Consider the following 43,112-nt stretch of genomic DNA (forward strand, 5'->3'; position numbering starts at 1 on the left):
GATTATGGTTTACGTCAATCAATGTCTCGCCGGGGTAACTGTTGGGATAACGCACCACAGGAAAGTTTTTTTGGACATATGAAACAGGAGCTTGGCATAAAATCACGTAAATGGAATTCTGTAAATGACATAAGAAACGCCATAGATGATTGGATTGACTACTACAACAATGACCGATATAAACTTAGTCTTAATAAACTATCACCAAATGAATACTACAGATACATAAAAACCGGAGAATATCCAAAGAAGATGCTGGTCTAAAAAATGGGTGTAAATTTCAAATACTGTCCTTGACATGGGTAGTAGTTTAACCTGTTAAAGGTGGCTGCGGACGGATAATTACCGTATATGCCCAATTGCCTACGATAAAAGCCATAATGAGGGGTGGCTGAAAGCCTGAAATCAGGCTATGAGCCCAAAACCAGTTTAATTGCAGGTGGCTGAGCTATTGAAAACGAGCTATATGCCCAAAACAGCAGCTCGCTCTCATAACATTGGGAGCCGAGGAAATAAAGCCTTATACGTTCTAGAAGTATCAACATATACTGTTCCTAGCACTACACATTCTTGAATGTCGCCACTTCTGCTGTTTTTGATTTCGGTGCGCGAGGCACCTTAAATTATCTCCCTGCAGATCCAGAATTCGTAGGCTGAAGCACCTTAAAGTAGCCACCCCTACTGTTCTCGGAATTGGAGCCTGAGGCACCTTAACCAAGCCACACCGAAGGTGCTTGCCATTGACGGGTTCTGAGGAAAACGCTACAATGCTGGTTCCGACGGTGCATGAATCTAACTACTGTTCCCATCATCCTCACCGTCGGCGAGGTATAGACGGCGTTTTCCTCAGGCTCAGTCAATGGTGGCGTATGGAGCCAGCTACTTACACATATAAAAAATGAGAGCATTCTGTCATAAGATCAAAGCTTATGCCAGAATACTCTCACTAGTTCGTTGTATGGTTATGTGAATGTTTGATTAACTTATCTTAATTGTGTACTCAGTCTTTCTTGACTGCTTTGGATCCAAGTGCTGTTCACAGTATTTTTCAGGAAGTTCTCCGTCAAAGCCCTTGTTGTCGCAGCGGCCAATCCATGGCTCAAGGCATACATATCTTGCCTCTATCTTTTCTTTTGACCAAAGACCAAAGCTTGGGAAACCTTTGCAGTTCATTGTAATATATGGCTTTCCATCAGGAGTACATAGGCTGATCTCATCTACCTGGTAGTCGTCAAAAATGAGTGCGTCCTTATCAAAAAGATGTTCATCGATATCAAGGTAACCATCCTTCAATTCAAGAGTGTTTGGATTTTCAAAGTCAACTTCTCTTGTTTCCTGAATTATAAGAGAATACTTTAAGCTGTTTTTAGAAAACTTTACTTTATAGTCAGTTCTCTTTTCATTATCATAAATAGGACAGTTAAATGCAGGATGACCACCGATTGAGTAATATAGAGGTTCATCTTCGGAAGGGTTTTTTACTTCCCACTGAACTTTGATCGTATCACCATCAAGAACATGGGTAATGACAAGTTCAAAATCAAAGGGATATTTCTTTTTTGTTTCCTCATCTGATCTGAGGACGAAACTAATAGAGTTTTCAGTTTTTGCCAGAAACTCAAAGTCCATATCTCTAGCGAAACCGTGGGAAGACATTGGATATTCTTTTCCCTTATACTTAAATACTCCTTTATTTACATTACCAACAATTGGAAAAAGAACCGGCGCATGTCTGTTCCAAAATGCGGGATCTGCCTGCCATAGCATTTCTTTGTTTCTTCTTTTGTCAAAAATGCTACTGAGTTCTGCTCCGTGAGTAGCTACGCCAATCTTTAATAAATCATTCTCAATGTATTCCATTTTCTTCACCTTTCTTAGGTTTATAGTTTTGTATTTTGTTTTCTGAAATGTAGAGGTGTCATGCCAAATTCTTTTTTGAAACTGCTGGTCATGTTACCCGGATAGGAAAAACCACATTCTAAGGAAATTTCCATTACTGACTTATTGGTAGTAAGCAGCATGTTCTGCACGTGTTTTAGCCTTGTGATGCACAAGTATTCTGTGAAATCGGATCCAAGCTGCCTGGCAAAAATACGTGAAAAGTAGGAGACAGAGTAGCCGGAAATGCGGGCAACTTCTTCTATCTTCAAGGGCTGCATATAGTTTTTTTCTATATAGTAAACGGCTTCCATGATGGGCTCGGTAAGCTCACTCTCATGGATTGTTGCCTTGCTGCTGTCAAAATGGCCTTTGTCATATATTTCGAGAAGAATATAGGTCAACAGATTCTGGAGGCGGTATCTGGAAATTGAGCCCTCAGACATATCAAGCCCCTGTTCTTCAATCTCATTGTACAACTCATATATTTCTCTGGCTAACGAGAATATCTTTTCTCTGTCACCATCGGAAAAAGTAATTGGTGGATATCTGAATATTTTTTCCATAATTTGTGGACCGAGAGTATCTGTCATGTTTGCCACAAAATCAGGAGAAAACTTTATGAGAATGCTGATGTATTCGGAATCAGAAGCAGGTATTGTTCTGTGATAGATATAGGGGCGCATGGCTCCTATGTAACCTGCATGAAGGGTGAAATTCATTTTAGGAGTAATTATCCGCCTGTCTCCCTTGATCATAAAGCCAAGAGAATAGTGATCTGAAGCGACCTCCATTGAAGGCATTTCGTAATCAGATGAGATTTCTCTGTATGATACTGTTATCTGTTTCCCTTTTGGAAGTGGAAGAGCCATAGCCATTCTCCTAAGTTTAATCTGTAATCAAATATGACATAAAAAGATTATTTTTACAATGAATTTGGAAATCTCAGATAAGAAAATTATTATTTTAAGTACGATGATATTATATCTTTTCACCTTCATGGAAAGAAGTCATGTCAAGGGCTGACAGATTCTGATATTCCTTTGGTGACATTCCGTACTCTTTTTTAAAAGCCTTAAAAAAGCTTGAGTAGTCCCTAAAACCAAATTTTTCATAGGTGCCGGTGATGCTCTCACCACTTATTATAGCGTTTCGGCATTCTGCCAGACGCTTTTTTATTATGTACTGGTGAAGTGAGATTCCAAGGGTGTCCTTGAACAAATGGGCAACATAGTACTTGCTGACAAAAAACTGTCCTGCGATATCATCAAGAGAAAGGGTGTCCTCAAGATTACTCTCAACATATGAAAGTATATTCTGAAAAAGAGCCAGCTCATCATTGCCGCTTTGGATATGGTCATCGTCGTATACGATTCTGTTGATGGTAAGGATCAGGTCACAGAGGCACAGATGGCTCATGGCGCCGCTTCCGTATCTGTCGCTGGACTTCTCCTCAAGAAGCCTTAGGAACTTTGATTCCACAAGGTGAAAAGAGGCTGGGGCCAGGTGATATATATACTTATGAAAAGCTTCAGCCTTTTGGATGAGGTACATATAATCAACTGATTCCTGCATCAGGGAATTGCAACAATCCTTGCTGATCCAGAAGACAAAACGCTTGTAGTCCTTATCAGAAGTGTGCATAATGGCGTGATGTGATATTCCCGGTGGCACGACCATTAAATCCCCTGGGTACATATCGATGTGCTCTTTCTCTCCATCAGTTCTAAATATTTCCATGGTGACATCACCGTCCAGGAAAAGATAAAACTCATAGTAATCATGGGCATGGGGATTCAGGGTTTTGAAGTCTCTGTCCAAATAATAGAACACCTCAAAATCAGAGGAAATCATATACTGTCTTGAATTAAATGATGATCTAAGTTTATTTTTCATAAGTACATAATAACATCAATAACAACTTTTGCAATACAGGAAACAAGTTATTCCATTCAATTTCTCCCCAAATGAAAGTATTGTGTATATATCAAGAAAGTCAATTCAGGTGATAATAAATCAGACATCGCCTGTGAACAAATTGGATATTAGTTATACACCATAGGAGGAAAAGAATATGGAAATGACACTTCGCTGGTATGGCACAGATTATGATACTGTTAAGCTCTGGCAGATCAGACAGATCCCTGGAGTACATGGAGTTATCACAACTCTTTATAATAAGCAGGCAGGAGAGCTCTGGGAGCAGGATGAGATCAAGGCTCTTAAGAATGAAGTTGAGGCCGGTGGACTTAAGATTGCCGGAATCGAGTCAGTAAACGTATCTGATGCTATCAAAGCTGCAACAGCTGACAGAGACAAGCATATCGATAACTACATCAAGACACTTGAGAATCTTGGTAAAGAAGATATCCACATGGTATGTTACAACTTCATGCCTGTATTTGACTGGACAAGAACAGAACTTGCAAGAAAGAGAGCAGATGGCTCAACAGTTCTTGCTTATACACAGGAAGCAGTTGATGCAATTGATCCTGAGAAGATGTTTGAATCAATTTCAGGTGAGATGAACGGAACAGTTATGCCTGGCTGGGAACCTGAAAGAATGGCTAAGGTAAAAGAGCTCTTTGAACTTTACAAAGGAATCGATGAGGATAAGCTCTTTGAGAACATCGTTTATTTCCTTAAGGCTATTATGCCTGTATGTAATAAATACGACATTAAGATGGCTATTCATCCAGATGATCCAGCTTGGTCAGTATTTGGACTTCCAAGAATCATCAACAATGAAAAGAATATCTTAAAGCTCATGAAGGCTGTAGATGATGTACACAATGGTGTTACATTCTGCTCAGGTTCTTACGGCACAAGCCTTGAGAACGATCTTCCACACATGATCAGAGCTTTAGAGGGAAGAATCCATTTTGCACATGTTCGTAACCTTAAGTTTATTTCTCCTACAAACTTCGAGGAAGCAGCTCATCTTTCATCAGATGGAACATTTGATATGTATGAGATAGTTAAGGCACTTTATGAGACTGGCTTTGACGGACCTATCCGTCCTGACCACGGAAGAATGATCTGGGGTGAGGTTGCAATGCCTGGTTACGGCTTATACGACAGAGCACTTGGTGCAACATACATAAACGGCCTTTGGGAAGCAATTGAGAAGAGCCATCAACGAGGACTGTAAGCACTTGACGAGGCTTTTACGAGTCTAGTGCGCACGTGTTCTGGCGAGGCGAATGCCGAGAGCAGAACTTCCTTATAAATTGAACATGAAGGAGATAAGATCATGAAACTTTGTGATAGTAGTATTAAAACGGATGCATCCTGGAAGGAAAAAGGATACGAACTTCCAAAATTTGATAGAGATGAGATGATAAAGAAGACAGTAGCTGAGCCTGAGTGGGTACACTTCGGGGCAGGCAACATCTTCAGAGCTTTTCAGGCAAATCTTGCTCAGAGAATGCTTGATGATGGAATGAATGACAAGGGACTTACTGTTGTTGAAGGATTTGATTATGAGATCGTAGAGAAAATGTACAGACCTCACGACAATCTTTCTATCCTTGTTACACTTAAAGCTGACGGATCAGTTGATAAGAAGGTTATCGGAAGCATTGCAGAGTCCTGCATCCTTGATTCTAACGATGATAAAGAGTTCAGCAGATTAAAAGAGATATTCAGAGCTGACAGCCTTAAGATGTGTACTTTTACAATCACAGAAAAGGGTTACAGCCTTGTAAATCCAGCAGGTGAGACTCTTCCTGCAGTAAAAGAAGATTTCGAAAACGGCCCTGAAAAGCCTCAGAGCTATATCGGAAAGGTAGCAGCTCTTTTGTATGAAAGATATACAGCGGGCAAAAAGAAGATTGCCATGGTAAGTACAGATAACTGCTCACATAATGGTGACAAGCTCTATGCAGCAATGGATGCCTTTGCTAAGAATTGGACAGAAAACGGAAAAGCAGATGCTGGATTCCTTGACTATGTGCATGATGAGGCTCTTGTTTCATTCCCATGGTCAATGATCGATAAGATCACTCCAAGACCTGATGACTCTGTAAATGAGATACTTAAGAACGACGGTGTTGAGGAACTTGAAGCAGTTGTTACATCTAAGAAAACATGGGTAGCTCCTTTCGTTAACGCTGAGGAGAGCGAATACCTTGTGATCGAGGATAAGTTCCCTAACGGAAGACCTGCTCTTGAGAAGGTTGGAGTTATCTTTACAGATAAGGAGACTGTAGACAAGGTTGAGAGAATGAAGGTTTGCACTTGCCTTAATCCTCTTCACACAGCACTTGCTGTTTACGGATGCCTTCTTGGATATACAAAGATCTCAGATGAGATGAAGGATGAAGACCTCGTTAAGCTTGTAAAAGAAATCGGTTATGTAGAGGGACTTCCTGTTGTTACAGATCCTGGCGTTATTAAGCCAAAGGAATTTATTGATACAGTTGTAAATGTGCGTATCCCTAACAAGTTTATGCCTGACACACCACAGAGAATCGCATGCGATACTTCACAGAAGCTTGGCATCAGATTCGGTGAAACAATCAAGGCATATCTTGCTTCTGATAAACTTAACGTTGCTGACCTTAAACTTATACCACTTGTTCATGCAGGTTGGCTTCGTTACCTTATGGGAGTGGACGATAAGGGCCAGAGCTTCGAGCCTAGTCCTGATCCACTTCTTGAGGAGGCTCAGAGCTTCGTAAAAGATATTAAGCTTGGAGAGACAGATGAGAATAAGGTAAAGGCAGCTGTTTTACCTCTTCTTAAAAATGCTGCTATATTCGGAACAGACCTTGAGTCAGCAGGTCTTTCAGACAGAATAGTAGGATACTTCCTTGAGCTTTTGGTTGGAACAGGAGCAGTTAGAGATACTTTAAAGAAGTACTGCCATTAAAAAGGCAAATTGTTCAGTCTTTTTGCTACAGTTCTGAACTTGAAAATATACATATAAAAATGTAAAATCATTAGGTGAGTGCTTAAATAGTGCTCACCTGATTTATATTAATGTCAGAGCCAAAAATCTTCATTGTGACAATTCGATTCTGACAACAAAAGATGATTGGAGGAGAATAATATGAAAACATGTCCTAATTGCGGTAATCAGATTGCTGACGACGCAGCGTTTTGCAACAATTGTGGTGTCTCAGTTACGGTAAATACCCAGGCTGCTTCAGATAATGCTCAGAGCGTGGATATGAATGCACAGGCATCAAACACACAGCAGGGGCCACAGCCTACACCTCAGCCACAGCCAACACCTAATTTTGGGCAGGCACCATATCAGCAGCCACTTGTTTACTCAGATCCTAAGGATCATACAAAAGAGTTTGATGCTCAGGATATAGCAGATAACAAGATAATTGGTGTAGCAGCTTATCTTTTTGGAATTATCGGTGTTCTTATAGCATTCATTGCCGGAACTCCATTTACAAGATTCCACGCAAGAAATTCTCTTAGAATTTCTATATCAGCAATTATCATTCTTATCCCAAGTATCATTCCATTTCTTGGATGGCTTGTTACAGGTATATGCGCAGCAATCCTTGGTGTGATCAAGATTGTTGCTATTGTTTGGGCTTGCATGGGTAAGGCAAAAGAGCTTCCGATTATTTCAGATATAGGATTTCTTAGCTGAAAATAGAAAATAAGAATTAATAATAGTAAAGACCAGGCGTGTGCCTGGTCTTTTTTGAATGTAAATTTCTTGCACCATTATACTGTTAGATGATAATAATAATACGAATTTATACATTTTTTATAATAATATGGCTTGAATTAATAGTGAAATATCGTAAAATAAATGACATGGCGGTGTATATGATTGGTGGATCGAGCCGTAAATATTTTTTTATTTTGAAGGGAGAAAAGAATATGAGCATGAAATTTCTTAAGAAAATCCTTGCAGTAACTTTGGCAGCTTCTCTTATGGTTGCTCCTGCAGTTACAGCAGGTGCTGCTTCTACTGATTCTTCAAGCAGCGGGTCTGAATCAACAGCGCAGTCATCACAGTCATCACAGAATTCTTCTTCATCTACAGCAACAACTTCTACAAGTACTGTTGCCGGAGTTGGAACATCTACCGTTGGTGGTGCATACTCAGTTAAGAATCTTGGTGGAGTTGCCGTAAGAGAGCCTGCGACAGCTATTGCTTCAAAGGCTGGAATGACAGCAAACGAGAAACCATATGTTAGAGCATATGATATCACAGCTAAGCAGAGCCCTGCAGCTTTTGTAAGTATTAATTCTGCGGCTTCATCAGTTGGCGGAACAGTTGTTGGCGCGGTTAATATTGACCTTGGTAAACTTACAGGTGGTAAGTTTACACAGCTTCCAGATGGTGTTTCAGTTCAGACAACAATTGGTATTCCTGGCGGCAAGGTAGATTCTTCTAAGACATATGCAATCGTAAAGGTTCTTCCAGGTGGAGCAACCGAGATTATTGCAGATCAGGATACAAATCCTAATACTGTAACATTTAATATTACTGGTGGACTTGCAGCTTATGCAATTATCGCATACTAATTCAGGCAATGAATTGAATAATAACAATATAGAGAAGCAGCTACGTTTTGGCTGCTTCTCTGTTTTAAAATCTAATCCATATATTTTGCTTATGATGCTCATTATTGTCTCTATCTGCATGTATGGGATCAATGGAATATACGGTTTTTCTGTTTTCCCGGATGAATTCGGATATTGGGCTCCAGCAGCAACAATTGTGGGGTTAGACTGGTCTTCCGTAACATCGCTGGGGTCATATTATTCATATGGTTACAGCATTATTTTGCTGCCTATCTTAGCTCTTTTTAAAGATTCAATAATAGCATATAGAGTTGCCATAATATTTAATTTATTATTGCAATGTCTATCCTTATTTCTTGTTCATAAGATTCTAATAAAATTATTTCCACATCAGAGTTCGAAAATTCTATCTATAGCCGGAGGAGCAGCTGTCCTCTACCCGGCATGGACTTTTTATACACAGACTACAATGACAGAGGGGTTATTAAATTTCCTGTTTATTTTGTCAGTTTATCTTATAGTGTGTTTCTTTGAAAAGCCGTGGGCTTTAAAAGGAATATTTTTCGTAATTGTTTTAATATATATGTATTTTGTTCATATGCGCTGCTTGGGCATGATAGGGGCAGGAGCACTGACTCTTATTATATGGGCAGTTAGCCGGAGTGAAAAGAAAGTTTTTTCAAGGGTGCTTCTTCTTATAGGCTTGATAGTTATTCTTTTTGCAATCAGCTTCATTATCAAAGAAGTGGTAACAGCAAGAATATACAGCGAAACGTCGGAAGAAACTCTTTCCTGGAATGATTATTCCGGTATTGCATATCGACTGAGCAAATTATTTAATGCACAGGGTATTACAGTATTTATCAAGGATTTTGCCGGTAAAGCACTGTATCTTTGGGCTGCTACTTATGGTCTTGCATCTTGGGGAATTGCCTGTCTGATAAAAAAAGCTGTATCAGCATTTAGAAGCATAAATGATAAAAATGCAAGTTTTATTGAGTATAGCTATATTTTTCTATTTCTGTCTGTGTTCGCTCAGTTTATGGTAGCTATGATATATCTTATAGGGGCTTCTGATCCATACAATGACAGGCTGGATATTTTTTTACATGGGAGATATATAGATTTCTTTCTCCCAATACTAATAGCAATAGGCATTGTTGAGATGGTGGATAGTAAGCATCTATGGCTTATGCAGATTTTTTTTGTATTGGCAGGCATAATATTGATGCTTATTGCCAGAAAGGTTATTTTAGACAATATTAGTGGTTTTGTTAATGCTCACAGTTTTACAATGATAGGCATGAGCTATTTTTTAAAGAAACCATTAATTAGCAGTATTTCGTTTTTTTTTAAAGAACTTGCCTTGTCGTTTTCATTAATGGCTGTTACAGTTATTATAGTGGTAATTTATCGAAAATTTAAAATAGAAACAGTTCTTTTATTGATAATAGTTATTCAGGTTGCATTAGGGGTATATACTGTCGGATACTATGTTTTCCCTAATCAAACTTATATTTACGGTGATATTCTCCTGGGGCAGAAATTGAAGGAGATAAGGCTTGAAAATCCTGAAAAAGAGATAGTTACGATATATGAAGGCGGAGCCCAGTACATAGAACTTGTCCAGTTTGCAGACAGAGAGGCAGACATAACGGTTATAAATGCTGAGAATGAGCCTGTTAATGTATATGACTACATGAGTGCTGAGAGAATACTGATAATTGATCTTAACGGCGATTATGTTGATGCTGCAGACAATTTTTATGAGCAGAAGTGGGAAATAGGGCATCTTAACGTGTACTATACACCATAAAGTATTGATTAGAGGGAATATAAATGAATAATAAATTTTCAGAGATAAGTATTATATTTCTTATTGTCACTATATTGTGCGCATCTTTTTTTTCTTTCCATGTAAGTTTGGCTAAAGACGTCAATTCATCCCAGGAGAGTATATCAGGATCTGTAATGACTATTATTCAGGATACGGTTGCGAGGAGTGCTCCGGATGAGGGAGCCTCTGTTGTTGTGAAATTATCTAAGGGCGATAGCATCTTTGTTGTAGGTGAAAATGATGGCTGGTATGAGATTTTTTATAAGGGAAAATCAGCATATGTAAAAGTCACAGGTACGTCTACAGGTAACGCAAATGATGAAGAGATTTCAATTGCAGCAGCTGCTGACAGCAATGTAAATTCAGCACTTGAAGAAGAATTCAAAAAGAAACAGCAATTCGATGTCACATATGTGGATTCTTTTGAGAGGCAGCAGAGAAGAAACAGAAGTGCCCTTGTGTGGAAGATAGTAATAGCAGTTTTGGTTGTTTCAATTATTGTTATTTCAGTAGTAATCGGTATTAGGAACAGAAATAGTATTGTCAATGAAGATGAAGATAATAATAGTGAAAGCGATAAAAGATGAAGGTTATTATTCAGATTCCATGTTTTAATGAAGAAAATACTTTAAATCAGACGCTCAACGACCTGCCCAGATCCATAGATGGAGTAGATGAGATAGAGTATCTCGTTATTAATGACGGGAGCTTTGACAGAACTACTGAAGTTGCCAAAGAGTGGGGAGTTGATTATATTGTAAATTTTACGCAGAATAAGGGGCTTGCAAAGGGATTTATGGCGGGAATAGATGTTGCACTTGAAAATGGTGCTGACATCATTGTAAATACCGATGCGGATAATCAGTATAAAGGAAGTGACATAGAGAGATTGATACGCCCGATTCTTGACCAAAGGGCAGATATTGTAATCGGAGAAAGGCCCATAGATGATACGGAGGATTTTTCAAAGCTCAAGAAAAAATTACAGCATATCGGAAGCTGGGCTGTAAGACAGGCATCACATACTGATATTCCCGATGCTCCCAGCGGCTTCAGGGCTTTTTCAAGGGAAGCGGCACTAAGAATAAATGTTGTTAATGACTATACTTACACCTTGGAAACTATTGTGCAGGCGGGGAGAGAAAAGATACCAATTATCAGCGTGCCTGTTTCAACAAATAGGGCAATAAGGCCATCAAGATTGGCAAAAACCATGATTTCCTATGTCAGGACTTCTATGCTCACGATTTTAAGAGCATATCTCGTGTACAAGCCACTTAAAGCATTTCTGTTTTTGTCGATTTTCCCTGCAATTCCGGGATTAATGATTGGAATAAGGTTTTTATATTATCTATATACGCAGGGTGGCGCCGGACATATCCAGTCTCTTATACTTGGATGCACGCTTATCATCATATCTTTTGTCTGCATTATGATAGGTATACTTGGAGATACGATATGCGCAAATCGCAAGATTTTACAGGATGTGCAATATCACACAAGGAAACAGTATTATGACGGGGTCAAGATTGCAAACGCTGATAAAGGGCAGGGATGTCGTATTTATTACCGTTAAAAATAAAGAATATATACGGGTAGTTCAAATAGAAAAAATGCTAAAAGACTATGCCGGAAAGTATAGAGTCATTACATCGGAAAAAGGGAATCCGATCAGTAGAACATTGGACATAAAACGCAGGATAAAGGCATTAGATTTTTCAAAGACTGATGTAGTGATTGCAGGATTTTTGCCACAACTTATATGGAGCGAATTATACAAAAAAGGCAAAAATGAGAATGGTAATATTTCCTTTATAGGAGAGGTTTTCTTATCTTTATATGACACAGTGGCCCTCGACAGGAAATATGTCAGTGAAGGCAGTATTGTTGCAGCTTTGATGAAAAAACTTGATAAAAGAGTACTTGATGAGGCAGAGCTTATTGTTACAGACACTAAGGCAGACGCGGAGTTTTTTTCAACTATATATGGTATAAACTCTGATAAGTTTGAAACTCTGTACTTGGATGCAGGTGAATTGTGCAGAGTTGATGGTGGAAAAGAATACAATCGAACTGAGATTACGAGAGTATTGTACTTTGGAACAGGCCTGCCACTACAAGGGACTGATATAGTCCTAAAGGCTTTTAACGAAGTTGCGCAAAAAGAAGTCTTCGAGTGCATATATATTGGTAGCACAAAAAAAGTTCCAGCAAAGCTTTTAAAAAGTGTAAAAGAAAATAAAAACATAACACTTATTGATTGGCTTGATCAGAAGGAGCTTTTTGAGGTTATAAAGAATGCTGATATATGTCTTGCCGGTCACTTTAACTCTGAAATTGACAAGGCAGACAGAACAATTCCCGGCAAGGCATACATATATGAGACCATGGGAAAAATAATGATCCTCGGCGATACAAGAGCTAATCATGAAATATTTATAGAAGACGACGATCATCTTTTTGTTAAGAGAGGAGACGCAAAAGCTCTTGAGGAGTGCATTTTCAAAGCAGCACATATGTGAAATGGCAGAGAGAAGTATCTGATATGGAAAAAAAGATAAAAGTATCAATTATCGTCCCTGTATATAACGTAGAAAAAAATATTGAAAAATGCCTGGATAGCATTGTTTCACAGACTTTAGGCGCAGATGGGGAAATTGAGGCAATACTCGTTGACGATGGTTCAACGGATTCATCAGGTCAGATATGTGATTCATACGCGGAGCGTTATTCGATATTCAAAGCTGTTCATAGGGCAAATTACGGCGTTGCAGCTGCAAGAAACACCGGAATGGATGCTGCTAAGGGTGAATGGCTAGCCTTTGTTGATGCAGATGATTATCTTGAAGCAGATTACTGTGAAAAACCATATCGCATGGGAATGAAGGAAAATGCAGATATTGTCATGTTCAATGCTTTCAGAGAAGAGCAGACCGGTGAAAAAAGAGTAACTGTCTGGGGCCAGGCTGACTGTAGTTTTAACACTTCTAATAGAGATGATATTTTTGCACTGAGGTGCAAAATTCTATATCCTCACTTTAAGACGAAAATAGGGATGGTTACCTATCTGAAAAACGAGGTCCCGTTGGCTGCTCCATGGGACAAACTATACAGAAGAGATTTTTTAGTAAGTAATGGTCTGCGATTTTCTGATGAACTAAAAGTCCTTGATGATATGTTTTTTAATTATCAGGTTTTCTCAGCAGCCCACAGAGTGATGTACTTTCCTGATCCTCTATATCACTACTGTATTTGGGAAGATTCGATAACAAATAGTTATAAAGCGAACAGACCTGAGCTTGACCAGAAGGCTTTCGATTATATAAAAGAAGAGATTATCTGCGGAGATCTTGATAATATGCGGGAATTCCTCGTAATGCAGGCTTTTTACGCAAGAATAATCAAGAGTTTTGCCATATGCTGCAGACTCAGTTTTTTTAATAAAAAAAATACGAAGTCTGGAAGAGAAAAGCTAAGGACAGTGAGAAATTACATGAAAGCCGGTGTTTACAGCGCCGCTTTTAAAAAAGTTAAGTTCAGTAAAATTGAATGGAAGCTGTGGCTGGTTACAATTGCCGGAAGACTTAAGAGCCCGGTGCTTTTATATCTTCTTCATAGGTTACAGAATAGGTAGAAAAAATGATACTTGCACTTAGTATACTTATGCTTTTTTTGCCGGGAGGCATTTCGCTTTTGATTCATAGCTGTTTAAGGCATGGAGAATTATCAGGAAAAAGAAAAGCTGTTTTTTTTGTAGTCTATCTGTTAGTGACAAATCTTATAACTTTCCTGGTTTCTTATCTTAGAGGAGTTAAAGCTCTGCATTTTGAAAACATGACCGTGTCCTATAGGTTAAAGTATATGGGACTTGGTTGTGTTCTGGGTTTTATTTTACCTTTCTTTGTGTGTCTTATGACAGAAGATATTATTACAATAGGCGGATTTAGGCGATATGCCAGACGATTTATTTCAGATATAAAAAAGTACCTGCCATATGCTGTATGGTCTGCCAAAGCTGACCTTCAGGCTGAAGTTGCTTCAAGCTATCTTAACTGGATGTGGTGGTTGATAGAGCCGGTGTGCATGATGTTCATTTATACTCTGATCTTTGGTGTGGTATTCAGAGCTTCGGAGGATTTTTTTCCTATATTTGTATTTATAGGGCTTACGATGTGGGGGTTCTTTTCAAGATGTCTTAGCGCCAGCGTCGATATCGTAAGGTGGAATAAAGATATTATCACCAAGATATATATGCCTAAATACATTCTTCTTCTTGCTAAAATGTTTGCTTATTTTTTTAAGATGATGGTCTCATTTGGTGTCATATTTATAATGATGATATTCTTCAGAGTTCCCATTGACTTTAATATACTGTGGATAATTCCGGTGTTTGTGGTGCTGTTTCTTTTTACCTTTGGAGTTAGTTCCATAATGATGCATTACGGTGTTTATGTCAGCGACCTTGGATATATTACAGGAATTGTATTGCAGATGATGATGTATTTGACCGGCGTTTTTTATTCCCTTGCTAATCAGGTACCTGAACCTTTTGGAGCTATATTGGAAGCATTTAATCCGGTAGCATTTATTATCTCTGCTATGAGACAGGCCCTGATATATAGAACAACACCAATGCTGTGGATGCTTGGGGTATGGGGACTGGTATCCGTAGTGTTAATTGCTCTTGGGGTATTTACTGTGTATAGCAATGAAAATGCATATGTGAAGGTAATCTAAATGCGAAATAATGCAATTGAAGTCAATAATGTAAGTATCAGTTACAGAATATTGAACAGCGTATCTATCAGAAAAACACTTTTTCACAAGAAACAGCGAAATGAAGTTTTTGAGGCGGTAAAAAATGTTTCTTTTTCGGTAGAAGAAGGTGGAATTCTCGGAATTATTGGAAAGAACGGAAGTGGCAAATCAACACTTTTAAGATCCATGGCTGGAGTTTTTTCACCAAATGAAGGCACAATCGATCTTCATGGACATTCGGTTTCACTAATGGCTTTAGGAGTGGGGTTTAAGCCTGAACTTACAGGAAGAGCAAATGTTATGCTGTCTGGACTTTTGCTTGGATTTTCCGAAAAAGAAGTAGAGGATAGGATGGATGAAATAATTGAATTTGCAGAGCTTGGAGAGTTTATTAACAGGCCTGTAAGAACCTATTCAAGCGGAATGCATTCAAAGCTTGCTTTTGCCATCACAGCAATGCTTGAGACAGATATCATGCTAGTTGATGAGGTTTTAAGTGTGGGAGATGAGCGCTTTAGGCAAAAAAGCATGGAAAAAATGCGACAGCTCATTATGGATAAGGATAGAACTGTTGTAATAGTCTCTCATGACATACCAATACTAAAGGAACTATGCAATCAGGTGTTATGGCTCCATGACGGAGAAATGAAAGAAATAGGAAGTCCTCAGATTGTGCTTGGACATTATGAGGAATTTATGAGCGAGTAAAGCACATCTTATATATTTGATGATTAGCTTATGAAATGTGAGGGAGAATATAATTATGGTAAATAAATATGTAATACAGAAAATAGTGTTTCCTAAAGAATCAAAGCATATGATGTGCCGGGATCTTTTCTATCATGGTGAGAATGGCTATTTGGATAGAGCAAACGGCACACTGACGCTTGGGGCAGGGCAAAAATGTGATCTTAATACATATATTAATTCATGTTCCTGGGGGAAATGGCTAAAGTATACAAATGCAAGGGATGTGGCGCTGATTCTTGACATAGAAGGTGCGTTCGAACTATTGTATACCGGATATTCCATGAAATACAGAGAATTAATTCGGACTGAGTATGGAACTGTAAAGGAGCAATTCAAGGAAAGAAAACTTGTAAGATTTGATTATCCAACCAATAAAGAGACGATAGTTGGTGTGGAAATTTCAGCTATTGACAGATGCGTAATACATGGAGGATATTATGAAGCTTCTTACGATGGTCAGTTGAATGATGTTCATCTAAGTATCGCAACAACTACGTGTAAAAAAGAAGAATATATAAAAAAGAATGTTTCACTGATTAAAAGCGAGATACTTAATAATAATGATGATGATGATATAAAGAATCATTTGACTTTTCATGTTGTTGATAATGGTAGAACTCTTAAAGAAGATGAAATAGCAGGTGAACATGTTTATCTGCATCCAAATAAAAACGCCGGAGGCTCAGGTGGGTTTGCAAAGGGAATGATTGAGTCATTGCATCAGCATGAAAAGACTTGTAATGAAGGTCAAAGTACGCATGTGCTGCTAATGGATGATGATGTGCTGGTGCTTCCGGAAAGCATTAGGCGAACTTATCATTTACTTAGAATGCTCAAGGATGAGTATAAGGAGCATTTTATAAGTGGTGCTATGTTAAGGTATGAAAAACCAATGATGCAGCATGAAGACATAGGGACTGTTGAAGGAGGCGGGATTTTTGTGCCATATAAGCCGGGAGGCGATTTAAATGATCTTCATAATGTAATAAAAAATGACGGAGCATATTATAGTGGTAAAAATCAGTATGCAGCATGGTGGTATTGTTGCATACCGGTTACACAAATTAAAAAGAATGGCTTACCATTGCCGGTTTTTATTAGGTGTGATGACAGTGAGTATTCACTTAGATGTAAAGCAAAAATTATTACTATGAATGCTATATGTATTTGGCATATGGGATTTGAAATAAAATATAATCCGGCAATGGATGTTTACATGTATTGCCGTAATATGCATATAGCAAAAGCAGTATCAGGTATTTTATCAGAACTGGATATTCATGGTGATTTTATTAAAGAATTCTACAGAAAGCTATATAAGTATGAATATGGAGCGTGTGAACTAATGATTCAGGCATTTGAAGATTATTTAAAAGGACCTGAATTTATAAAAAAAATTGATGGAGAGGTTTTACTAAAGGACAAGAGAAAATATAATGAAAAATTGATTCCATTGTCAAAATATGAAGGCGTGAGAATAAGATTAATTGAAGATGTTTATTGGGATGAACCGAGGAAATTTATTGATAAAGTAATTTTTCATATTACCTTAAATGGGCACCGTTTTATGCCGAATTTCTTATATAGAAAAAGTAAGGATATTACTGTTACAGCATATGGTGCCAGCATTCAGACACAAAAGATAACAAGAAAGAAAAAATACATAGCGGTTGATCCTTTTACCGAAACATGCGTAGAAAGAACTATCGACAAAGAGCGAGGTAAGGCGATTTTAAAGCGCTTTAAAAAGATTGAAAGCATATATAAAAGACAAAATGAAAATGTCGAAAAAATCTATAGAAGTGAAAAAGAATATCTTACCTCAGAAGCTTTTTGGCTTGAATATCTGGAAATAAAACAGTTGTGAAGCAAAGATTTCGTTAGCGAAATCCTTGCGCTTTGATTTAATACTTAGATTTTTTCAACCAAAGCTGTGATTTCGCAGTTCAAAGCAGAAGAAAGTCTGATGAGATAGTCAACCTGAGCTTTATTAATGTTTTTTTGACGCTGTTCATACACAGGGGAATAGTCCACAATATTAAAATTCAGGTTGCTTTTTTCTAATGTATCATACACAAGTTCTATGCCCAATCTTCCGACTAATGATTCAGGATTTCCGCTTTCAAACAAAGTGGCATTTCCGGAACCTATAAATAAATCCATAAAAGTTCCGATTTTATAATGTATTGTGTTGACGGCAAAGTCTAACATGGTTCCTAGTGATACCTGTGCTTTATCCAGATATAGTTCATTGTAAACGTGGATCATTCGCCTTCATCTCCTTTCGGATTATTTCTGTAATAAATATGTCATCTGGAAGTATATGATAACGTTCTTTATCAAGATATTGCTTTCTGGCAAGTAAGTCTCTGGATGAACGTTTTGGATACCATTCAGTGGTATCTGCTATTTCATATCCTTCGAAGTGAATAGTGTCAAATGCTTTTTTACTTTTAAGAACAAATTGTTCACCGAGTTTACCATAACCGATTATGCAATCTGCATTTTTATAGTCAACGTGGAAAAGCGATAGAGTTTTTCAACTTTTTCAAACTGACATAAAGCTTAATGTTAACTATATTTAATAAAAGATATAACGATATGTACAACAAAAATAAAATGAAGTATGCTATTAGCAATGGCTGCTATATGCTTTGTTTAGAGAAAATGTATATAAGCTGTCATCGTTATATTATTGAAGGGATCAGCAATCTGATGAAAAAATTTTCTAAGCTGTTTTCGTACTACAGTATTATTTTTGCTTTTACTTTTGGATTGATAAACATTATTTTTTGCATTGGGAATTTTGCTCCCTTTGGAGATGTTTCGCTGGCATATGATGATGGCTATTGGCAATATATGGATTTTTTTTCTTATTATAAAAGTGTTCTTGAGGGAAAACAGAGTATTGCTTTTTCAATGTCTACCGGTCTTGGAATGCCCAATATTGCGTTGTTTTCTTATTATCTTTCATCACCGTGGAACTTATTGGTTGTTTTATTTGATATTGACCGCTTACACTCTTTTTTTGATATGGTAATTGCACTAAAGCTTTCTACGGCAGCAGTTACATTTAGTTATTTTTTGAATAGCAGATTTTCAAATAAATTAAACAAATTATTAGTGCTTGCATTATCGGTTACTTACGCTTTTATGCAATATAATGTCAGTCAATCTACATGCACAATGTGGTTGGATGGAGTATATATGCTTCCGCTTATTTTACTGGGGATATATAGAATTGTTAATTTTGGATCACCGGTATTATTAAGCCTTTCAGTTGCACTTGCTATTATCTTTAACTGGTATTCTGCCGGAATCGACTGTATTTTCTCTGTTATTTGGTTTGGATATGAATTTGCTATTGCCAGAAAGCAATCGGATACTTTTACTATGGATTGTAAAAAAATTTTCAGATACATTTGGGCAATGGCTTTAGGAGTTGCAATTTCAGCGCCACTATTTCTTCCTACTGTAAAGACTATTATGAATGCAACAAGAGGAGCTGCGGATCGTAATGTTTTTAGAAATGAGTTTTTAGGAAATATAGTCAATGTAATTTGTGGCTATACTATAGGAGCTACAAGTACAAAAGGAATGTTGAGCGTTTTTTGTGGTGGAGGAGTTTTAATAGGTGTTATAGGCTTTTTTATATCAACAACTGTTTCGAGGAAAACTAAAATAGCTACAGGTATTGTTTTATTAATCTGTGTATTGTCATGTTACTATCAGCCATTATTTGGCGTGTTTTCGATGTTCCAGATTGCAGACTCATATTACTATCGTTTTTCATATGTTGTTTGTTTTGCATTGATATATACTGCGGCTTTATTCTTTTATTCCATAAATCAGTCTGATTTATGTATTGGATTTTTTTCCGAGATGGTAAAGGCTGTTATAATTTATTTGATTTTTGTTTTTGCTGCAAATTATGTAAAACCATATACGGAAGATAAGTACATATACATAACAGCGGTATATATTTTAGGATTGCTAATTCTTTTTAGAATGTTAATAGATAAAGACACTTCTTATACTAAGAAAAATGTGTATATATATATGGCTTGCTTTTTAGTAGTACTGGAAATGTCATATAATGCAAGCGTTTTAATGAAAATCTATTCATCATTTGATGTTCCTGCTTTTAAAAACTATCAGATACAACAAGCTGATCTTATTTCAGCAATAAAGAATGGCGATGATGGGTATTATAGAATAACACAGACATCAGCACGAAGAGGTGATATTAATTCTCTTGCAAATTTAGATGAATCAATGGGGTTCGGTTACTGGGATATAGGAAGCTATGTTTCATCGCCTGTTGCAAATCAGATAAGTTTTATGGAAAAAATAGGATATAGAGTTTATGGCAGTCGTTTGGTGGAGAAGGCAATGGTTGTGCTGCCGGTGGATTCACTTCTTGGTGTCAAATATGTTTTATCCCCATATGAATATAAAGATTTGCAATGTCGAAGAGATCTTGGAATAGGTAATGGTAAGAGTGTATATGAGAATGCTTATTCTATGCCATTGGCATTTAAAATTAATGCAACACAAAGTTTTAGCAGAGACGAACAAAATACATATGTTTACCAAAACGAATTATTTAATTTTATGTTTGGGGGAGAAGGCGATCTATATTTTCCTGCGCAGTATACAGTAGAAGATGGTAATAATGAAAGATGTTTCTGGTTTGATGTTCCTTATGGTAAATATTCTTTGTATGGGAATATCCCTTATTCCAATGAAGTTGGTGCGCAATTAGACTTAAATGGAAAAAATGGAATAGGATATGCTGTTGTTCATTCACTCAATAATTTCTATGTTCAAGTTGACGAAGGGGAAAAAGCGTATGTTTTGCTGAAAACAGCTGATTTGCAGGCATTTGGTGAGCCGGTGTTCTATTATCTTGATTTGAATAGATTAAATGAATGTACTGCTATGGCGCGCGAAAATGCAGCACACATAATAAATATGACGGATACCAATATGCAATTTGAAATAGAAGGCCATATAGGAGAGAGTCTGTTTGTCTCTGTGCCATATGATGAAGGATGGAAGATAAAAATTAATGGAAAAGATATTATTCCAAATACAATAGAAAATCTGCTTGTTATGGTGCCGTTGGAAGAAGGCAATAATATAATAACGTTCAGATACAGTATTCCATATATAAGAGAAGGAATAGTTATATTTTTAGTTTCTGTAATAATGCTGATTGCCTGGAAAAAAATTATATCAAATTCTTTAAAAGGAAGAAACTATAATTTATGATACGGGATATGTTTGAGAAAAAGCATCGTAGAGCATGCATTATAATTGATAATATCTTATTGCTTGTTCTGGCAATATATCTTTTTTTTCAGAGTGAATTGACAACAACTCTGAGGTTTTCATTTGGAGAAAAATTTGAAATAAGCATCTTTATAGTACTTTTTATACTGGTGCTATTAAAAATAATTGCTGTTTGGGAAAGTGATAGGGATGTTCTTATGCCTGTTTGCTTTCTGTTTGGCATGGTATATTATTTCTCATGGGTCAGAACCGAGTATATATTTTTATTGTTTATAGCATTGTTTACTATTGGATTACAGGGTGTTGACTATCGTAAGATTTTAAGGGTTTATCTTTTGGCGGTAGGAACCTCGATAATAGGTGCTGTGTTAGCATCATTATGTGGATCTATAACCAATTTTGTGTATATAAACAGAGGTCTTAGAAGTTCTTGGGGGATAGGTTTTCCAACGGATTTCGCGACAGGGCTTTTATTTCTTCTGATTATAGCTTTTTGCTTATTTCTAAATATTCCCAATATGTTTTTTTTCATGATTGGACTAGGTGTTTTGAGCATTTCGATGTTCATTGCACGTAGTATCACCACTTCAGTTTGTCTGATATTCTTTTTGGTCTGTATTATTGCCATGGATCAGCTGAAATGGCTTGATGATGGAAGAGAAGTTTGGTCAAGAAACAGGAAAATAGCCAGGCTTATTCCAATTGCAGCTTTTCCAGTCTGCGCGTTATTTGTGTTTTTTTTGGTTTATATAGGACTGACTGGACATGTTTCTTTGCTTGATTTTAATGAGTACACTCATTCAAGGATGGGGCTTTCCGTTGAGGCAATTAAGAACTATGGAATAAAGCCGTTTGGTACGGCTTTTGATCAGATTGGGGCCGGTGGTTCTACAGTTAGGGATATTCGCTATAATTTTGTTGATTCAACCTATGTTCTTATACTTGTCAGATATGGGTGGGTTACCTTTGTTGCAATTATGATTTCCTGGATTTATATGGCTATTAAGGTTGTAAAGTCAGGAAACAGGCGGCTTGCACTTGCAATGACAATTGTTGCTGTTCATTCTATTTCTGAACATCATTTTCCTGAGATTAATTACAATATATTCCTTGCTATGCCGTTTGCGACTTTTGGCACTCAGGTAGCAAATAAGGAAATATCCCTTATTGAGTGGATAGGAACCAGTACGCAAAAAAGGAAAAAGCTTATTAAGGTAGCGGTTATATTTTTAGAAATTATTGTTACAGTGGTGTTGATGCCTTTTGCTTTTTCGTGGCTTAGAACTGCTTTTCACGGGCATGATTATTCCGGTGGGGGAAATAGAGAGATAAAAGTTTTAGTCATCCTTATAGGTTTGTGTATTGCAGTATTAGTATTATTAAATAACTTAAGCAGGGCTGTGGCTGATTATATAGTGGAAAAGTCTTTCAACAGGAAGAATCTCATATTCAGTGGCCTTTCATTCTGTGTTCTGGCAGTAGTTTTTTTTAAAACCAATATAATGATAGAACAGGTAGGAAAATGGCATTTTGATGAGATTGCAGATGAGTCATATTTTGTGCGGCTTATAGAAGATAGTGCGGATGGGCGCTTTTATGTAGATACATATCCTGAGTGTTATGACAGGATAATTGGAGGAGTAAGCAGGTCTTTTGTTAATGGAGAGGATCTTGCCAGGTTTGCAAACACTACTGTTTTGGTTGACAGTGAGCTTGATTCTTCATGTTTTTTTTCAAGAGGATTTCTGTATTTTCCAATTTCTGAAAAGAGTGCTGTTTACACCAATGACAAGGGTGTGATAAAAAGCCTTGAGGAAAACGGATACAAGCTTTTTGGTTTTTATACTGGTGAAAAAAATGTAGATATGGCTTTTGAGAGTAGTATAAATTCACTTCCAATGACTGAAAGTGGAGGTCTTACTCTTGATGGGATGGCACATTCTCTTATCTATGGTCCCTATATAGATATGAATGATGGTAAATATCTTGTTTCATATGATCTGAAGATTGATCCTGTTCAGTATACGGACGATTATGAGGTTATCACTCTTAAAGTTAATACATATTGGGGTGAAAATACTATAGCACAAAAGGCTGTTTACAGAAGTTATTTTGATGAAGATGGTGAACTTTTATATGAACTGCCATTTACCACTTGGAGTGGCAAGGCTGTAGAGTTTTTGGCTTTTACTCCGGATGGGCAGAAGGTTGAAATAGAGAGTATAGCTTATAAGCATACTCCGGATTATGATGTTCATTTTGTGGTTGATAAAAAAGGAAGAAAAACGCATGAGGAATATTATGACATTGACGGAAAACAAATAAATCTCGCAAATGGTTCCATGGGAGCTGATTATGGCTATGATCAGGATGATAATATAATAAAAATCAGGTATTTGGGAGCAGATATGAAACCCCTTGTTATTTCTGGTGGGTATGCAGAGATTCACAGAGATTTCAGCAAGAATGGTTTGGTAACAAAAGAAGAATACTTTGATGAGAATGGAAATCCTACAATTCTTGCGGGCGGACAGAATTCCTATGAGAGAAGCTATGATAAGGAAGGAAATATTCTATCTGAACGCTATTTTGGTGTTTTGGGTGAGAAGATTCTGTTAAATGGACAGTATCACGAGGTAAAAAGAGAATATGATGAAGAAAACCGCCTGACGAGTGAGTTTTACTTTGGCTTAGATGGAAATTTAATAACCCTGCCAAATGGTTATTGCTCTTTTACCAGAGAATATGACGATAATGATAACATCACAGTGCAGATGTTTAATGGAATTGATGGAAATCTTACAGATACGGCCTGGGGATATGCAGGATATAAGAGGGATTACAACGAGAATAAGAAAGTTATACGTGAGGAATATCTTGGGACGGACGGAAAACTTCAGGCTCTTTCATCAGGACAGGCAATAGTGGAGAGGGAATATGATGGTGCAGGGAATGTCACTGTTGAGAAATACTATGATGAGAAATCTCAGCCGATACTTTTGAATGATAAATATCATATGATAGTAAGAAGATTTAATTCAAGTAATCAGATCATTCATGAAGAGTATTATGATGAAAAAATAAACAAGCTTGTTCTTCCGACTGGTCAAGCCTCGGTAGACTATGGCTATGATCAAAGTGGCAATCGCAACGAATACAGATATTTTGATGTTGATGGAAATCCTGTTTTGTACAATGGTGCGTACTGGATGCTAAAGTATGATTACAATGAGAAAAAGCAGGTTGTATTTGAATACTATTATGATCTTGACGGGAATCCTGTAGCTCTTTCGGGCGGTCAAGGGGCAGTCGGATACGATTATGACGAAAAAGGAAATCGCATAATGGTAAGATATTATGATACTCACATGAATCCGGTGATGTATGGTGAATCCTATGGATATGTCAAACTTACCTATAATGAAAAGAACAAATTATGCAGGAAAACATATTACAATTTGCAGGATGAAGTGGTGAATGAAGAAATAATTGAGTAAAACAAAATAGAGGGGAGAAGTTGTTGGACAGAGTAGCTTATCAAAAAAATAGTGATAAATATTTACTTTTATCAGCAATAGTGATTCTTTCTTTTTCTGAAGGTCTCAAGCAAATATTCTTTGGATTACCGATTGTGCATATAGGTAATCTTATTTGCATATTTCTTTTTGCCAGAGCTTTGATGAAAAATGGGATAAGCAGACTTTTTCAAAGTGATGTAAAGCCTTTTGCAATATGGGTTATCGCTTTTTTGATGATCGGGAGTATCGGGACTTTGGTGTTTAAGGCAGATATCTTGATGTATTTATGGGGCATCAGGACATACTTTAGAATGTTTCTTTTGCTTTTTGATATAGTATTGATTTTAGAAAGGGAAGATGTAGATCGTATATATAATGCAATTGACTATGTTATAGCTATTCACTTTATACTTACGCTCATACAGTTTTTTGGTTTTGGTATCAGGTGGGATTATCTTAATGGCATATTTGGCACTGCTGTAGGCGATTCATCAAGTCTTCATGCATTTTTACTGATTGATTCCTGTCTGGTTTTTTATAGGTTCTTTTGTAAAAGTATAGGTACTAAGGAGCTCGTGTTTCATTTTGTCTGGATGGCTATGAATGCTGCTATGAGCGAGATACGCAGTTGGTTTTATGAAATCATAGCTTTAACAGTTATATATCTGATTTTTTCTTTTGAGTTTAAAAGAGTAGCCAAGATTTTTCCTGTGCTTCTTGCAGTATATCTTTCTTTGATCGTGATAATGTCATTTCTTTACCCATATACATCGGGTTTTTTGGGAGTATCCGGCTTTCATAATATAATATCAGAGTCACACAAACCTGACGGGAGTAGTGGAATAGGGAGAAAGCAGCAGATTACTGCTATGACCGGACCTATTCTTGAATATGCAAATGGCAAGGTAGAGGGGGCGGGAATTATACCCCTGATTACAGGGCTTGGGCTGGGAACTGCGGATTATGCAACAATTCCTTTTTTGAACAGCTTTTTTTTCAATACTTACGAAAATACCGGTTATTCAAGTTTTCTCTTATCGTTTTTATATATTGAAACGGGAATAATTGGCTTAGTTGTATTTAATGCTATGTGGGTTTATTTATTGTGGATTGGATTTAAGGATATGAAGCAGCGAGAACCGCGAGTATTATTGCTTATTCTATGTTCTTTTGCTATGTCTGTTACAGCTTTTTACAACCAGACACTTAGAACAAACTATGGCTATATTATGTGGGTTTTCTTAGGAACTGTTGTTATTATATATAATAAGGATACTTGATTTATTAATTGTATTAAAAAGAGGGGACAATGAAGGGAATACATATCAATATATCTAAAGTAATATTGTTGGCATATTTTTACTTGGCGTTGCCCATATTTGTTTTCTTTTATGGATGGCTAAAGCCTGGTTTGGCGGCAATTTTCTCTGTTTTTCTTATGGCTTCTTTTGTGTATGTTTTCAGAGATTACAAGGACAGAAAAAGCGAAAATGTTTTGAAGATTCCAATGGAAGCATTATTTATTATTGTTGCACTTCTTTTATCCTGGACTTTGATGAGTGGAATAGGTGGTCTTACATGGCAGAGAGACGATTGGCATGCAAGAAATGCATTGCTTCACGATCTTATTGATAATAGATGGCCTGTGGTTTTTGAAGATGGTTCAGGACTTACTTACTATGTATGCTATTGGATGTTTCCTGCTGTTATGGGCAAAATAATGGGGTGGAATGCGGCTAATGTGATGCTTGTTATATGGACTTTTATAGGGCTCATATTAGTTTCTTTTCTTCTTTTGAATCTTTTCAAAGATAGTGAATGCTCTATAACTATATCAAAATCTGTTATTATCACCTTATTTTTGATTCTTTGGGGAGGCTTAAACGTAATAGGGCAGTTTTTTGTCTTTTTAAAGGGGAAAGGGACTATGTCACTGGACTCTATATACGGATGGTCGGCCTATCAATATACTCCTAACAATGCTCTAATGGAATGGGTTTTTAACCAGGCACTGCCTGCCTGGATTGGAGCAGGTCTTTTTTTTCATGAAAGAAAAAAAGGAAATGTTTCAAACTATGGGCTGATCACTATGCTTATACTGCCTTTTTCTCCATTTGCTGCTCTTGGATTATTGCCTTTGATCATTGCTGATATAGTAAAAATGCGTGGGAAGAAGTTGTTTAGTGTTCCAAATATCTTTTCTGTTTTCGGAGTGCTTCCTGTTTTTTATTCATATTTTTTTTGTAATAGTTCGTTAAGGGGAAACGGTTCTTTGCCTGTGTTTGGTTTGTATAGGCTGGATAATACGGGATTTATTTACAATATGCTTGTACTGGTGTTTTTTCTGGCAGTAGAAGTCGGAATGTACATTTTTCTTATATGGAAAGCAAACGAGCAGGACTACTTGTTTGTGACCAATACGATATGGCTTTTGATAATCCCTCTTATCAGGATCGGGGTATCAGATAAAAGAATGTTTCTGATGCGAGGTTCAATAATTCCGCTTTTTGTACTTATGGTATATGTGATCAAAACAATGTTTAATGAGGATTACCGAAAGAACAAGCTGGTCTTTGCTGCACTGATACTGGGGGGTTGCATAGGCTTTTATTCAGGAATAGGGGATTTTGTACTGACAGGGATAAATACAATGAACCCTGAGATTACAAATGTGGCTGACAGGGTGAAATCCATGAATAATACCGGTGATGAAGCGTGGAATGCTTATACGAAAGAAGCTTCTTATGTGGTCCTGAATGCAAAGGATACTTTCTTTTTTGGGAAAATGGGAAGATGATTTTTTATAGGGGTAAAATAGGATGAAATTACAATCAATTCTTTATCCTGCAAAGGGTGAATCAACTGATGACGAACAGCTGTATTTTCATAGGGACGGAGAATGGATAAATGTTGACGGGTATCTCAATCTCTTTTATCTTGAAAAACATCATAAGTATTGCCGGTTAAATGAGCTGTTTCTCGAACTGGAGTTAAATGGTGTAAGAAAAGTTCAGCTTATGCATGAAGGAGATTGTGTTTATGAGTTTGATCTTGAGACAGGAAGTGAAAAAGCAAGTACTTGTAGCAAGCTTGGAAAACATGGCTTTAAAAGATATACCCTCAAGTTTCCGTATAGTGAAAATAAAAAAGGTGTTTTCTGGTTTAGAATACTGCCTTCATCAGATGATTTTTTTTGTGCCGGACATTATTCTGCAACAACGGATTTCCTAAATGATGTAAGAATTGCTGTAAATATATGTACCTTTAAAAGAGAAAAGTATGTCTTAAGAAACATGAAGGCATTGTCGGATTGGGCAAAGTCTGCTGATATCGATGGAAGGCAATTTGATGTAGCAGATAAGCTGAACGTGTTTTTGATTGATAATGGACAGACATTAGAAGATAATGCAGAAATGAATGATCTCTTACAGGATACCAGAGTGCAAATTGAAATAATACCAAATGCCAATACCGGTGGTTGTGGCGGATTTAGCAGAGGGATGAAAGAAGCTATCTCAAGGCGCACCAGACTTGGTATCACGCATCTTTTAATGATGGATGATGATGCAGTGTTTAATCCGGATATATTTGTAAGACTGTATGGTTTTCTTTCTACTTTAAGAAATGAGTATGAGGAAATAACAGTAGGCGGCGCATTAATGCGTGAGGATTACAGGTATATTCAGCATGCAAACGGCGAGTGGTTTTCTAAGTATAAAGTAATCAATGATAACCCTCTGTGTGATATGAGAGTTTTTGAGAATTGCACAGATGATTTGATGACCGGAACTGAAAAGGAACATAAGCTTTATGGGGCTTGGTGGTGCTGCTGTTATCACATGAATGCGATTACTAAGGAGAATATCCCCTTACCTATTTTTGTTCATCATGATGATATACAGTTTGGAATGAAACAGACTGAGCGGGGAATAGTTTTTTTGAATGGAGTCTGCGTGTGGCACCAGGGATTTGAATTGGTATTTCCCGGAGTTAAGCAGTATTACAATATGCGCAATACTCTTATTACCATGCAAATGTATGAGCCTGAATATCTTAAAAAGACTATGCTTATATGGAGTATCAGAAGATATATAGGTATGCTTATAAGCTATAGATATGCAGATTGTGAGTTTGTTTACAGAGGATTTGTGGATTTCCTTCGCGGAAAGGAGTGGCTACTTGATTCTGATCCGGAAATGCTGCATAGAGAGCTTATGGAAATCTATAAGACAATCAATAATTTTGTCAGTATTGATGAAATGGGATTGGAAAAGAGCAGCAGAGTTATAGTCATGAAAAAGGCAGAGGGATTCGGAGATATTATTTCACCTGATCTTTTGAGAGAGTATTATTCTTCAGAAAGATTTAATGGCTCGCTAAGGAAGAAGATCACCTTTAACGGATGGTTTTTGCCGCCACGAAAGAAACTTAGGGTTATTACCCCTTTAGATTCACCGTGGGATACTTTCAGATATAAAGAGGTTTGTCTGTACGAACCTGCTTCAAAAAAAGGTACACTTGTAAGGAGAAGTAACAGGGAATTATTTAAGGGAATCAGCCGTATTTTTTATATGTCTGTTTTAGCAATGCGTTGGAAAATACTAGGATGTAAGTGGTGAGTTTTATTTTTATACATATATCCTGTATAATGATGCCAATACAGGAGTAGAGACGATGATCAACATAGCAATCGTAGAGGATGAGGATTCATATGCCTCACAACTAACTGAATATATTAATAAGTATGAAGCTGAAAGTGGCAGCTCTTTTAGGATAACTCGCTTTAAAGACGGAGACGAGATAACTAATGGTTACAAGGGACAGTTTGATATCATACTTATGGACATAGAGATGAAGCTCATGGATGGCATGACTGCGGCAGAAGAGATCAGAAAACTTGATCAGGAAGTTGTCATCATGTTTATTACCAATATGACAAACTATGCCATAAGAGGATATCAGGTTGATGCCCTTGACTATGTCCTTAAACCTGTCAGTTATTTCGCTTTTTCACAAAAACTGGGACGTGCAATAGCAAGAATGAAAAAAGGAAGCTCCAAGACAATTTCTATTGAACTTCCTTCAGGAATAAAGAAGCTTGATATTGATAATGTCTTTTATATAGAAAGTGAAGGGCATAATCTTGTTTTCTATACGAGCGGTGGTGAGTTTAAGATAAGGGCCAAGCTTGGCGACTTTGAGAATCAGCTTTCTCAATATAATTTTTTCAGGTCTAACAAAGGCTATCTTGTTAATCTTAAATATGTCGACGGAGTCGAGAATGGATGCTGCATTATAGCAGGTAAGCAGCTTCTTATCAGCAGAGCCAGGAAAAATGACTTTATGACGGCATTGACCGAGTTTATGTCATGAGGAATACCATGGAAAATATCTATCAGGATATACCAAGGCTATATACAGCACTTGCTGAGTGGCTTGCGTGCATGACTTATTGCCTTGTTTTAAAAAGAAAAGTTAAGAATGAAAGATTTACTTTATATGCTGTTGTCGCGCTTTTAATTCAGAGCGTTTTTTTGGTTTATACTAAAAATCTTCCTGTGGTTTTTTGGATTCCATGCATGCTTATTGCAGTGGCTTTTATGTATCTGTTTATGTATCTTGTCTGCGATAGCAGCATAAATGTTATTGGCTATTATTGCTCCAGGGCATTTCTTTTGGCGGAGTTGGCAGCTTCACTTGAGTGGCAGCTTGCGTGTTTCTTTTTGCTAAAAACTGATTCTGAAGTGGTTCAGATTGTTATTTTGGTAGCAGTCTATTTGCTTGTTTTCACCTGGGCTCATTATATGGAAATCAGCATAACCAGAGGCGTATCTCAGTTTGATGTCAATTTCCATGAGCTTTTGGCGGCAGTGGCTATTGCTGCAGCAATTTTTGCTTTTAGTAATCTTAGTTTCATAGTGCAGAACACGCCTTTTTCTGCGGGGGTAACTGCAGATGTTTTCTATATCAGGACTCTTGTTGATATAGCAGGCATAATGATATTATATGTGTATCAGAGCAGGATTTGTGAGCTTCTTGCTGAAAAAGAACTTAGAAATATCCATGCGATGCTAAAAGCCCAATATGACAAGTACAGAGGTTATCAGACTACTTTTGATATGATTAATATGAAGTATCATGATCTAAAGCATCAGATAGCCGGACTTCGTACCGAGATGAGTGACGAGGAACGCAAAAAGTGGATTGATTCCCTTGAGCAGGAACTTGAATCTTTCAGTCCTGAAATGCAGACGGGAAATAGCGTTTTGGATACACTTATTGCAGGTAAAATGATGAACTGCAGAGCAAATAATATAAAGATGACCTGCGTTGCCGATGGTGATATATTGGATTTTATGCATGTTGCAGATATTTGCACCATTTTTGGCAATGCTCTTGATAATGCCATTGAGAGCGTGTCTCTTATTGAGGATCCGGAAAAGAGGCTTATTCACCTGGCAATATCTCCCAAAAAGGGTTTTGTACTGATACAGATCAATAATTATTGCGAAAATAATGTAGTAATGAAAAACGGTTATCCTGTAACGACTAAAGCCGACAAAGGAAACCACGGCTTTGGACTTAAAAGCATCAGGTATACCGTCGAAAAATATAACGGGACATTGAATTTTGCCTTAAATGACAAGTGGTTTGAAGTAAAAATGCTTATTCCCAGGAAAGGCTTATCATGAATATAGTTGCAGTTTTGCTTTCTGATTATGTGGGCTTCATGCTCCTTGTTGCACTTTTAATAAGCAGCCGAATCAGACGATCTCATGGAAAACTTGAACTTAAGGTTTTCTCAATAATCACAATACTTACAATGATAGCGTGTGTTGTGGATTTCTTTAGTTTTTTTTCAGATGGAAGAGATGGCTTTTTGTGGAAGACAGTCAATCTGATCGGAAATACCTATTGTTTTGTTGTTAACCCTATTTTTATAGCTGCATGGTGTTTATATGAGGATTTAAAGCTATATAAGAGTATGGCCAGAGTAAAGAGAATTTACAGGTATGCATTTATACCAGCTATTATTCTGGTCATCATAGCACTTGGCAATATGTTCTTCCCTATGATCTTTTACATTGACGATATGAACGTGTATCACAGGCTTCCTCTCAGCTACGCTTTTTATGTTGTGGATCTGTGTTATCTGATACATAGCGGCGTTGTTTTAAAAAAATATGAGAAGCAGTATGGGAAAATAAGTTTTTTCCCCCTGTATCTTATGGCGGTCCCGGTAGTGCTTGGCTGCGCGCTTCAGATGATGTTTTATGGGGTATCACTCATATGGGTTTCACTTGCTGTTGGACTTACATCCATTTATATGTCACTTCAGAATGAATTCTCTTATATTGATATACTGACAAATCTTTATAACAGAGCTTATCTGGATTACAAGATGGAAGCGATGCTAAAAGAGAAGAACCCTAAAGTCGGAGCTATTATGATCGACGTAGATTATTTCAAAAGTATCAATGATACATATGGACATTCTACGGGAGATGAAGCTCTTATTGATGTTGCCAGAGTAATTATTTTTAGTAAACCAGACAAGGCAATAGCAACACGCTTTGCAGGCGATGAGTTTATCCTTCTTGTAAATAACACTAACGATGATGAGATGAGAAAGATAATTGAAAGTATTCGGGGTGAGCTGAAGTACTTTAATGAAACGGAAAATCGCCCTTATAAATTATCTTTATCTCTTGGCTATACTTTATTTGATCCAGACAGAGACACCACTGATACCTTCTTTAAACGTATGGATGATAACATGTACGTTGAGAAGAGCGAGAAACATAGATAGATGTGGGATGCTGCACTAGACTCGAAAATACCTCGTCAAGTATTCTGCGCACCGTTCATGACAAAAATCGTACCGTTTATGACAAAAACGGCACGATTTTTTTATTATGCTAAATTTATAGTACATTGATGCGCAGATCAACCATGCTGCGTGTATGACCAAAGGCTTTGCAATCCGACCAGTTGCAAATGCAGATTACAAAAAGGGAGGTTATATTATGTTATCTATCAACATGGATGACGTCATGAACGTCATAACATCGATCAAATCTTATTTGATAGCTATCGGTGTTATCATTGCGATCGCAGTTGTTCTTATGATTGCGGTTATGAAACTTAATAAGCCACTTAAAAAGCTTATTAGGGGCACAGCACTTGTTGCTATGCTCACAGGTATTGTTGTTTGTGTAAATATGATCTGTTCAGGTCCTATGAGCACAATGCTTGACCTTGTTAGTGGTAGCGGAACAATTTCAAAGGCTACTTCTGATGAGACAACTATTCTTGCACAGGATATTGCAAGAGAGGGTATTGTTCTTTTAGAGAACGATGATAATACTCTTCCTGTTGCTTCAGGAACAAAGCTCAATGTATTCGGATGGGCTTCAACAAATCCTATCCTTGGTGGTGCAGGATCAGGTGCTCTTAATGACGCATATGATCAGATTTCACTTCTTGATTCACTTTCACAGGCCGGAATTGAGACAAACACAGAGCTTACACAGTTCTATACAGACTATAAGGCAGACAGACCTGTAGTTGGAATGTGGAATCAGGATTGGACACTTCCTGAACCAAACGTTTCTCTTTACACTGATGAAATGATTGCTAACGCAAAGAGCTTTTCTGACACAGCTATGATCGTTATCAGCCGTTCAGGTGGAGAAGGTGCTGACCTTCCAACAGATATGAATGCAGTTATCGATGGTTCTTATCAGGATGGCACAACATACACTGCAGGAACATATGATGATTCTTTAAATGAAGGAAATGACTGGGATGCAGGTGATCATTACCTTCAGCTCACAAACAGAGAGGAAGAGATGATCGACCTGGTTTGTGCAAACTTTGATAAGGTTATCCTTCTTTACAACGGTGCTAACGCATTCGAACTTGGTTTCATTGAGGATCACCCACAGATCAAATCAGCTCTTTGGGTAGCTGGTATGGGTCACGTTGGTATGAAGGCCGTTGGTGAGATCGTAACTGGTGAAGTTAACCCTTCAGCTAAGACAATCGACACATATGTTTATGATATGGAAAAGACACCTTGGTGGAACAACTTTGGTGACTTCAACTACACAAACATGGATGAGTTCAAGTACACTTCAACAGGATTTACAGGTGTTGAGTCTACATCTTATGTATCATTCATCAACTATGTTGAAGGTATCTATGTAGGTTATAAGTTCTATGAAACTGCAGCAGCAGAGGGACTTATCAACTATGATGAGATCGTTCAGTATCCATTTGGATATGGTCTCTCATACACAACATTTGAGCAGACAATGGGTGACATCACAGAGGCAGATGGAAAGATCAGCTTTGATGTTACAGTTAAAAATACTGGTTCAGTTGCAGGTAAGGATGTAATCGAAGTTTACTACAATCCTCCATACACAAATGGTGGCATTGAAAAGGCTTCAGCAAATCTTATCCAGTTCGATAAGACAGACCTTCTTGAGCCAGGTGCATCTCAGACTATTACAATTTCTTTTAACGTAGAAGATATGGCAGCTTATGATTACCAGAGCGCTAAGGCATATGTTCTCGAAGAAGGTGATTATGTGATCTCAATCAATTCAGATTCACATAATGTTATTGATTCAAAGACATATACAGTTGATCAGACTGTAACATACAACGGATCAAATGGTCGTAGCAGTGACCTTGTTACAGCAACAAATGCCTTTGATTTTGCAGAGGGTAATGTTACATACCTTTCAAGAGCTGATGGATTTGCTAACTATGCAGAAGCTACAAAGGCTCCAACAAACTATGAGATGCCAGCTGAAGCTAAGGCAACTTTCTATAACATAAGCAACTACTTAACAGCAGAAGCAACAGCTGCCGATGAAGATCCAAATGCAGCTGCAGTTACAACAGGTGCTGCAACAAGCCTTAAACTTGCTGACCTCAGAGGTCTTTCAAAGGATGATCCTAAGTGGGATGAACTCCTTGACAGCATGTCTCTTGATGATATGAATTCACTTATCTCACTTGGTGGATATCAGACAAACTCTGTTGATTCAATCGGTAAGGTTCGTACTAATGACTGTGATGGACCTGCTTCAATCAACAATAACTTTACAGGCGTTGGATCTCTTGGATTCCCTGTAGGTGTAACAATCGCAGCTACATTTAACAAAGATCTTGCTTACTCATTCGGTGATTACATTGGTAAGATGGCAGATGAGATGGATGTATCAGGTTGGTATGCTCCAGCCATGAACATTCACAGAACTGCATTTGCAGGACGTAACTTCGAGTACTATTCAGAAGACAGTATCCTTTCAGGATACATAGCTGCTGAAGCTTGTAAGGGTTCATGGGATAACGGAGTATATGCTTATATCAAGCACTTCGCATTTAATGATCAGGAAGAGAACAGATGTGACATGCTCTGCACATGGACAAATGAGCAGGCAGCTCGTGAAATATATCTCAGACCTTTTGAGATCTGCGTAAAGAACGTTGATATGTGTGCAGTAATGTCATCATTCAACTACATTGGTAACCGTTGGGCAGGTGGTTGCTCAGAACTTCTTAATACAGTTCTTAGAGATGAGTGGGGCTTTAATGGCTTCGTTCTTACAGACTACTTTGGAGTTTATGGATACATGTCATCTGACCAGGCTATCAGAAATGGTACAGACTGCATGCTTGTAAACTATCCTACAGCTACAAACAGTGTACAGTTCAGAGATACAAACGGAGCACAGCAGGCAATGCGTACAGCTACAAAGAATATTCTTTACACAGTTGTAAACAGCCGTGCTTATGCACCTGAGAACCTTACAATGGGTATGGCTTCATGGAAGAAGCTTATGATCGTTCTCGATGTTATCTTTGGAGCTCTTATGATTTGCCTTATGGCAATCTTCATCAAGAACTTCCTTAAGAACAGAGAAACAAAAGCAGAAGCTTCTGCAGAAGAATAATAAATTGATTTTTGGAGCGGTGTCCGCAATTAAAGCGGGCACCAGCTTCATATAAAGATAAAGGGGTAATCATGAAACATCAGGATATCATTGAGAAGATGACAATTGAAGAGAAGGCAGCTTTTTTAAGTGGTAAGGGTGAGTGGCAGACAAGAGATTTTGAAAGGCTTGGTATTCCTTCAATTTTCTGTTCGGATGGACCTCATGGCATTAGAAAGCAGGCAGGAGCAGGAGACCATTTGGGACTTAATGCTTCACTTCCTGCAACTTGTTTTCCGACAGCTGCAACAATAGCAAATAGCTGGAATACTGAACTGGGGGAAACACTGGGAGAAACCCTCGGTGAAGAAGCAATGGCGGAGGGCGTAAATGTTCTTTTAGGCCCCGGACTTAATATTAAAAGAAGTCCACTTTGCGGCAGAAACTTTGAGTATTTTTCAGAAGATCCTTACCTTGCAGGTAAGATGGCAGCATCTTACGTAAGAGGTATTCAGTCACAGGGAGTTTTCGCATGTCCCAAGCATTTTGCGGTAAACTCACAGGAACTTCGCCGTATGGCTATGAACTCTGTGGTTGATGAGAGAACACTCAGAGAGATTTATCTTACCGGCTTTGAAATTGCTGTTAAAGAGGGTGGGGCAAAGACTATTATGTCTGCCTACAATGAGATCAACGGAACATATGCCAATGAAAATAAGCATCTTTTGAATGATATTTTGAGAAAAGAATGGGGATTTGATGGCATTGTAATTACAGACTGGGGTGCTTCTAATGATCATGCCCTTGGCGTGGCAGCAGGGTCAAATCTTGAAATGCCAAATCCGGGTCTTGACTCAGCAAGAGAGCTCATTGCAGCTGTAGAAAGCGGAAAGATCAAGATAGAAGATGTAGACGCAAGAGTAGATGAGCTTTTAGATGCAGTTATGACACTGTATGTAAATGCCCAGGGCAAGAAGGATGATTTTGATAAGAATGCTCATCATAATGTGGCAAGAAGGGCGGCAGCAGAGAGCACAATTCTTTTGAAGAATGAAGGCGGTATACTTCCATTAAAAGCTGGAGCTAAAGTTGCCATCGTGGGTGATTTTGCATTCGTACCAAGATATCAGGGGGCTGGTTCATCACTTGTTAATCCTACAAAGATTGAGACTGTTGCTGAACTTATCGGCACATATGATCTCCAGGTTGTAGGAATGAGTCGCGGGTACTCAAGAAATGGTCAGGAAGATGCTGCTGTAAAAAAAGAAGCCCTTGATATAGCAGCAAAAGCTGACATAGTATTGTATTTCTTTGGACTTAATGAGGATAGTGAATCTGAGGGAATGGATAGAACTCATATGAGAATTCCACAGAATCAGATAAATCTTCTTCAGGAGCTTGGACAGGTCAATCCTAATCTTGTTGGTATTATTAGTGCAGGATCTGCAATTGAGATGCCATGGCATCACCATTTCAAAGCTCTTTTACACTGCTACCTCAACGGACAGGCTGGTGCAGGTGCAGTTATGGATATTCTTACGGGAGATGTTAACCCTTCAGGAAAACTTTCTGAGACGATTCCCAGAAGACTTGAGGATACTCCTGCTTACCGCTATTATCCAAGTCAGGAGAGAACATCCGAGTATAGAGAGAGTCTTTATGTTGGATATAGATACTACGACACAGCTGATGTGCCTGTACTTTATCCGTTTGGATTTGGCTTGTCTTATACATCATTTGAGTATAGCGACATTTCTGTGACAGATGAGGGTGCAACATTTACTATCACTAACACAGGATCAAGAGATGGCGCAGAGGTTGCACAGCTCTATGTTGGGCTTCCAGGCGGTAAGGTGTTCAGACCTAAAAAGGAGCTCAAGGGCTTTGCGAAAGTATTCCTTAAAGCAGGTGAGAGCAAGAAAGTAACAATCGCATTTGATGACAAGACTTTCCGTTATTGGAATGTAAAAACAAATAATTGGGAAGTTGAGGATGGCAAATACATCATTTCAGTGGGAGCAAGCAGTGCTGATATCAGGCTTACAGCAGAGGTATTGAAGTCTGAGACAACAGAAAATATCCCTTATAGCAAAGAAGACCTTCCATCATATTATTCAGGAAAGATCCAGTCAGTTGAGACTGCAGAATACGAAAAGCTTCTTGGAAGAAGTGTTCCTGATGGAAAGTGGAGCGGAGAACTTGGACTTAACGATGCTTTCTGTCAGATGTATTACGCAAAGAGTTCTCTTGCAAGATTTGCTTATAAGAAGCTTACAGCTATGAAGAAAAAAGCTGATGAATCCGGAAAGCCTGATCTTAATATTCTCTTCATCTACAACATGCCATTTAGAGCAATGGCAAAGATGACAGGCGGAGCAGTAAGCATGGAGATGGCAGAAGGAATTGTTAAGCTTGTTAACGGTCATTTCTTTGGAGGACTTGGTCAGATTATTAGTGGGTACTTTAAAAACGGCAGGAAAAATAAAGAATATGAAGCTAAGATAAAATGAGCTAATGCTAACTTACGGAGGAAATATTATGAAATTTTGGAATGACTTTGCCCAAAAGCACCCTGCTATAGCCAAATGGGTGAGAGAGGGAGGACTCTTCGTTGTTGTAAGTAATCTGATAACAGTGTTTAAGTATCTTTTACTTACATTTCTCCCTGCAGCATTTGCTTTTCTTGGCGACAGGTCTTTTGGTTGGCCTGGAATCCCACTTACAATTGCGGGGGAGACCTTTGAATGGAACATTTTAGGATACGACCAGGCACATGGCGGACTTGCGTATTTTACAGCATATATGATTGCCATGATAATAGGCGAGTGTATCAACTTCCCGATTCAAAAGCTCTTTGTATTCCGTAATCATGATAAGCCCGGAAAGCAGATTGCATGGTATATTTTAGCGTTTATTGTTATTACATGTATCGTTAATTCAATCAATTGTATCTGGGTTGCAGTAGCCGGAAAGTTTGTACCTGCTTTTGTTTACAACATTGGAACAACAGTCTTAAATGGTGGAGTAAGCATGGTAGTATTTTTCTTTGTAAATAAGATCATATTCCCGGAAACTGAAAAGAAAGCCTGAAATTTAGTTACATGAAAATATGAGATAAAAACTGGTGTAGAAAGATTCTGCATCAGTTTTTTTGTACTGTTATTTAGATTTTTTTTAGAAATTTTAATGAATGTTAACTGCCGAAGCTTTGCTGTTAATCGTAAAATAGTATGTGAATAAGGACATTATGAGAGGGAGATGTTATGAAGTTCAGAATGAAACAATTTTTCACATCAGTATTGGCAGCGGTATTAGTTGCAACTAATGTTGTTGCTCCTGGAGAAACTTCAATTGTCGCAAAAGCTGTAGAGCAGAGTACACCTGGTTTGACTGTGAATGGTACAAATGATGAAAAGGAAGTTACCCTGGTTGGGACTTTTCCTGTTGGAGCTATTTTACGGTCAGATAGTTTTGGGGGGTTAAGAGTTCTTTATAATGGGAAAGATTCCTATACCATTAGCAGAGGTAGCAATAAAGTAGCGCTTACTATTTCAGTAATTGATGAAAAGCTTGCTTCTGGCAGCCTTCAGTATTTATATAAGCTTTTTGGACCTGTAAATGTTCAGGTGAAAAAAGGCTCTGCCTATAATATCAGCTGTATATTGAATGGTATCGGAAGTGCTGAGTATGAAAATCTTGTCCTTTCTACAAAAGACGAGAGCCTTAGTATCTTTCTTAAGCCATTTATTGAGCAGGCAAAAAAGGAAGATAAAGAGAGAGCTCTTTATGCCAGATTCTATGAAAGTATTGTAGAGGCTCAGAAAGCGCAGAATGAAGAGATAAGAAATAATGCGCAGACTGAGTCTGGTGATGGAAATTCAGATTCAGAAGACTCTGATAAAGTCGATGATAAGTCTGATGAGCTTTATACACGAACAATACTTATTTATCTTGATGGAACTAATCTTGAGACTGATAGTGGTTATGGAACCAAGAATCTTCTGGATATGTTAAGGGCAAAGATTCCGGAAAATGTTAAGGTTATTGTAGTGGCAGGCGGAACCAAGACCTGGCACATGAATGATCCAAAGACATACTATGAATATGCAGAGAATCTTCTTTATCCGGACTTAGATGAAGATAAACTGACCACAGAACAGAAAAAAGAAGTTGAGGAAAAAGCAGCTGAACTTAAAGAAAAATATGGCATTGATATAAGTGGGCTTCAGACATATGAGGTCGTGAGCAATAATGGAATTAATTCCTTAAAGCTGCTTAAAACATATGATAATAATCAGTATGTTGTAGATAAGGATTTCTTTATTTCAGCAATAGATTTTACTACAGATTATGCTCCTGCTTCAAAGTATGATCTTGTGATATGGGATCATGGCGGTGGACCGGGCGGATATGGAGAGGATGATTTTCTTAGGGACTACCTTGAAAAACATAAAGAATTGCAGGACACAATAAAAAATACTGTCACACTTAAGGGTATAAGTGAGATTCTTGCAGAATCTTCTTATGTAAAAAATGGCGGAAAGTTCGATTTTATCGGGTTTGATGCCTGCCAAATGGGAAATTATGAGGTTGCATCTACCGTTGCGCCATATGCAGAGTATTACATCGGCTCTGAAGAAAATGAGCCGGGATTTGGCTGGAATTACAATGTTTTCTTTAATACTCTTGGTGCCAATCCGATGGTAAGTACAATAGATCTGGGAAGTGCGATAATTGACGGCTTTATTTCACAGTATAAGGGTGGAAATACCACTCTTTCAATGGTTGATCTTAGCAAGATGGGAATTCTTGATGAGAAGGTAGCAAAGTTTGCGTTCTGTCTCATGAAAGAAGCAGATACAAGATATTATGATATGGTCGCATCTGTTGGTACAAGATCTCATTTTGCAACAAGAGAAGGTTATGGGTCAAGTAATCTTCTTGACTTAAGACGCTTAGCAACGGCTTTTACAAATGAGAGTAAGGAATATTCCACAGAACTGGTATCTGCCAGCAATGAAGTAATACAAGCTCTGGATGATTGCGTACTTGTCAATAAGTACAAGGAAACATTTTTACAAAATGGTGGAATGAGCATATATTATCCCATCAGAGCATATTATGAGAGACCATGCAAAGAAAAAGGAATGTATTACTATAATGACAGAGCCCAGGAAGTACTAAAAATTTACGCAGATAATGGTATAAACGAAGAGTATAGATTGGCAGCAGCCAAGCTTGCAGTTCGTAATCTGGCAGGATTAAAGCTGGTCAACTTTTGGAATCAATCAGCAGATCCCACAGTGAAGGATCTTTTTACAGATTATATTAACAAGAATGAAAATGACAGATATGTTGCAACGGCTTCAGGTATTGATATAAATAATCCTGATGATCCTATTGTAAAATCTATAGGTGAGATAATCGAGGATAGATTATCAGCGGATAAAGTGACAGTTGTACTCCCTGATCGTAAGGATAATGGTGAGTATACTGATTATGACGGAAATGCAACAGTAATAATACAAGGCAGCAATTCTTTGGCTGTCGGAGACAGAATGGACATTAAGATAAGTCTTAATGTTGGAACTTATGAACAGCCTCAATATGTGTCTGTTGGAAATAAGAATGGCTATTCTGAAGAAAAGGAAGTAGGAGAAAATGACGAGATTTCATATAAGGTAAAGGCCTTTGACCAGATATGGTATTCATTAAATGGCCAAATTGTTAGCTTATATATAACAGATGTTTTTGATGATGGCAATATTGTAGGCTACATACCTCTTGGAAACTGGTACACTGAAGAAGCTGCTTCCGGAATAGATGCCGGTGATCAGACAAGAACAGAATATATAATTGATCAGGCTACAAAGGGCTATATTTCAACGATCAGAATGTATATTAGAAGCTATTGTACAACTAATGATGCAGGTGAAGAGGAATGGAACTACGAACCTATAAGATATAATGACTTTGTGGACGGAGAAGAGAAAAATTCTCATGACATGTCAGAACTGAAGTATACATACCTGGAAATTTTGGGCGGGGCTGATAATTTTTATTCCATAAGTGAGAGTCCTGATGTGTATTCTCTTGGAACTGTTTATATTAATAAGAGTAGTGAACTTAATGTACAAAGTACTTATACAACAGGTCTTTTTGCTGATTATTATCTTAGCGATGTATATGGTAATGAGTATGTTGTATCATCATCAAGCCTGAATAATGAGGGAGAGACAGTTAAGAAAGGCCTTGAAGATTTTTATGATTTTATTCCATCAGACTCCTACGATGATGCTTTGACTTGGGAAAAGAGCCAACAGGAAGCAGAAAAGGTAAGACAGGAAGCTATTAAATGTGTAGAAGAAGAGAGACAAAGAGAGGCTTCAAAAAAGGAGTCAGGAGTTGTCAATGCGCAACTGGATAATAAAAGTGTCGAAGCAGAAGACGAGCCTGTTGCTGATAAACAGGGGACATCTGTAATAAATGACATTGAAACTGCCGAAGGAACTGAAGATGCAAAAAAGGTTGGAGACGAGAGCACTTCTGATATAGTTGAAAAAACAACGACAGAGATCGAAGTATCTTCAGATGAGGGAACTAAGACAGAAATTGAGGCGGCTACTGATGAAGAATCAGGTACAGGAAAAGAAAATGCTGCAGAGACTCCAAACGATTCTGATACTGAAGTGATTACAGAGGAAAAAGAAAATGTAAATAATGCTATAGTATTAGATGACGAAAATAACGGAGATTTAGAAAAGTCGGAAGAAAGTGCAGACGAAGCTTCAAAAGAAACAACAAAAGAAACATCAGAGGAAGATGACAGCGTTGATGAAGATGCTGTAAATCCTGATGAATCTAAAGAAAACGAAGAAAATGCAGAAGATGTAAATAGTGATGCTGAGGGAGAGAAAAATGAAAATTCTTGAGGATGAAAAACTGGAGGAAGTAGCCGGTGGAGTAAAGAAAATACAGTACGTCAGGGTGGCCTGTATAAAATGTAAGGCTGTTTTTGAGGCAGATATGTCAAAAACCAAGGTGAAATGCCCTGCTTGTAATACTGTTAATTCTTTTGCGGGCTAAATAGTGAAAACAGGAATCAGTTTAGATAGAGGTTTCTAAAATATCATTGATACGGTAGAGCAGAGAGTATTCTGGCAAAGTGTTTTGCTTACGCCAGAATACTCTTCTTTTGTATATGCGTAAGTGAGGTAGAAGCTAGGTGGAGACATTGCCCCTGTTATTCTATGTATAAGCTTAAGAAATTGGTAAATGCTTGGCTCCGTACGCCACCATTGACTGAACCTGAAGAAAACGCCCTGCAGGCTATGCCGACGGTGAGGATGATGGGAACAGTAGATTTTATCTCACCGTCGGATTCAGCATTGTAGCGTTTTCCTCAGAACCCGTCAATGGCAGGCACCTGCGGTGTGGCTGAATACAAGGGCCTCGGGCTCTGACTCCGAGAACAGTAGGGGTGGCTGAAATTGAATCAGCTGGAGACTTGGGATATTGAAAACATAAAGATTTACCTGGCTATAGCATGCTGCGAGAGATTTTTCTCGATTTTCATGCCTTGTGCATAGGCTTCTGACATGATTTGGAGATTTTTTGCAAGTATCA

The 43,112-nt window shown here is 37.7% G+C and carries 30 protein-coding genes; 26 read left to right on the plus strand and 4 right to left on the minus strand.

Going from position 1 to position 43,112, the window contains the following annotated elements; all coding sequences use genetic code 11:
- The coding region (locus G585_RS18025) for an IS3 family transposase (protein ID WP_026663776.1) at positions 1–264 on the plus strand (264 nt) is incomplete at its 5' end.
- Positions 265–978: 714 nt separating this feature from the next.
- Here G585_RS18025 and G585_RS0112165 read toward each other — a convergent pair.
- The 3 genes from G585_RS0112165 to G585_RS0112175 form a co-directional block, all read right to left on the minus strand.
- A complete protein-coding gene (locus G585_RS0112165) occupies positions 979–1,860 on the minus strand; it encodes an aldose 1-epimerase family protein (protein ID WP_022775321.1) in 882 nt (293 codons plus the stop codon).
- Positions 1,861–1,880: 20 nt separating this feature from the next.
- Positions 1,881–2,750 (minus strand): helix-turn-helix domain-containing protein, encoded by an 870-nt coding sequence (locus G585_RS0112170; protein WP_022775322.1) that lies wholly within the window; start codon positions 2,748–2,750, stop codon positions 1,881–1,883.
- Positions 2,751–2,859: 109 nt separating this feature from the next.
- Positions 2,860–3,774 (minus strand): helix-turn-helix domain-containing protein, encoded by a 915-nt coding sequence (locus G585_RS0112175; protein ID WP_022775324.1) that lies wholly within the window; start codon positions 3,772–3,774, stop codon positions 2,860–2,862.
- A 178-nt stretch (positions 3,775–3,952) separates the two neighbouring features.
- Here G585_RS0112175 and uxuA point away from each other — a divergent pair, with 178 nt between their 5' ends.
- From uxuA to G585_RS18030, 12 genes are all read left to right on the plus strand, one after another.
- On the plus strand, positions 3,953–5,029 hold the full coding sequence (uxuA, locus tag G585_RS0112180; protein WP_022775325.1) for a mannonate dehydratase: 1,077 nt from the start codon (positions 3,953–3,955) through the stop codon (positions 5,027–5,029).
- A gap of 102 nt (positions 5,030–5,131) precedes the next feature.
- A complete protein-coding gene (locus G585_RS0112185; RefSeq protein ID WP_022775327.1) occupies positions 5,132–6,751 on the plus strand; it encodes a mannitol dehydrogenase family protein in 1,620 nt (539 codons plus the stop codon).
- Between the two features lie 180 nt (positions 6,752–6,931).
- The gene (locus G585_RS0112190; RefSeq protein ID WP_022775328.1) at positions 6,932–7,492 is read left to right on the plus strand and encodes a zinc-ribbon domain-containing protein; all 561 of its coding nucleotides are present in this window, start codon (positions 6,932–6,934) and stop codon (positions 7,490–7,492) included.
- Positions 7,493–7,728: 236 nt separating this feature from the next.
- Positions 7,729–8,379, plus strand: a complete 651-nt coding sequence (locus G585_RS0112195) for a hypothetical protein (protein ID WP_022775330.1) — start codon at positions 7,729–7,731, stop codon at positions 8,377–8,379.
- 613 nt (positions 8,380–8,992) lie between these two features.
- Positions 8,993–10,195 (plus strand): hypothetical protein, encoded by a 1,203-nt coding sequence (locus G585_RS0112200; RefSeq protein ID WP_155827823.1) that lies wholly within the window; start codon positions 8,993–8,995, stop codon positions 10,193–10,195.
- Between the two features lie 23 nt (positions 10,196–10,218).
- Positions 10,219–10,803, plus strand: a complete 585-nt coding sequence (locus G585_RS0112205) for an SH3 domain-containing protein (RefSeq protein ID WP_022775332.1) — start codon at positions 10,219–10,221, stop codon at positions 10,801–10,803.
- On the plus strand, positions 10,800–11,792 hold the full coding sequence (locus G585_RS0112210; RefSeq protein ID WP_022775334.1) for a glycosyltransferase family 2 protein: 993 nt from the start codon (positions 10,800–10,802) through the stop codon (positions 11,790–11,792). The genes G585_RS0112205 and G585_RS0112210 overlap by 4 nt, the downstream gene beginning before the upstream one ends.
- Positions 11,731–12,738 carry a glycosyltransferase gene (locus G585_RS0112215; RefSeq protein WP_196802916.1) on the plus strand — a complete coding sequence of 336 codons (1,008 nt, stop codon included), beginning with the start codon at positions 11,731–11,733 and terminating at the stop codon, positions 12,736–12,738. Before G585_RS0112210 ends, G585_RS0112215 begins: the two co-directional genes overlap by 62 nt.
- Positions 12,739–12,761: 23 nt before the next feature.
- The gene (locus G585_RS0112220) at positions 12,762–13,850 is read left to right on the plus strand and encodes a glycosyltransferase (RefSeq protein WP_155827825.1); all 1,089 of its coding nucleotides are present in this window, start codon (positions 12,762–12,764) and stop codon (positions 13,848–13,850) included.
- 59 nt (positions 13,851–13,909) lie between these two features.
- On the plus strand, positions 13,910–14,953 hold the full coding sequence (locus tag G585_RS0112225) for an ABC transporter permease (protein ID WP_196802917.1): 1,044 nt from the start codon (positions 13,910–13,912) through the stop codon (positions 14,951–14,953).
- Positions 14,954–15,682 carry an ABC transporter ATP-binding protein gene (locus G585_RS0112230; RefSeq protein ID WP_022775339.1) on the plus strand — a complete coding sequence of 243 codons (729 nt, stop codon included), beginning with the start codon at positions 14,954–14,956 and terminating at the stop codon, positions 15,680–15,682.
- Positions 15,683–15,737: 55 nt separating this feature from the next.
- Entirely contained in the window at positions 15,738–17,591 is a 1,854-nt protein-coding gene (locus tag G585_RS18030; RefSeq protein ID WP_022775341.1) for a glycosyltransferase, read from the plus strand.
- A gap of 44 nt (positions 17,592–17,635) precedes the next feature.
- Here G585_RS18030 and G585_RS19040 read toward each other — a convergent pair whose 3' ends face one another.
- Complete coding sequence (locus G585_RS19040; protein ID WP_022775342.1) at positions 17,636–17,992, minus strand: hypothetical protein; 357 nt, start codon at positions 17,990–17,992, stop codon at positions 17,636–17,638.
- A 333-nt stretch (positions 17,993–18,325) separates the two neighbouring features.
- Here G585_RS19040 and G585_RS19045 point away from each other — a divergent pair, with 333 nt between their 5' ends.
- The 13 genes from G585_RS19045 to G585_RS19565 all read left to right on the plus strand — a co-directional run bounded on the left by G585_RS19045 (position 18,326) and on the right by G585_RS19565 (position 42,572).
- Positions 18,326–20,998 carry a YfhO family protein gene (locus tag G585_RS19045; protein WP_022775344.1) on the plus strand — a complete coding sequence of 891 codons (2,673 nt, stop codon included), beginning with the start codon at positions 18,326–18,328 and terminating at the stop codon, positions 20,996–20,998.
- 581 nt (positions 20,999–21,579) lie between these two features.
- Positions 21,580–24,516, plus strand: coding sequence for a hypothetical protein (locus G585_RS0112250; RefSeq protein ID WP_155827827.1), 2,937 nt, complete (start codon positions 21,580–21,582; stop codon positions 24,514–24,516).
- A 23-nt stretch (positions 24,517–24,539) separates the two neighbouring features.
- Positions 24,540–25,817, plus strand: coding sequence for a hypothetical protein (locus G585_RS0112255; RefSeq protein ID WP_022775346.1), 1,278 nt, complete (start codon positions 24,540–24,542; stop codon positions 25,815–25,817).
- Between the two features lie 29 nt (positions 25,818–25,846).
- Positions 25,847–27,334 carry a hypothetical protein gene (locus G585_RS0112260; RefSeq protein ID WP_022775348.1) on the plus strand — a complete coding sequence of 496 codons (1,488 nt, stop codon included), beginning with the start codon at positions 25,847–25,849 and terminating at the stop codon, positions 27,332–27,334.
- Between the two features lie 22 nt (positions 27,335–27,356).
- On the plus strand, positions 27,357–29,156 hold the full coding sequence (locus G585_RS0112265; RefSeq protein ID WP_022775349.1) for a glycosyltransferase family 2 protein: 1,800 nt from the start codon (positions 27,357–27,359) through the stop codon (positions 29,154–29,156).
- A 55-nt stretch (positions 29,157–29,211) separates the two neighbouring features.
- Entirely contained in the window at positions 29,212–29,910 is a 699-nt protein-coding gene (locus G585_RS0112270; RefSeq protein ID WP_022775350.1) for a LytR/AlgR family response regulator transcription factor, read from the plus strand.
- A gap of 8 nt (positions 29,911–29,918) precedes the next feature.
- On the plus strand, positions 29,919–31,229 hold the full coding sequence (locus tag G585_RS0112275) for an ATP-binding protein (RefSeq protein WP_022775352.1): 1,311 nt from the start codon (positions 29,919–29,921) through the stop codon (positions 31,227–31,229).
- Positions 31,226–32,347 (plus strand): GGDEF domain-containing protein, encoded by a 1,122-nt coding sequence (locus G585_RS0112280; protein ID WP_022775353.1) that lies wholly within the window; start codon positions 31,226–31,228, stop codon positions 32,345–32,347. Before G585_RS0112275 ends, G585_RS0112280 begins: the two co-directional genes overlap by 4 nt.
- A gap of 217 nt (positions 32,348–32,564) precedes the next feature.
- Positions 32,565–35,507, plus strand: a complete 2,943-nt coding sequence (locus tag G585_RS0112285; protein WP_022775354.1) for a glycoside hydrolase family 3 N-terminal domain-containing protein — start codon at positions 32,565–32,567, stop codon at positions 35,505–35,507.
- A 71-nt stretch (positions 35,508–35,578) separates the two neighbouring features.
- Complete coding sequence (locus G585_RS0112290) at positions 35,579–37,996, plus strand: glycoside hydrolase family 3 C-terminal domain-containing protein (protein WP_022775356.1); 2,418 nt, start codon at positions 35,579–35,581, stop codon at positions 37,994–37,996.
- Positions 37,997–38,024: 28 nt separating this feature from the next.
- Positions 38,025–38,576, plus strand: coding sequence for a GtrA family protein (locus tag G585_RS0112295; protein WP_022775357.1), 552 nt, complete (start codon positions 38,025–38,027; stop codon positions 38,574–38,576).
- A gap of 173 nt (positions 38,577–38,749) precedes the next feature.
- Complete coding sequence (locus tag G585_RS0112300) at positions 38,750–42,418, plus strand: clostripain-related cysteine peptidase (protein WP_022775359.1); 3,669 nt, start codon at positions 38,750–38,752, stop codon at positions 42,416–42,418.
- Positions 42,405–42,572: a hypothetical protein gene (locus tag G585_RS19565; protein ID WP_022775360.1), complete on the plus strand. Its 168-nt coding sequence runs from the start codon at positions 42,405–42,407 to the stop codon at positions 42,570–42,572. Before G585_RS0112300 ends, G585_RS19565 begins: the two co-directional genes overlap by 14 nt.
- Positions 42,573–43,112: the final 540 nt, after the last annotated feature.

Origin of the sequence: Butyrivibrio sp. AE2015, from assembly GCF_000420825.1 — a bacterium.
GTDB lineage: Bacteria > Bacillota > Clostridia > Lachnospirales > Lachnospiraceae > Butyrivibrio.

Excerpts from the sequence above, each read along its gene's own strand:
- G585_RS0112165 (WP_022775321.1), bottom strand. The coding sequence starts at position 1,860 with ATGGAATACATTGAGAATGATTTATTAAAGATTGGCGTAGCTACTCAC.
- G585_RS0112170 (WP_022775322.1), bottom strand. The coding sequence starts at position 2,750 with ATGGCTCTTCCACTTCCAAAAGGGAAACAGATAACAGTATCATACAGA.
- G585_RS0112175 (WP_022775324.1), bottom strand. The coding sequence starts at position 3,774 with ATGAAAAATAAACTTAGATCATCATTTAATTCAAGACAGTATATGATT.
- uxuA (WP_022775325.1), top strand. The coding sequence starts at position 3,953 with ATGGAAATGACACTTCGCTGGTATGGCACAGATTATGATACTGTTAAG.
- G585_RS0112185 (WP_022775327.1), top strand. The coding sequence starts at position 5,132 with ATGAAACTTTGTGATAGTAGTATTAAAACGGATGCATCCTGGAAGGAA.
- G585_RS0112190 (WP_022775328.1), top strand. The coding sequence starts at position 6,932 with ATGAAAACATGTCCTAATTGCGGTAATCAGATTGCTGACGACGCAGCG.
- G585_RS0112195 (WP_022775330.1), top strand. The coding sequence starts at position 7,729 with ATGAGCATGAAATTTCTTAAGAAAATCCTTGCAGTAACTTTGGCAGCT.
- G585_RS0112200 (WP_155827823.1), top strand. The coding sequence starts at position 8,993 with ATGATAGGGGCAGGAGCACTGACTCTTATTATATGGGCAGTTAGCCGG.
- G585_RS0112205 (WP_022775332.1), top strand. The coding sequence starts at position 10,219 with ATGAATAATAAATTTTCAGAGATAAGTATTATATTTCTTATTGTCACT.
- G585_RS0112210 (WP_022775334.1), top strand. The coding sequence starts at position 10,800 with ATGAAGGTTATTATTCAGATTCCATGTTTTAATGAAGAAAATACTTTA.
- G585_RS0112215 (WP_196802916.1), top strand. The coding sequence starts at position 11,731 with ATGACGGGGTCAAGATTGCAAACGCTGATAAAGGGCAGGGATGTCGTA.
- G585_RS0112220 (WP_155827825.1), top strand. The coding sequence starts at position 12,762 with ATGGAAAAAAAGATAAAAGTATCAATTATCGTCCCTGTATATAACGTA.
- G585_RS0112230 (WP_022775339.1), top strand. The coding sequence starts at position 14,954 with ATGCGAAATAATGCAATTGAAGTCAATAATGTAAGTATCAGTTACAGA.
- G585_RS18030 (WP_022775341.1), top strand. The coding sequence starts at position 15,738 with ATGGTAAATAAATATGTAATACAGAAAATAGTGTTTCCTAAAGAATCA.
- G585_RS19040 (WP_022775342.1), bottom strand. The coding sequence starts at position 17,992 with ATGATCCACGTTTACAATGAACTATATCTGGATAAAGCACAGGTATCA.
- G585_RS19045 (WP_022775344.1), top strand. The coding sequence starts at position 18,326 with ATGTACAACAAAAATAAAATGAAGTATGCTATTAGCAATGGCTGCTAT.
- G585_RS0112250 (WP_155827827.1), top strand. The coding sequence starts at position 21,580 with ATGTTCATTGCACGTAGTATCACCACTTCAGTTTGTCTGATATTCTTT.
- G585_RS0112260 (WP_022775348.1), top strand. The coding sequence starts at position 25,847 with ATGAAGGGAATACATATCAATATATCTAAAGTAATATTGTTGGCATAT.
- G585_RS0112265 (WP_022775349.1), top strand. The coding sequence starts at position 27,357 with ATGAAATTACAATCAATTCTTTATCCTGCAAAGGGTGAATCAACTGAT.
- G585_RS0112270 (WP_022775350.1), top strand. The coding sequence starts at position 29,212 with ATGATCAACATAGCAATCGTAGAGGATGAGGATTCATATGCCTCACAA.
- G585_RS0112275 (WP_022775352.1), top strand. The coding sequence starts at position 29,919 with ATGGAAAATATCTATCAGGATATACCAAGGCTATATACAGCACTTGCT.
- G585_RS0112280 (WP_022775353.1), top strand. The coding sequence starts at position 31,226 with ATGAATATAGTTGCAGTTTTGCTTTCTGATTATGTGGGCTTCATGCTC.
- G585_RS0112285 (WP_022775354.1), top strand. The coding sequence starts at position 32,565 with ATGTTATCTATCAACATGGATGACGTCATGAACGTCATAACATCGATC.
- G585_RS0112290 (WP_022775356.1), top strand. The coding sequence starts at position 35,579 with ATGAAACATCAGGATATCATTGAGAAGATGACAATTGAAGAGAAGGCA.
- G585_RS0112295 (WP_022775357.1), top strand. The coding sequence starts at position 38,025 with ATGAAATTTTGGAATGACTTTGCCCAAAAGCACCCTGCTATAGCCAAA.
- G585_RS0112300 (WP_022775359.1), top strand. The coding sequence starts at position 38,750 with ATGAAGTTCAGAATGAAACAATTTTTCACATCAGTATTGGCAGCGGTA.
- G585_RS19565 (WP_022775360.1), top strand. The coding sequence starts at position 42,405 with ATGAAAATTCTTGAGGATGAAAAACTGGAGGAAGTAGCCGGTGGAGTA.